Source organism: Flavobacterium sp. KMS (genome assembly GCF_000813005.1).
In the GTDB taxonomy this organism is placed as follows: Bacteria; Bacteroidota; Bacteroidia; order Flavobacteriales; family Flavobacteriaceae; genus Flavobacterium.
The window spans coordinates 1-47771 of record NZ_JSYP01000032.1; the positions used below are offsets into that span (position 1 = coordinate 1).

The window sequence follows — 47771 nt, forward strand, 5'->3', positions numbered from 1 at the left end:
ATCAGTTGCCACAGGAGCATTAGCTTGCGCAGCAGTTAATCCTGCAGTATCACTACATTGTAAAGTTACATTAAGTGCAGTTGGAGCTGTTGTCCAAGTCGGAGGAGTTGTATCTACAACATTAATAGTTTGGCTTACAGGAAGAGATGTGTTATTACAAGCATCTTTTGCAGTCCATGTTCTAGTTATAGAATAAGTTCCAGGACATGATCCAGGAGTATTTACGTCTGCAAAAGTAAGAGAACTTACCGTACCACTATCATCAGTGGCAGTTGCAGTTGCAAATACAGGAGTTTGAGGACAGTTAATAGTCGAAGGAAGAGGTAGCGGATTAACTATTGGTTTAGTAGAATCCCCACTATTGATGGTTACAGAAAGTTGTTGTTGACATCCATTAGCATCAGTCACAGTTACAATGTAAGCACCAGAAAGAATGTTCGTTAAATCTTGTGTTGTCGAAGCAAACGGATTTCCATCTTTTGTCCAACTATAAGTATAAGCACCAGTACCGCCAGTTACAGCTATATCTATTGCACCAGTTGCATCATTATTACATAATACATTGGTTTTAGATGTTAAAGTAACAGCTAAGGCAGCTGCAGGTTGCGTAATTGCAATAGTTAGAACTGCTTTACAACCATTTGCATCTGTTGCAGTAACTTCATAAGAACCAACAGTTAAGCCAGTTAAATTTTGAGTAGTTGCATAAGCGCTTCCATTTTTCTTCCATGAATATGTATAAGGCGCAACACCACCAGTAGCATTATTAAGAGTGATTGCTCCGGTAGAAGCTCCAAAACATTTTACATTTACATGCGATGCAACAGCTTCAGTTACTACAACGTTACTTACTGTTACAACAACAGGTTTTGTATCAGAACAACCTGAGGTAAGGTTTTTTCCTTTAATGTAATAAGTCCCAGCAGTTGCCGCAGTAGGAGTATTGTAAGGAATGGTAGCCGCAGCATCTAGCCAATATGTGTATGTTAACCCAGCAGTACTACCCGCCGTAACAGCAGGTGCAGTAAGGTTTACCGTATTAGGGAAGCATACTGGAGCAGGATTTGTAATTACTAAAGTATTTGTTGCAAAACTTTTTGCTTTTAAAAATACACCTGCATCATAAAGTTGATCAGATGCATCGGCAATAGCCATTTTTATTTTATAGGTTTGTCCAGGAGTAACTGCATAAGTAGCAGTAAGAACAGTAGTTGATCCATCGTATTCCATAATCGTAGCACCCGGTGCATTATTTACATAATACGATGCATTTTTAGCAGGAAAAGAAACATTGTTTACATTAGTTCCTGCAGAGTGAATGTTGTTTATGGTTACCGCATCATTATTTGGTAATTGCGCAAGATTTACTGCATTATTAGTATATGGACCTGTGATTCCAGGGCCACTTAAGAAAAAACCGAAAGCATCATTAAAGTCAGTATTAACATATTCAAGATACTCTTCTGAAGCAAATACAAACTGAAATTCAACAAGATTTCCATCAGGAACAAAATTAAATTCAAGGATAGCTGCATCATGCATTGTTTCACCAGAAATGTTTGTTAAGTCTGGATCACTTGCATTATTAACCATCGCATCTGATTTGTTTGTGTAGGTATTAGGCCCCATTGCAGAATTTATCTTTCCAGTTGCAATTAAAAGACCTTCATCAATTGGGAAAGTCGAAGTTCCTTTACTGTAATATCCTAATTGTCTATCACCAGCAGTCCCAGACCAAACATGATCATTCCAGTTCCAGTTATTTCCACTTCTTTGGTAATAACCAAATCTAACGTTGCTCACAATCAAACAGCCGGAAGTTAATATGTTTCTTACTAACTGATCAGGATTATATCCATTGTTTCCAGCAGCTGGATTAGCAACATCAATAGATCCTGCTACCGCTAATGCTTGTACGGCATCTGCATTTACTTTTACAGCATCTGCACTTAAAAGAGCACTTTTTTTGGCAGTGAATTTATTTTGGTAAGGCGTATTCCCAATTCTAATCGGAATATTTTTTTCTTGAGCGAATAAACCGGAAGAAAAAAAGAATAATCCTAAAATAGTTAATAAAGTAATTTTTTTCATAATCTTTAATTTCAAAAATTAATAGTTTCTCTAAAGTGATATCCTACGTGTAATTTTATTTAAATATAATTTTGGTGCGTTTAGGAATTAAGATCCTTTAAATAGATTTTTTGTGTTTGGGTTTTCCTTTTTCTTGCCTTCATATATTTAACTTTATGTTTTGTGAAATTTTTAATTTTTTAACATAATCAAAGTTATATAGTCTATTTTTAATTGATTTTTTTTTCCTGTAAATGACTCAAATACTCGTTGAAAAGACATTTTTGACCTAAAAAGAGGCAAAAAAGACGTTTAAATTTTGCGATTTTTATTTTTTTTAGAAGCAATTTTTGTCAAAATCTTGATGCGAAATAAAATTTTATTATTTTATAAATAATTGATTATCAGTTATTTATGTGTTTTAAGTTTTTATTTGAAACATCGATGAAATACATTTATCATAGATTAAGTACATGTTTTTCTTGTAAAAAAGGGAGAGATGTTTTTTAAAAGTTAATTCTTTATGAATTTTGTAATTGACCAAATGGGATGCTAAAATTTCTATGATCTTTTTTTAAGAATTTTTTAAGATTATTTTTTGTCATAAATAATTCACCACAATAAATTAGAAATATAAAAATTGAACAAAAGAGATGACCTTATAGAATTCTTTTGTAAATTGTAGCTAAATTTTCAAAGCTGTTTTTGCGATTTAATCATAAAAGATTCTTCTTTTTTTGAATTTGTAGCGATTAAAAGAGGGGGCAAATACAGTAAAAAACCAAAAGCTTAAATTCCATATAAACAAATAGTATCCGTAATATGAAAAATTTAATATTGATCAGACATGCAAAATCAAGTTGGGAAGCTCCTCTAAAAGATTTTGACAGACCTTTAGTAAAAAAAGGAATTCATGATGCTCATGACGTTTCAGCTAGTATTTCAAAGTTTCTTCCTAAGACCTATTTGATATGGAGCAGTACAGCTGCTAGAGCTGTAGAAACAGCACTTATTTTTGCACAAAATATTTCATACCCTATAGAAAGTATCATTTATAAGGATGAACTTTATACATTTGATGAGAAACATTTGGAAAAGGTTATCAAATCATGTAATAATGCTTTCGAAAGTGTTATTCTTTTCGGACATAACGAGGCTATTACAAATTTTGTTAATAAATTTGGGGATGTTTTTATCGACAATGTTCCCACATCAGGTTTTGTATCATTACAGTTTGATACAGAAAGTTGGGACAAATTAGATAAAGGCAGAACTCTCAAAACTATTTTCCCCAAAGATTTAAAATGAATACAGTGTACGAACAAAAATATATAGACCGCGAAAAAAGTTGGTTGGCATTTAATGCAAGAGTATTACAGGAAGCAGCCGATATTACAGTACCACTTTTAGACAGATTACGTTTTTTAGGAATTTTTTCGAATAATTTAGATGAATTTTTTAGAGTTCGTTATGCAGCCATCCGAAGATTAAGTCTTTCAGGGATTTCTGGCGAAAAATATTTAGGAGGAATATCAGCTCAACAATTGGTAAAAGATATTACCGAGATTGTGATCCAGCAACAATCCGAGAGTTTGAGGATATTAAGTAATATAGAGACCGAACTAGAAACGGAGAATATCTTTATAATTACCGAAAATGAAATTACAAAAGATCAGGAAGAGTTCTTAAAGAATTTTTTTATTGAAAAATTAAGTCCAGAACTTGTTACAATTATATTAAATGATTTAGCCGAATTTCCCGTTTTAAAAGATACATTGGGATATTTAGCAGTGCGCTTAGAGATGAATCATACTGCAGAAGTGCGATATGCAGTAATCGAAATACCTAAAACCATCAATCGATTTGTAGTTTTACCTTCGCATGACGATAAACATTATATTATCTTGATAGATGATGTTATCCGACACAATCTAAGTAGCATTTTTACCATTTTTGATTATAAAAGTGTTTCGGCGCACATGATAAAAATTACTCGTGATGCCCAATTAGATATCGATAGTGATTTGAGTAAAAGTATGCTCGAAAAAATTGCAACATCGGTTAAAGATAGACGAATAGGAGAACCAGTTCGTTTTATTTATGACCAATTGATAGAACCAGATACGCTGCAGTTTTTTCTGGAAAAAATGAAAATCATCTCTACAGATAGTATTATTCCTGGAGGAAGATATCATAACCGACGTGATTACATGAATTTTCCTAATCTAGGAAGATACGATTTGCTATACAAAACAAATGTACCATTGCCAATTCCGGGATTGAGCATGGAAGGAAGTATTTTGCAGAAAATTGGTAAAAAAGATTATTTGCTAAATGCGCCGTATCAATCATTTTCGTACGTAACAAAGTTTTTACGTGAGGCAGCTTTAGATCCAAAAGTTACATCAATTAAGATAACATTATATCGTCTGGCAAAGAATTCCCAAATCATTAGTTCATTAATTAATGCAGCCAAAAACGGGAAAAAAGTTATCGTACAAATAGAGTTGCAAGCTCGATTTGATGAAGCTTCGAATATTTCTTATGCAGAGCAAATGCAAACAGAAGGAATAGAGCTTATTTTTGGAATAAAAGGATTAAAGGTACACAGTAAAATATGTGTAATCGAAAGAGTTGATGAAGGTAAAACCAAAAGATATGGATTTATTTCGACTGGAAATTTCAATGAATCAACGGCTAAAATTTATACCGATGTAACATTATTTACAAGTCATCAGCAAATTCTAAAAGACATATCTAAGATATTTGAATTCTTTGATATCAATTACAGAGTACACCGTTACAAGCATTTAATAGTATCGCCACATTATACAAGGTCTAAATTTGTAAAATTAATCGATAGAGAGATTCTACATGCTTTGGCTGGACGTAAAACCTATATAAAGCTTAAAATGAATAGTTTATCAGATTTTAAAATGATAGATAAGCTATACGAAGCGAGTAATGCAGGAGTAAAAATACAATTACAAGTAAGAGGGATTTGTTCTTTGATTCCGGGAATTCCGGGAATGAGTGAGAATATCGAAGCGATAAGCATAGTCGATAATTACTTAGAACATTCTCGAGTTTATATTTTTGGAAATGCAGGATTGACAGAAGTGTATATTTCTTCAGCCGATTTTATGACCAGAAATCTAGATGGAAGAGTTGAGGTAACTTGTCCAATTTATGATCAGGCAATAAAAAATGAGTTAATAGATAACTTTAATATTGCTTGGAAAGGGAATGTAAAAGTGCGTTTTCATTCTTATAAACTGGATAATAAATACAAAGCGAGAAATCACCACGCCATATTTAGAGCACAATTAGAAACATACAAATATTACCAAAACAAAGTAAATGCTATAGAAGAAGTTGTGTAAAAGCTAATAAACACAACCTTAATATATCAAGATACTTAATTTCAAATCATAAGCGAGAATGATTAAAATAAAAAAATATGGAGCAATCGATATTGGATCAAATGCCATGCGATTGTTGATTGTCAATGTGGTAGAACAAGAGGGAAAGGAACCTCAATTTAATAAAAGTTCCCTTGTGCGCGTTCCAATTCGTTTAGGACAAGACGCCTTTACAGTTGGAGAAATATCTGAAGAAAATATTGAAAGAATGTGCGATGCAATGAAAGCATTCAATCTTTTAATGAAAGTACATAAAGTAGAACGTTATATGGCATTTGCTACATCGGCAATGAGAGAAGCTTATAATGGAAAAGAAGTGGTAGCAATCATCAAGAAAAAAGCTGATATAAAAATTGAAATAATAGATGGAAAAAAAGAAGCTGCCATTATTGCTTCTACAGATTTACATCATTTATTAAAAACAGATCAGACGTATCTTTTTGTAGATGTTGGAGGAGGAAGTACAGAGTTTACATTATTCTCTAACGGGAAAATGGTAACTTCAAGATCATTTAAAGCAGGAACAGTACGTTTATTAAACGGAATGGTATGCGATGTAGTTTGGGATGAAATAGAAAAATGGATCAAAACAAATACAGAAGAATACGAAGAAGTAACTCTTATAGGTTCTGGAGGAAATATCAATAAGTTGTTTAAAATGTCGGGGAAACAACAAGAAAAGCCATTGTCATATATTTATGTGAATTCACAATATGCTTTCTTAAATTCTCTAAGTTACGACCAAAGAATAGCCGAATTAGGACTCAACCCCGATCGTGCCGACGTTATCATTCCAGCTACAAGAATTTATCTTAACGCAATGAAATGGAGTGGAGCAAGACAAATCTATGTTCCTAAAATAGGACTTTCGGATGGTATTGTAAAAGCAATGTATTACGGTAAAATTTAATTTTTTTGCCACGACCCGAGCGATAGCGAACTGGCGAAGCAATTTCACAAATTGTTTTTTATAATTGGAATGAAAAATTAGTGAAAATTTGTGTAATTCGTGGCAGAATTTATAATATAATAGATGAATAAAACGAGATTAGAGGCTTTTAGCGATGGTGTTTTGGCAATTATACTAACCATAATGGTTCTTGAAATTAAAGTTCCTCACGGAGAAAGTTTTAAGGATTTATTACCTCTTTTTCCTAAATTTCTCAGCTATATTTTGAGTTTTATTTACATAGGTATTTATTGGAACAATCACCATTATTTACTACACGGACTTACCAAGGTCAATGCTAAAATTCTTTGGGCTAATTTGCATTTGCTATTTTGGCTTTCATTAGTTCCAGTTTCCACAGGTTGGATGGGAGAACATAATTTTGCCAAACCAGCTATGGCATTGTATGGTTTTATATTACTTTTATCTGCAATTGCTTATGTTATATTGCAAAAGATTATTGTTTCTAGCGAAGGAAAAAATTCGGCTTTAGCGAAAACATTAGGTAAAGACTTAAAAGGAAAAGCTTCTGTAGTTTTATATGTAGTAGGAATCGTTAGTTCTTTTTATAACGAATGGATTTCAGGTGCTTGTTATTTTATAGTAGCATTATTATGGTTGATTCCAGATAAAAGAATTGAAAATCTTTTTGGCTCAGCCGAATAAAACAATTAATTCTTAGTCCTTCTTTATCTACAATAAAATATAATGAAATCAATATTTCAATCCCTTCAGATTTTACCTTCGAATGAATTAGATAAACTGGATGGTTTAATTACTAAAAAGAAATTAAAAAAAGGTGATTTTTTAATTCAGGAAAATCAAATATCCAAAGAGATAGTTCTGATAAAATCGGGCGCTTTACGCTCTTTTTATATCAATAACGAGGGAGAAGAAATCACAAACTGCATTACATTCGAGAATGAGTTTATGGCTGCTTTTGCTAGTTTTATTACCCAGAAACCAACAGAAGAGAATATTCAGGCATTATTTGATACCGAACTCGAAGTGATAAGTCACGCCAATATCGAACATCTTTATGAGAATAGTATCCATTGGCAAAAAGTTGGGCGAATAATAGCCGAAATGCAATATATAAACTTAGAACAACGTATTCTGTCTTTTCAAAAACTAACAGGAAAAGAACGATACGAAACACTTTTTAAGAATCATCCTAATTACATTCAGTTAATTCCGTTGCAATATTTAGCTTCCTTTTTGGGAGTAACACCAAGGCATTTAAGCCGAATTAGAAAAGCTATTTTATAGGACATTTGTCCAGTTATTGAGAGCCACTCCATCATTAATTTTGCTAAAAACAATATTTAATGATGAGAAAAAATATTTTAGTAATTGGAGGAACAGGATTGGTAGGCAAAGTCATTTTACGTATTCTTAAAGAAAGAAATCCTGATTATAATTTATTTGTAGGGAGTCGCCAATTAGGAAATACCGCTAATGATTTGGTTATTGATGTGAATAATTCAAAGACATTTGGTTCGATTACACATAATAAAATCGATTTGATCGTAATGTGTACAAAAGATAGTAATAATGCCATTTTACAATTTGCAATACAAAACAAACTCGATTATATTGATATTACAAAACCAACTCCAGATTTAACTGTTGCGTATAATTTTGCTATAGCAAATAAGCAAAAGATAGATAGTTATATAGTTTTTAGTTCAGGATGGATGGGAGGAATTGTAGGTAGTTTGATTGATTTTGTTGAGCCCGACAAAAGTAAAATTCAAGAAATTAGCCTTTATATTTATTATTCAGTAAAAGATTTAGCAGGGAAAAGTTCAGCCAATTTTTTAGCCGAAAATGTTTGTAAGCCATTTATTGTTTATAAAAATAATAAGGCAGAAGAAGTAAAGCATTTTCTAGGTTCAGAAAAATTTAATTTTGAGTTTGGCATAGGAAAACGCCAAGCTTATAATCTAGATGTTCCAGATTTGTTTATTTTAAATCAGATAGAAAAAATCCCAACTGTTTCGGTTAAAATGACCTATAATTCTAAATTTGTCACTAGTTTAATGGGGTATTTTCAATCGCTAAAGATTTTTAATATCATGTCTTTAAAAGAAAGACAATTGATGTTTGGTTCAAGCGGAAACGGAGATCAGACAGTTTTTGAAGTTGTTATTAAGACTCAGGATAAAACTAAAAAGATTAGTTTACAAAGTAGTAAAGGTCAAGCCGAATTAACTGCATTTTCGACAGTTTTGCATATCGAAAAGATGTTAAGTGAGACTTTGACTAGCGGAATTTATTTTAGTCATCAAATGCATTCATCAAAAGGTGTTTATGAAGCCTTAAATAGTTACAATACAATTAATCTTAAAATAAGCTAATTGAACATGAAAAATATTCTAATTATAAACGGACATCCTAATCCAGCGAGTTTTAATTTTGCTTTAGTCGAAGCTTATAAAAAAGGAGCTTTAAAAACTGATGCTAAAGTAGAAACGATTACAATTGCCGATTTAAAATTTAGTCCCAATTTGAAATTTGGTTACCAAAAAAGAACTGAATTAGAACCTGATTTAATAGAGTCTTGGGACAAAATAAAAAAAGCAGATCATTTGGTTTGGATTCATCCAGTTTGGTGGGGAGGTTTGCCAGCAATAACCAAAGGGTTTATTGATCGTCTTTTTTTACCTGGAATGGCTTTTCAGTACCGTGAAAATTCCGTTTGGTGGGATAAACTTCTAAAAGGTAAAACAGCGCATATTATTACAACTCTCGATCAGCCCGGCTGGTATTACAGATTGGTTTTTGGAAGACCAAGTGTGAACCAGTTAAAGAAATCAACTTTAGAATTTTGTGGTATAACACCAGTTAAGGTAAGTTATATCGGAGTTATAAAAACATCCGATAATAACCAAAGAGAAAAATGGTTGACTAAAGTTTACAATCTTGGATTAAAAAATAAGTGATTTTTTGCCACTGATTTAAATGATTTATCCCGTCCCGACATTTCGGGATTGGGATTGAGAGCCTAGCGTAAAACCTTTGAATCTTTGCATATCAGTCCCGAAACTTCGGGATTAGAACCTTAAAAAAAGCCTCAGAACCTCTTTTTAAATTATCCTTGTAAATCTAATCCAAATGTTGTTTTTAAAAGTTCAATGTTTGGATTTATTTCTAATAAACGGTTGTAACGATCCTGGTCATTATAGCTTCTTTTACTTTCGTAAGCTTCATTTACAATTACATTAATTGTGATATCATGATTATGCAAATGACCTCTTAAGTGACCTAAGATACCGTGCATTTCTTTCTCAAAATCTAGTTTAGAACCTTCGTTGGGTAATTCGATGCTAATAGAAGTTCCGTTTAAAACAGGATCGTTTATAAGCAATAACGATTCCATTATCTTAAATCCTTTTTCACCTAAACGTTGTGCATACTTATTCCATTGCAATAACATTTCAGTTTCAGTAAAATCTTCCGTAGGTAAATCAGCTGTAGTAGGCTTTACGTAAGATTTACTGCTTTCTTCTAATTCTTTCTTCTTGCGAATACTCGATAATGAAAATGCCGAAATACCAGATATTGTTGTGCTTGGTGCAACTGGTGGTTTTTGTGGGGCTACAGTTTCTGCTTTAGCAGGTACAGGAGCTACATTGGGAGTTACGGGTACAGAAGTTTGTTCTTTCTTTTCGGCAGAAGGTTTAACTTCTGTGATGGAGAAAGTAGGATTTCTATAATAAGTAGGCGGAATTATATATTGGTCAACTTTTTTTTTTCTCCATCAAAATTGATAGAGGCCAATTGCATTAAACTAAGTTCAACCAAAAGACGCTGGTTTTGACTCAATTTGTATTTTAAATCACAATCATTAGCAATTTCAATTCCTTTTAGTAAAAATTCCTGAGAAGCTTTTTGAGATTGTACCCCATACATTTGTTGCGCTTGTTCACCAACTTCTAGAAGTGATAAAGTAGCAGGAGTTTTGCTTACCAATAAATCTCTAAAATGCGATGCTAAACCAGCAATAAAATGATGTCCATCAAAACCTTTGGCTAGGATATCATTGTATGCCATTAATAATTCAGGGATTTTATTTTCTAGGATAAAATCGGTGATAGCAATATAGGTTTCGTAATCTAAAACATTTAGGTTTTCGGTAACTGCCTGACGTGTTAAATTAGTACCACAATAAGAAACAACTCTATCAAAAATTGATAAAGCATCACGCATAGCGCCATCCGCTTTTTGTGCAATAATATGTAGTGCATCGTCTTCAAAAACAACACCCTGACTTGTTGCAACTTCAGCTAAATGTTCTTTAGCATCTTTTACGGTAATTCTTTTGAAATCGAAAATCTGGCAACGAGATAAAATCGTCGGAATGATTTTATGTTTCTCTGTTGTTGCTAATATAAAGATGGCATGTTTAGGCGGTTCTTCTAATGTCTTTAAGAAAGCATTAAAAGCTGCCGATGACAACATATGCACCTCATCAATAATATATACTTTGTATTGTCCTGTTTGTGGCGGGATTCTAACTTGATCAATCAAGTTACGGATATCGTCTACAGAGTTGTTTGAAGCAGCATCGAGTTCGAAAACATTAAATGCAAAATCTTCATTAGGATCATCATAACCTGGTTGGTTTATTTTTCGGGCAAGAATACGAGCACAAGTTGTTTTACCAACTCCACGTGGTCCTGTAAATAATAAAGCCGAAGCAAGATGATTACTATCTATGGCATTAAGTAAAGTGTTGGTAATGGCTTTTTGTCCCACAACATCCTTAAATGTCTGCGGGCGATACTTACGAGCCGATACTACAAATTGTTCCATAGTTTGTTTATTGGGTAGCAAAGATAAGATTTTTGTTTATTTTTTTAGGGGTATTTTGTTTATTTGATGAATATCTTTTTCTTCAGAATTATAAAGATTAAAAATGAAAATAATAGTATATTGACAATCAAAGAAATGATAATATACTTGCTGTAGCTTTCTATTTTTAGCTCTGTTTTTTCTTTTTCTGAAATTATATTTTGAGAAGATTTGTATGCTCTAAGCAGTTCTAATTGATAAAAGAAAGTTGAAAGTGTTTCATTTCTTATTTTTAAGTTTTCTACTTCACAAATAATAGAATCTAGTTTAGTGATTTTCTTGCCGTAAATGCCATGAATTGGAACCGGAGGTAGAAAACCAGTCCCTATTTCCATTGTTTGAGTTGGAGATCTTAAATCTAGGGTTATTGTTTTCTTGTCTTTATTGAATAGTGCATAAACTATCCATAAATCCTTTTTTAAAGGATATATGGGATAATCAGTTTCGTCACTTTTAGCATTAATAATTTTGGAATTATAATTTCCTTTAAATAATTCTAAAATTCTGAAAGTAGAGATTTTATTGATTGTATCTATTTTAATTAGTTCACCATAAAAGATTATATCAGCACCCTTAATCCCTTGATTAACCATTGCTTCTTTTTTTAAGCGTCTAAATTCACTTGAATAAGAATAATTATAAAAGCAAAAGAATGCTAAGAATAAGATGTACTTTAATTTCATGGAGCTGATTTTAATACAATAATACTATTTTTAATTATAGTATTTAGAAGTTGATGCAACTCAAATAAAAAACGGAAATAACTTTTTAAAGTTATTTCCGTTTTAGGTTGATACTAATATAAACGATTGTCTTTATCTAGTATATACAGTTATGATTCCTGCTGCATCTTTTAGTTTTAACTCGCTAAGAGTTAGGTTTACTATATCCTGAGTTTTAGATTCGCCATCAATAACTGTTGTTAAGTTATTATGCGATCTGGAATAAATTCCAGCACTAGTTGTTAATGCACAAGCACTAATTGTAGAATCATAATCTCCTTCGGTTGCAGTATTATCAAGTTTAAGTTCGAGATAATCCTTATTACAGCCTGTTTGATTTTGTGGAGCATCTACCAAAGTTTCTGTTCCGCTAACAACAGTACCTACTTTACTAAGATCCCATTTTCCTGATAGAGGTATCAGTGTTTCTCCTTCGTTGTCATCACTACTACATGAAGTTGAAAATAAACTGATACTAAATAATATTGCGAGTAATATGCTTCTGTTTTTCATTTTAAAATCTTTAAAAGGTTAGATGCTAATATAGTTGCAACACAAGGAAGTAATGTTGTACAATTTTCGATTTCATTTACATAATTAGTTGATTTGTAATAAAATATAATTGGCAAATGTTGTTTTTATCTATTATATTTATAGATAATTTCTATTTTTTGCTAAATCTGAATTTTATAACAACTAAGTTGGATTCAATTTTTTAAGAAATAATATTAATGGTTCTTAGGTTGGAAATACTCGTAGTTACTGAAAATAGGTGTTGCATAACTAAAAGCTTTAGAGTTATTCAATACTTTGATTTTTAGTAATTGATTAAAATTTAATTTGTAAGATAATTTGTAATATTTTGTTGTTTTGTTCGTTAACTTTAAATCGTTTAATTAATTTAAAAAAAAACATGATTATGAAAATTAAGTCTATTTTGTTAGGAATGAGTTTAGCTTTTTTATTAGTGGCTTGTGGTCCCAAAGATGCAGATATTCAAAAAGAGATTGCTGCAAAAATGGGTGACATGTCAGGAATGGAAGTTACTGTAAAAGATGGTATAGCTACTATTTCGGGAGTTTGTAAAGATGCTGCTTGCAAAGAAAGCTGTGAGGCTATTGCAAAAGGAATTAAAGGAGTGAAATCGGTAGTGAATAACTGCGAAATTGCTGCTCCTGAGCCTGTAGCTACTGCTGCGCCTGTTGTAATTAATGCCGATAGTGTTTTAAATACTTCGATAAACGAGGTAGTAAAAACGTACAGTGGTGTAACTGCTACAGTTTTGGATGGTGTAGTAACACTTAAAGGTGATATTAAAAGAGACCAATTACCAGCTTTGATAAAAAGTGTACAAGAATTGAAACCTAAAAAAGTTGAAAACAAGTTAACTATTAAATAAAGATTTTATGAGTTTACAAGATAAATACAGAGAATTAACAAGTTTAGCTACTGATTTAGGTATCGCTAATTTGGAAGTAAGAGAGCAGGATAATGTTTTGTATGTTGATGGAACTGCAAAATCTGCTGAGGACAAAGAAAAACTTTGGGCTGTTTACGGAAAAATTGATCCTGATTTTAGAGCAGCAGATGTTGTTATGAATATTGCTGTTGCTGAGGGAACAACAACAGATTATACTGTTGTAGGAGGTGATTCCCTATCAAAAATTGGAAAAGCACATGGAGTTTCATGGCAAGCAATTTACGAAGCTAATAAAGATGTGATTAAAAATCCTGACTTAATACAAGTTGGTTGGAAATTAAAAATACCAACAGCATAATTTATTTATGTTGTTATTCTTAAAAGTCTATCATTTTATGATGGACTTTTTTTATGGATATAGGTTACTTAATTGGTTGCTTGGTTATTATGAGTATAATATATATCAAGAAATGTTTTTTTTATATTAAAATCTATTATTTTTATCTGTGAAATTTATAGACTAATAGAACTTAATGAATTAATTATGAGAAAAATTAAACTGTTGTTTTTTTTACTTCTAGTAAGTAATCTAAATTTTGGACAAAGTAAGACTGATGAGGATTCGATTAAAGCAATTATTGAAAGTGCTTATATAGGCGGAATACACAATGGAGGGCCAATTGAAGATATACGAAAAGGTTTTCACCCTACTTTTAAAATGTTACGATTAGATAACAATGATGTTGTGTCGGTTGCATTGGAGGAATGGATAATAGGAATTGAAAAGGGACGTAAGCAAAATGCTGATAAACCAATAATAAAGGCTGAAAGTGAATATTTGAATGTAATAGTATCTGGAAATGCAGCAACAGTTGTTATGAATGTATCTAAGAACAAAAAGAAAATTTTTACAGATCATTTGACGCTGTATAAATTTTCTGAGGGTTGGCGAATTGTCTCTAAAGCATTTTATAGAATCCCTTAATTTTAGATATGAAACTACTTTTATTGACTCTGTTATTAATTACAACATCGGTTGTAAGATGTCAAAATACAATTGCTGTATCTGTTGATAGTAAGGTGACTCCGATTTATGAGCTACGTATTTATGAAATATTCGAAAATAACAAAAAGGGTTTTCATGATCGATTTAGAAATAATGCAATGGAGATTATGAAGAAATACAATTTTAAAATTTCTTCGATTTGGGAATCAAAATCAGATAAGAAAACAGAATTCGTTTATCTTTTGGAATGGACTGACGAAGCAACAATGAAGAAAGCTTGGGAACAATTTCGAGCAGATAAAGAATGGATAGAAATTAAAAAACAAACTAGTGCAAAGTTTGGAGATTTAATAGGCAATATTGAAGATCGGGTTTTGACAAAAATGGATTATTCGCCATATTGATTATCTTAGTTGTTAGCTAGCGCGAGCGTCCCGCTCGTGACTACAGTGTTAAGAAAGTCATCAAAATCTTGCCTTATAAATGTTCACGAGCGGGACGCTCGCGCTAGCGTGGGAAATACTGTACCGAATAATTCTCACGCAAAGTCGCCAAGCCGCCAAGTTTACGCCTAAAATCTTTGCGCTTTTGCGGCTTTGCGAGAAAAAGTATTAGTTCAGAAAGCTTAACTTAACGATATTGCGAGCTAGTGCTGGTGATTAAAAGAAAAGAAAAATGACTAAATATTAATTTAGTTGAAATTTGAGATTAGATATTCTGATGAAAACCCAAATCCCTAGCCCTGATAGAAGCGGCATCCTTTTTCTGGCTTTTTTTAGCCAGAAAAAGATACAGCGGAGAGCAGGAATAGCTCCTAAATAAAACTATCTTCCTCTGATGCTTAAATCACTTAATATTTTTGCAGTTTCAGAATCGGAATTGGCTGAAAATCCAGCGACGTAAACACCTTTTTTGCCCGATGTAGATTTTATTCCATAAACCACAGCTTCATCGCCTGGATCTGATTCACCTTCGTATCGATACACATGTACGATTTCAAATTTTTCAGGATTTTTCTTTATTACATCTTCATTTAGATTAAAATCATAAGTAAATCCTTTTTCGTTTAATTGATCCAAAGCTTTGGATACAGTTGCGTAGTGATACATTCTAATCATGATAAATGAAATTTTGGTGGTTAACGTTTAAAGATAACTATTTTAAAATTAAGTGTTTGTAAAAGGAGTGTTAAAGTAAATTTTATAATGGAGAAAAGAGAGCAATAAAAACGCTAAATTTGCCCCGCAGACCGCCTTATCGTCGCTCATTTAGGTGAGGGGAGGAAAGTCCGGACACCACAGAGAAGCATAGCGGGTAACACCCGTCGGCGTTAGCAATAACGTTAGGACAAGTGCAGCAGAAAGTATGTACAGGTAATGCTGTAGTGAAAACAGGTAAACTCTATGCGGTGAAATATCAAGTATATCAGCATTTAAGGGCTTCTCGTTCGTTGCTGAAGGGTAGATAGCTTGAACTTATGAGTAATTGTAAGTCTAGATAAATGATAAGGTATTGTTAGTAATAACAAGAACAGAATCCGGCTTATAGGTCTGCATTTTTTTATATTTGTGAGAGTATTAAATTTATTTTCATGATAAATCTTCACTAGTTATTTCTGAAATTAAACATGATACAAAGACGCGTAGATTATGAATGTTTGCGTTTTTTAATCTGTGGAATCTTTTTATCCCGTTTCGAACCGTCGAGATTGGGAGTGGCAAAAAAAATAATATGAAAACAAGAATTGGAATTTTAGGATTGGGTGGAGTAGGTGGTTATTTTGGTGGACTTTTGGCGAAAGCCTACGCCGAAAACGATGCTATAGAAGTCGTTTTTATTGCGCGTGGTAAAGCAATGGAAGTTATTGCCAAATCGGGTCTTAAAATTAGTACTGATGAAGGAGAAACGATTGTTTTTCCGACTGTAGTATCTAATGATCCTGATGCAATTGGGAAACTAGATTACCTTATTTGCGCTACTAAAACCTATGATATCGAAGAAAGTCTTGATGCCATAAGAAAATGTATTACCAAGAATACTGTTTTTCTTCCTTTATATAATGGCGTTGACGCCACGGAACGTATTAGTATCATTTTTCCTGATAATGAAGTTTTGCAAGGTTGCGTTTACATCGTTTCGATGATTGCTGAACCTGGTGTTATTAAAAAAACTGGAATTTACGAAAAGTTATTTTTTGGTTCTGATAGTGCTTCTGTTTATAGAATGAAGGCGTTGCAAACCATTTTTCAGAATGCTAAAATCGAAAGTTATCTCGTTGATAATATAGAAGAAACAGTTTGGGAGAAGTTTGTTTTTATATCGTCTTTGGCTTCAGCTACTTCTTACTTGAATCAGAATATTGGTGAAATCATGGAAAATGCTTCTAGCCGAAATTTATATGTTTCATTACTTAATGAAATCACTATGATTGCGGCTGTAAAAGGACTGAATCTTCCTAATGATATTGTAATGCAAACTATCCTGAAATTGGAGAAAACACCTCGTGATGCAACTTCGTCTATGCACCGTGATTTGTTGGCAGGAAGAAAAATCGAACTTTCATCTCTTACTGAATTTGTGGTAAATGAAGGTTTGAAGTATGAAATTGAAACACCAACATATCAGCTGATTTTTGATAAATTAGATACACACGAGAATAATTAATATTCGTTGAGTATAATTTTCAACACATAGAAACATAGCTTTCAAATTGTAAAAGACGTTTCACTCAAAATAAACCGCATAGAGCTATGCGGAAAAATCATGATTTTATAGAAATACCTTAAAATTTTAGATTAAAATCTATCCCGAAGCGGAATGTCATTAAGTTAAGCTTTTCTTAGTCAATGATGATTAATTATTTTCTCGCAAAGTCGCAAAAGCGCAAAGATTTTAGGTGTAAACTTGGCGACTTTGCGAGAGATTTTATTCGGCACAGTATTAAAGTTTTTTTCTTAACTTAATGACATTACCCGAAGCGTCGGGACTATGTGTTAGGTGTTTTTTTGTGAATGTAGCTATGGGTAATTAATCACTTATCTTAAATTCCAGTCCGATATTACGGATGCTATCGATACTAATTCGGGAATCGTCTTTAAAGTATTTTCGAATTTTACTGATGTAAACATCCATACTTCTACCTGAAAAAAAGTCGTCATTTTTCCAAATCGATTTTAGGATTTGTTCTCTTTTTAGCATTTGGTTTTTATGCGTGTAAAAGAAATGAATAAGCGCAGCTTCTTTCTCTGTAAGTTGTTGGTTTTTGTTGTCTTTTCTTAATGATAATCGTTTGGTATCAAATAAATAATCTCCAATTTGTAACTCGTTGGCTTCTGAGAAAAGAGATGTTTTTTGTTGGCTTCTTTTCAGGATGTTATTTAGGCGTAAGATAAGTTCTTCGGCTTCAAAGGGTTTTACAATGTAATCGTCTGCGCCGAGCTTTAATCCAATTATTTTATCTTCTTTAAGTTTTCTTGCTGTGAGAAAAATGAATGGAATTTCGGGATTGATTTTGATGATTTTTTCGGCAAGCGTAAATCCGTCAATAATAGGCATCATGACATCGAATACGCAAATATCGAATGCTGTAGTTTGAAAAACAGCTAATGCTTCCTGACCGTTTTCGGCCCAAGTAACATCATAATCATACAATTCCAGGTATTGTTTGAGTACGTTTGCAAAATCGGAATCATCCTCGGCTAAAAGTATTTTTTTCATTTTAGATTATAAATTTATTTTACAGCTAAGGCACAAAGAGACGGAAAGTTTATGTTAAAATTGATTCTTTTGATCTAATTATGGTTAATTCTTTTCGCGCAAAGACGCAAAAGCGCAAAGGTTTTAGGCGTAAACTTGGCGGCTTAGCGACTTTGCGTGACATTTATTCGGTACAGTATTGCAGCTATTTTTCTTAACTTAATGACATTGCGCTTCGGGATAGATTTTATGTGTAAAATAGAACACAAAAATAAATCCATTTCTTTCACATAGTTAATTATATACATGACGACTGAAAACTGAAACTAAAAACTTAACTCAACGGAAAACTAATATAAAACTTGGCTCCTTTTCCTAAATCGCTTATTACTGCAATCGTACCTTGATGAGCTTTGATGATTTGGTTTACATAATAAAGTCCTAATCCCAATCCTTTAGAATTATGCAGATTGCCTTGTTCTACACGATAGAATTTATCAAAAAGTAAAGAATGTTTGCTTTTAGAAATCCCGATTCCGTCATCCTGAATACTAAGATTAAATTGGTTTTGGTTTAATGTAGTTTTTATGATAATGGTTTTCGAACCATATTTTACTGCATTTTCGAGCACATTTAAGATTGCTGTTGTTAAGTGAAATTTATCTAATACAAGAGTAGTTTCGCTTGTGCCAAAATGGGTTTCTATCTTAACCTTAGGATATGCAATTTTAAAATCTTCGATAATTGCATTTAAGAAAGACTCGGTAATAATCTTTTCTTTCTGCATTTTCATTTCATTTTCATCTAGAGAATTTGCCAGAACTTGGTCTATCAAACTCTGTAAACGATTGTTTTGACGCGAAATGGTATTAAGAATCGAGTTGAAATGAATTTCGTTGTCACGAATGTCTTTTCGCTCTAGTATTTTGGTCGAAATAGCCAGAGTCGTTAAAGGCGTTTTGAGTTCGTGTGTGATATTATTGATAAAATCGGTCTTTATATCGCTTACTTTTTTCTGTTTTATCAATGCTTTTATGGCAATTACAAAAAGTGTTACCAAGGTTAAGATTGATAGTAGGGACAAGAATAAAATCATGCTCATCCTTTTTAATATTATCATTTCCCAATCGATAACCGATACGTACATAGAATCTTCGGTAAGCAAATTATAATCTTGCATTTGCGCTGTTCCGTTTGTTGTACCCACATAATTCCGGACTAAAAAGGCATTGTCTAAAGAAGCCAGATTACCATATAATTTGTTTTTTATAAATGGTTTTTCGGAGAAAATTGTATCGGCTTTTTTAGAACTATTATAGATGATAAACTTGTTGAGTACAATGGCAAAATCTATAGAGAAATTTGGAATTTCTCTATTAAACTTCTGTTGCAATTTTCGGGTTAGTTCACCTCGAAATTCGTTTTGAAGCAAAGCAGTTTTAATATCCGATTTTGTTTTCTTATCATGTATATAATTCTCGGCTAATTGTTTGTAGAGATGTTCTTTTTTGTTGACAATTGTCGAATCGATATCGCTATAATCATTTGTGATAAAAGCAATTTCATTCTTAATCTCTGAGTGAAACTGTGCTACTTTATAATCATACGTTGTTTTTACCAAATAGCATTGCACAACAGATAAAACCACCAGAGCGATAGCTGATAAAAAGATTAATAAGTTGATTCTGTGTTTCATTTCATCCAATAAATACATCCCAAAAATAAAGCTTTTATCTTTTAATTTATGCATTAACCCTGCATTAACCTACGATTAACTTTCGGCAGTGTTTTTTAGAACCATTTTTGCAATCGAATATATAGAAAAAGACAAATTATGAAAAAACGATTATCAATGCTGATTCTGTTTGGAATTACATTTTGTTATGGGCAAAAAATGGAAAAAGTAACTGTTGATTATTTAGATACCAATGATATATATGTCAATGACGAAGACTCACAATCATTGCATTATTACAAAATGGTTCCAAAAACGGATATTATAGGGGCTTTGGTAATTTTACCATCTGGAGGGGAATCTACAGAAGATTTATTAAAACAAATAACACTGCATGAGTTAGCTGTTAAAAAAGGTATTCTGGTAATTATTCCTTCAATAAATTGGGGAACGGATAGTCGTGAAGCTGAATTTTCTTTTTTAGACAAGATTTTTGATGAAGTTGTAAGAAAGTACAAGGTCTCTAAGGAGAATTTTATTTTAGGAGGTTTATCGAGTGGCGGTATTATTTCTTTGACTTATGCGGAAAACGCCATTAAAAATCCAAACAAATTATTCTTAACTCCTAAAGGAATTTTCGCTTTGGATGCTCCGCTGGATCAAGCTCGTTTTTACAAATATTGTGAAAGAGAAATTAAAAGAAATTTTTCTGAAGCTGGAGCAAGTGAAGCAAAATGGATAAAGAATAATTGGGATACTTTATATGGCGGTTCACCGGATCAATTCCCGGAAAAATATATTGATGCTTCTATTTTTTCTTATGGTGCAAAAGATGGAGGCAATGCAAAATATTTAAAAAATATGCCTATTCGCATGTACACAGATCTCGATGTTAACTGGCTAATTAATGAACGCCACCGTGATTTGTATGATTGGAACGGGATTGACATAGTTGGGATGATAAACCAATTGAAAATTATGGGGAATAATAATGCAAGTGTAATTATAAGTCAAGGAAAAGGAGTGAGATTAAACGGGAGTAAAAATCCGCATTCTTGGTCGATAATGGATACAGAAGATTGTTTGAATTGGATTCTTAACTTACTTAAAAGATGATTAAAATAATAATAATTGCAATTTGTCTTCTAGTTTCTGCATTTGGATATGCACAAAGCGAAACGCCAAAGGATAGTATTTCGAATAAATTAGAAGAAGTCGTTATTAGTGCAAAAGCAAAAACATTTTCGAATCAAAACGGAAATATTAAAATAGATGTTGCTAATTCGGTTTATAACTCTGTTCCTAACACACTAGATTTATTATCTAAGTTACCTACTATTATTATAAGTTCAGACAAAGAGAATGTCTCGATTGTAGGCAAAGGAACGCCCCTTATTTATATCGATAACCAAAGAGTGGGAATGAATGACTTAAATGCGCTATCGGTAGATGATATAAAGAATATCGAGATTATCCAGAATCCATCTGCTAAATATGAAGCCGAAGGACGTGCTGTGATTTTGATAACAAGAAAGTTTAGTAAAAAAGATAGTTTTAAAACGGATATTTCTGAAGTAGCGTCTTTTAAAAAAAGATACAATAATTATCTTGGGTTTAATTCTAGTTTTAAGAAAAACAAGCTAGAATGGAAAGCTAATTTTAATTACAATCAATTGCAACCTTGGGAAAATCATAGTATCGATTATGAGATTGCTAATGCAAATATTGTTTCGGATTATGATGTTGAAGCTTATACTAAACGTAAACAGTATATTTTTGGAGGTGGATTGTTTTATAAGATAAATGAGGATGATTATTTCTCGTTTAGTATAAACAGTAAGTTGCAAAAAGACACTTTTGATATTAATACGAGTACTTATAATAAAAAAGATAAGGTAGAAAACAATGTTGTAACCTTTAGTGATAATGATAGTAATAAGGATTTTGTAAACGCATTTTTAAATTATTCTAAGAAAATAAAAGCTATAGATACGCAGGTTTTTACAGGCTTGCAATATTCTAATTTTGATCAGGGATTATGGAGTGAAGTTGAAAACAATTTTAATGATACAGAGTTTGGCTTGACACAAATTCGAGATCAAAAGTTTAAAGTTGGTGTTTTTTTAGGAAGAATAGATATTGAGAAAAAGTTTAAAAATGAAATGAAATTCGAAGTAGGAGGATTGTATTCTTCTGCTGATTCAAAATCAGATTTTGATATATTTTATTCTGAAACCAATAAAAATGTATTGAGCCATTATGATTTTAAAGAGCAAAATTTAGCAGGATATAGTCAGTTATCGGGAAAGATTAAGAAAGTAGATTTTTCGGTTGGGATAAGAGTGGAGAACACCAATGTAAACGGAAAATTTAAAACCGATTTATTGCCTTTGATTGATAAGAATTACACTAATTTTTTCCCAAAAGCAGAGCTTACATTCCTTATAGATAGTACAAAAAGCATTAGTGTAAATTATGCCAAAAGTATTTCGAGACCCAATTATTCTTCTTTAAGTCAGGGAACAACGTATATTAATCCTTACTTTTTATATGGCAGAAACATAAATTTGGATCCGACTATTATTAATGAAATCTCATCTACTTTTCAGTATCATGATAAATCGGTTAAGCTAAGTTATTATCAAAACACAAACCCAGTTTATAATAGTTTTATATATGATGAGGAACAAAATATCATGACCTTTAAAGATATAAATTTTGATAAGGAAACAGGATTTAACCTGGATTTCACATTGCCCTTTACTTATAGATTTTGGACAACGACAAATTCATTGGTTTTTATTTTAGAAAAAATAGAAGATAAATCAGCTATGTTTTTAGCTTCAAAACCCTATTTGTATTATTACTCAAATAATGAATTTAAACTTCCCAAAGGATTTACTCTTACTGTATCTGGCTGGGGATTGACTAAACAAAACAAAGGCGTTTTTGAGCGAAACGAAAGATTTATTGTAGATATGGCACTTTCTAAAAGTTTTTTTAAAAACTGGAATTGTACTTTAACGTGTAATAATGTTTTTAATAGTAATATCGAAGAAGAACAGTTTACTATTAATAACGTTAGTTCGAAGGCAAGATATCAGGTTGATTGGCACGAAATTTCGATTGCTATAAAATATTCATTCGGAAAAATAAAAGATTCGCAGTTCAAAGAAAAAAATGTAGATGATTCAAACAGGATTCGATAAAATTTATTTAACACATAGAAACATAGATTTTATGTGTAAAAAGAATACAAAAAAGAAATTTTTTTCTTTCACATAGCTAGGCTCTGTGTGTTTAAACAAGTGAAACGCCTTTTTTGAGAGTACAATATCTATGTTTCTATGCGTTAAATTGATTGCGCAATGAGTTAAATTTAAAAGTAAAAATCCCTTTGAAATTTCAAGGGGATTTTATATTATGATAACTTGGGTATTTTTTAACCTTCGTCTTCTTCGGTACTTTTTGTTGCAGCTTTAAGGCTTATTTCTTCATCTTCGGAAGAATCAAATTCGAAGAAACTAAAGAAAGAACCACCATAACTTTTCTTAAATGAGAAATTACTCAAATGATCTAATTTAGTATATTTAGAATGTTCGATAATCATCATTCCATCATCTTGCAAAAGCTCTCTTTCAAAAACTAACATTACAATTTTTTCGAATGTGGCCTGATCCAAAGCATAAGGAGGATCTGCAAAAATAATATCGTAAGATGTTTTACAGCTTTCTAAAAATTTAAATACGTCACTTTTTGTTGCGGCAATATTAAAGTCAAATTCGGCTGCAACTTGCTTGATGAATTTTACACAACCAAAATCACCATCTACAGATGTAATTGGAGTGCAACCACGAGAGGCAAATTCATAACTGATGTTTCCAGTTCCCGCAAATAAATCTAATACCTTTAAGCTTTCAAAACTAAAATGGTTATTCAAAACATTAAATAATGCTTCCTTAGACATGTCAGTTGTAGGTCTTACCGGAAGGTTTTTGGGTGGAGATATGCGTCTTCCTTTGTATTTTCCTGAAATGATTCTCATGATTGAAAAAGTATAAAATGTTGTTGATTTTGAGCCGTCGAAAAAGAATTATTTCTTTCTAAGTTAGATACGTCAAACAAGGATACATTTCGGATATACTTATAAGCGATTGCAAAAAAATCATCTTTTTCAGAAATCGTTCCTAACAATTCAAGTTTAAAACTCTCGGGGTTCATATTAAGTTGTTCTGCTGTAAATAGCAAATAATAAATAAAATCCTCAGGAGTTTGATATTCAAAAGAATTAAATAATAATAGCTTTTGGTTTTGCACCACAATGATTTCGAAATGTCCCAAATTAAAATTAACAACCATTGTTTTATCGTCGTTGTTTTTGGATGCATCCAAAAGTTTTTCGACAAGAATACTATTGGCGTGTTTGTATTCGAAAGTACCAAACTGGTCAATAAAAAAGTTATTGATGTTTACATACGGAATGTAAACTGCATTCATTTGATAATTGGAAATTTCGTCGAAAGCAAAAAAATCAGTTTCAAAAACCTTGGTATTGTATTGTAAATAACTGCCTAAAAAGTTTTCGTCAAATAGGGCAGTAGGAACAAACGTTGATAAATTGTTGTTATGTATTATCGTTATTTGATCATAAGTATCTTTAAGTTCTGGATGTTTGCTAAAAGCATCGGCAAACAAATCTTCAATTTTGCTAGTTTTATGAGACGTGTCAAAAGTGACTTCGTTTAAAGATAAAACAGTATTGTTTAATGTATCAAAACAACAAAACGAAAGCCCAGCCAGTGAAACCTGAATGGAAAGCTTTTTGTACTTTTTTGATGTTATATTTGTATTTTGTGATTGCATAAATGGATTTAGAATTCAATTCTTGTTAAGAATCAAGATAGAATTAAACGTGATGACAAACTTACAATTTTTTTTTATTCATTTGGGATTTTATGTGGTTCCCTCGCGTTTGATACCTATATTTGATGATAATTTTACATTAATATAACCGTTATGAGTTCTTCCCTGTTTTATAGTCTTTTACAAAAAAAATTCCCTTTTTCTCCGACCTATAAACAGGATATTTTTTTTCAAAAGATTGCTATATTTTTAACCGATACAGCAAATGATACGATTTTTGTACTAAAAGGATATGCAGGAACAGGAAAAACTACGGTAATTTCGACCATTGTAAATAATTTAGCCGAGATTGATAAGAAATATGTTTTGCTTGCGCCAACAGGTCGTGCTGCAAAAGTAATTGCTAATTATTCGGAGAAACCCGCTTTTACAATCCATAAAAAAATATATTTCCCTAAGAAATCTTCTGGCGGTGGAGTTTCGTTTACCATTCAGCAAAACAAGCATAAAAACACCATTTTTATAGTCGATGAGGCTTCGATGATCTCAGATAGTAATTCGGATTCTAAATTATATGAGAATGGTTCTTTATTAGATGATTTGATTTCATACGTGTATTCGGGAACCAATTGTAAAATGATTTTATTGGGAGATACGGCTCAGTTGCCACCAGTAAATTTAGATATTAGTCCAGCACTTGATATTCATACGTTAAGCGTAAATTATAACAAAGAAATTGAGCATATAGAACTTGACGAAGTAATGCGTCAGGAAGAAAACTCAGGAATCTTATTTAATGCTACAGAATTACGTGAATTACTAAAAGAAAGTTTTATTACCGAGTTTAGGTTTGATGTAAAGAAGTTTAAAGATATTGTACGATTAACAGATGGTTACGATATTCAGGATGCGATAAACTCTGCATATAGCAATTATAGTATTGAAGATACGGCGTTTATTGTGCGCTCTAATAAAAGAGCTAATCAGTATAACGAACAAATTCGTACCAAAATTCTATTTAAAGAAAGTGACCTTTCTACCGGCGATTTCCTGATGGTAGTTAAGAACAATTATTTCTGGCTAAAAGATTCTGATGAAGCTGGTTTTATTGCTAATGGTGATATTATCGAGATTCTGGAAATATTTAGTATTCAGGAATTATATGGTTTTAAATTTGCCAAAGTAAAAATACGAATGGTCGATTATCCAAATCAGAAACCTTTTGAAACGGTTTTATTATTGGATACTATAAAAAGCGAATCACCATCGTTAACCTTCGAAGAATCGAATAGATTGTATGAAGAGGTGATGAAAGATTATGATAATGAAACTACAAAATATAAGAAATTCCAAAAGGTAAAAGCCAACGAATATTTTAATGGTTTACAAGTAAAATTCTCTTATGCAATAACGTGTCATAAATCGCAAGGTGGGCAATGGGATACAGTCTTTATAGAACAACCTTATTTGCCAAACGGTATCGACCGTGACTACATAAGATGGTTGTACACTGCTATGACAAGAGCAAAAAATAAATTATATTTGATAGGCTTTAAAGATGAGAGCTTTGAGGAATAAAACACGAATAAGCACGAGTTGTGTTTTAGATTGAGATTAGTGAAAATTAGTGCAATTCGTGTTAGAAAATCAATTTTAAAATGACAACACTAAACGATTTACATTCGATTTCGTCTACGTTTTCGAATACAGATAAAATGCCAGTTTTGTTTCTTGGGCATGGGAATCCGATGAATGCTATCGAAGAAAACGAGTTTGTTGCAGGATTTAGAAACTTAGCTAAAACATTGCCTCAGCCGAATGCTATTTTGTGTATTTCGGCACATTGGTACACCAAAGGAACAAAAGTCACGGCGATGGAAATGCCTAAAACTATTCATGATTTTGGAGGTTTTCCTCAGGCTTTGTTTGATGTGCAATATCCTGCCAAAGGAAGTCCGGAATTAGCTATTGAAACTAAAAGAATACTTACTCCTGTCGAAATAGAATTAGATGAAACCTGGGGTTTGGATCATGGGGCATGGAGTGTGATAAAACATTTATATCCCGAAGCAAATGTTCCGGTGATTCAGTTAAGTATTGATTATACAAAATCAGGGCAATATCATTTTGAGTTGGCTCAAAAATTACAATCCCTACGTCATAAAGGAGTTTTGATTATTGGGAGTGGTAATATTGTCCATAATTTAAGATTAGTCGATTTTCATAATTACGATAGAGATAATTATGGCTACGATTGGGCGATTGAAGCTCGACAAACTATTAATGATTATTTGCTGGATGGAAATTTTCAACCGCTTATTAATTACGAGAAAATGGATAAAGCGATTCAATTAGCGATTCCAACACCAGATCATTATTTGCCGTTGCTTTATACATTAGGCTTAAAAGATAAATCCGAAGAGTTAGGTTTATTTAATGATAAACTATTGGCTGGTTCATTGAGTATGACTTCGGTTAAGATTATGTGACAGAAATAGTGTACAGTTTCAGTCACAGTCACAGTTTTCTACAAAGTAGTTTTGGGCTTTGGTTTGGGAGGCTAACTTAAAAAAGTTTAGATAAAATTAAAGGATTAAAATATTTTTTCACGCAGATTCGGCAGATTAAAGCAAATTTAATTTAAAATTAGTCCTAAATAAATCTGCGCTTATTGGCTTAAATCTTTTAAAATCTGCGTGAGAAAAATTTAATTACAGATTTACTTCGTCTTTTCTATTTATTGCTTTAAAAAAATCCGTTTTAATCTGTGTTTTCGCCTTAGCGAATCCGTATCATCCGCGTACCTTTCGCAAAGAGTTAGAATTTATAAAAATCTTATTATTTATAAATCTTACAATCCAATAGCATAGAAATATCCATCGGCACTCCCGAAATAAAGGGTATTGTTACTAATAAATGGAGAAGAAACAATTGGACCAAGTTTATAAAACTCATCCATAACTTTTTTGGTTTCTTTATATTGGGATAAATCCGAATTTTTGGCGGCGTATGTAAAATCTAGTTTGTCGTTGTTTAGTACTTCGGCTGCATGTTTTTTTCTGCCATCGGTGCTTATAACGTTTGATATTTTGCCTTGCGAAAGGATATCGAGCGCAAAGAAATTACCTGTAAAATCTCCAAAATAAACGGTGTTTCCAGAAATTGCTGGTGATGAATATACGTATCCGCTAGTTCTAAAACGGTATAATTCTTTTCCTGTTTTAGCATCTAAGGCGAGTAGGGCATAAGTGTCTGAAGTTCCTACATATATAATATTATTCAGTATTACTGCCGAGCTAAGAATCCATGAACTTTCGGCATCGTATTTCCAGATTAGTTTTCCTGTTTCAGAATCTAAAGCAAAAAAATGAGGGTCTCTTGCGCCAAAATAAACCATTCCATTAGCAACTGCTACAGAAGATTGAATTCCTTTGAATCCTATTTTGTCTTCGGTTACAAATTTCCATTTTTCTTTTCCTGTTTTACAGTTTATAGCGTATAGTTTGGCGTCCCAACTACCAATGTATAGTGTGTTTTTATCTAGCACTGGCGTACTATGAATTGGGCCATCGGTTTTAAATTTCCAGTTTAAACTCCCTTTTTTTACATCAAGCGAATATACATTTCCGTCGCTGCTCCCAAATAATACCGAAGCCGATTTATTGTCTTTATAAACTACAGGCGATGATAAATAAAAGTCCCATAAATCATCCATGGGTTTGTCATTTGGCTCCGTGCTCAATATTCTAAGATCGCTATACCAGTTTTCTCCACCTGTTTTAAATTTCCAGGCTTCTTTACCAGTTGTTGTATTTACGGCATAATAATAGCCATCGAAACTGCCGAAAAAGATAGTGTTTTCGTAAATACTTGGTGAACTATGGATTGCTCCATTAGTTTTGAATTTCCATTTTAAATTTCCAGATTTCTCTTCGATAGCATAAAGAAAACCATCTTCGCTACCAATAAATACAATTCCGTTTTTGGCTATTGGCGAAGAGAATATTTTGCCATCGGTTTTAAATTTCCATTTAATGTCGCCTAATGGTAAATATCCTTTACCAGGAAATACTCGGTCTGAAAATGAGTTTATAATTGAGGGTTCATTCTTTTGCGCAAATGAATTATTTATTACTAAAAAGAAATAGAGAGGGAGAAGTGCTAATAATCTTTTCATACTTTTTTTTCTCATAAAAATAAATATTTTATAACATATTAAAGTTTAATTATTTAAGAAATATGTTAGAAATAATTTTTTAATACCTGATTGTGAATAGGTATATTTGTTTTTACGATTTATCACTAATACATTCAAGAAATGAAAATAATAGCAGTTATTCCCGCACGTTACGCTTCTACACGATTTCCCGCCAAACTAATGCAAGATTTGGGCGGCAAAACAGTAATTTTAAGAACGTATCAAGCCGCAATACAAACCAATTTATTTGATGATGTATTTGTTGTAACAGATTCGGATATTATATTTGATGAGATTGTCTCAAATGGAGGTAAAGCCATTATGAGTATTAAAGAACATGAATCGGGGAGTGATAGGATTGCTGAAGCTATCCAGAATCTGGAAGTTGATATTGTTATAAATGTACAAGGCGATGAACCTTTTATCGATGCTGAGCCGCTGGCAAAAGTAATTGAAGTTTTCAGAAATGACTCAGACAAAAAAGTTGATTTGGCTTCTTTAATGCGTGAAATTAAAGATGAAACCGAAATAAATAATCCTAACAATGTAAAAGTTGTAGTAGATCAAAGCGGATTTGCATTGTATTTTTCACGCTCAGTTATTCCGTATCCAAGAGATGCAACTGTTGGTGTACGTTACTTTCAGCATATTGGGATTTACGCTTTTAGAAAACAAGCTTTATTAGATTTTTATAGCTTGCCAATGAAATCGCTTGAAGCTTCGGAGAAGCTAGAGCAATTACGTTATCTAGAGTTTGGAAAGCGCATTAAAATGGTCGAAACTACTCATGTAGGTATTGGAATTGATACACCGGAGGATTTGGAGAAGGCCAGAGTGCTTTTGTTGTCTAAATAGAATTTATTGTATAATTGTTCTTAAGTTGTTATTGCCAAACTTGTCTTTCTGAGGCACGAAGAATCTCCGTGAGTAACTCTGCCAAGTAGATTTTTAATTATTGTCGATTCTGTAAACGTGGCTTCGACTCTTCTCAGTCTGACAATATAGTATATAAGCAGTAATGAGTATATATTCTCAGTATTATTATTGCCAAACTTGTCTTTCTGAGGCACGAAGAATCTCATCAAGTAGCTCGACATAGTTTGTGGAGTTTCTCGCGAAGATTTCTCCTGCGTCGAAATGACAAAATTGAGAGTATTTACATTCAATATTGTTGTTGCCAAACTTGTCTTTCTGAGGCACGAAGAATCTCTGTATGAAACTCAATAAAAGGATTATTCCTTAAATTCTATTCTATTTTGATCATAGCCCACGGTTTTAACCGTGCGGTACGGATTATGGAAATGCATTGCGCTCCAACGGTTGAAACCGTTGGCAATGTTTATATAATGTTATTTGTATTAGCGATTTTAATAAATACCCAAGTCCTAGCCCTGATGGTAGCGGCATCCTTTTTCTGGCTTTTTTTGCCAGTAAAAGATATAGCGGACAGCAGGAAATAGCTCCTTATAAAAGTAAATTGTTAAAAGTAAAAAGGATTAATCTATTTAAAATAGTCTATACAAAAAAGCTCCAAACCGTAATGATTTGGAGCTTTTTTGTATTAATATTTAAACTAAATTCTTAATATAAATTAGGGAATTTAGAAGGATTAACCTCATGCATCATGCTGTATACTTTTTCGTAAATATCTTCGGCTGAAGGTTTAGAGAAGTAATCGCCATCGGTTCCGTATGCTGGTCGGTGCGCTTTTGCAGTTAATGTTTGTGGTTTGCTATCTAAATGCATGTATGCATCTTGTTGCTCGATAATTTGTTGCAAGATATAAGCAGAAGCTCCACCAGGTAAATCTTCGTCTATTACAAGAAGACGATTTGTTTTGGTAATACTTTTTACAATATCTTGATTGATATCAAACGGAAGTAATGATTGTAAATCGATAATTTCACAGTCAATACCAACTTGTTGCAACTCAGTAGCTGCTTGTTCTACCAATCGTAAAGTCGATCCGTAAGAAACTAGCGTAATATCTTTACCTTCTTTTAGGGTTTCAACAACACCAATTGGTGTTTTAAATTCTCCGTAGTTTGTAGGTGCTTTTTCTTTTAATCTATATCCGTTTAAACATTCGATTACTAGCGCAGGTTCATCACATTCTAATAATGCGTTGTAAAATCCAGCTGCTTGCGTCATGTTTCTAGGTACAAGTACATGTATTCCACGTATTGCATTTATAATCATTCCCATTGGAGAACCCGAATGCCAGATACCTTCTAAACGGTGTCCACGTGTTCTGATTATTAATGGTGCTTTTTGTTTCCCTACGGTTCTATATTGTAAAGTAGCCAAATCATCACTCATGATTTGGATTGCATATAGTAAATAATCTAAATACTGGATTTCGGCAATAGGGCGTAATCCTCTTAATGCCATTCCTATTCCTTGACCTATTATGGTTGCTTCACGAATACCTACATCGGCAACACGAAGTTCTCCATATTTTTCTTGCATTCCTTCTAATCCTTGGTTTACATCACCAATGTTTCCTACGTCTTCTCCAAAGATTAAGGTTTCTGGATATTTAGTAAAGATGGCATCAAAGTTATCTCTTACAATCATTCTTCCATCAACATCTAGGCTGTTTGCCTCGTATTGTGGTAAAACTTTCTCTACAGAGAAAACATTAAGATTAGAATCTGAAAATAAATTGCTGCTGAATCTTTCTTGCGTTGTTGCAATGTATGCAGTAATCCAGTTAGCTAATTCGGTTTTGCTATCTTCATTTACAACTAAACGCAATATTTTTCTGGCTGTTGCAAGCATTTCCTTTTTTAGAGGAGATTTTATAGCCGCTAATTCGCTTGTTAGTTTTAAGATTTGTTCCTTATTAGTAGTACTGTTATTTGCAGTAGTTTCTAATAAAGTAAGCAATACTTTTTGATCTTGGATAATTGGATCTATAAAAGAGTTCCATGCTTCTTTTTTGGCATCGAGTACTTCTTTTTTTAGTTCCATGTCAATTTCGTCCAACTCTTCTGGTGATGCTATATTAATAGCAATCATCCATAAACGCATTTGGCGAATACAGTCAAAATCTTTTTCCCAAGCCAGTCTTGCTGCGTTTTTATAACGTTCGTGAGAACCCGAAGTCGAGTGTCCTTGAGGTTGTGTTAACTCATTTACATGAATTAATACAGGGACATGTTTTTCGCGAGCAATAGCTGCTGCTTCTTCGTATGTTGCAATTAATTCGGCATAATCCCAACCTTTAACTCTAAAGATTTCGTAACCGTTTGAGTTTTCGTCGCGTTGGTATCCTTTTAATATCTCCGAGATATTTTCTTTGGTAGTTTGATGTCTTGCATGAACCGAAATTCCGTATTCATCATCCCAAACGCTCATTACCATTGGTACTTGCAGTACTCCGGCAGCATTTATGGTTTCAAAGAATAATCCTTCGGATGTACTAGCGTTCCCGATAGTTCCCCAAGCAATCTCATTACCATTTACAGAGAAATTATCTTTGATTTTTATTCCGTCTACATTTCTGTATATTTTAGATGCTTGTGCAAGTCCTAATAATCTAGGCATTTGTCCAGCGGTAGGAGAAATATCTGCGCTAGAGTTTTTTTGTTTGGTAAGGTCTTTCCAAGAACCATCTTCATTTAAACTATGAGTAACAAAGTGTCCACCCATTTGTCTTCCTGCCGACATTGGATCAAAGTTTAGATCGGTATGACCGTATAAACCAGCAAAAAATTGTTTAGGAGTTAGCTCGCCAATTGCCATCATGAAAGTTTGATCGCGGTAATATCCCGAACGGAAGTCACCATTCTTGAAGGCTTTTGCCATCGCCAATTGAGGAACTTCTTTACCATCGCCAAAAATTCCAAATTTGGCCTTTCCTGTCAATACTTCTTTACGACCTATTAAGCTACATTCCCGGCTAATAATAGCGATTCTGTAGTCGTTCAAAACTTCGGTTTTGAAATCTTCGAAAGTAAGTGTAGTATTGTTTTTTTCTTTTATCATAATCTGGAATGGGTCATGTTAGATCACAAAATTAATTAAAAACTAGCAATTATCATAATTCGTTAAAAAAAATATAATTTAATTATCTGTATTTAAAAGGGTATAATAGGATGCTTTTTTTGTGGTTTTTTTATTGTTTTGTGTAATTTAGTAATAATAATTTATGTTTTGTTTGGTTTTTATTTGATTAAAACCATTTTCTTGTAAAAAGATTGGTTAATGTTTTAGGTGATAAAGTAACTACGAAACGTATCTTTTCTCCATATTTATCTTGAGAAATTTCCCACCCATTGTTAGAGTATACCGGAAAATACAATTCAAAATAATCTGGAACAAAATTTAATCGGATACCACTATCATATATAAATTTTTCTGCAAAACCTTTACTTTTAATAAAACCTACGTCTCCATATGCTTCAATCCAATTCCAAAGAGAATAACTTGCATTTAAAGTAGTTATCCATTGGTTGGCATATTGCGGAGTTAGTTTTGATTTAAAACCACCTTCGGCCATTATAAATTGCTGACTAAAAAGACCTGTACTTTCAGATCTTCCGTAATAATTATAATCATACAAATAATCTGTAGGGCGGTCTATACCAAAGCTAAAATAATCAGAATTGGTATTGTTGTATATAAACGTTCCAGCATACATTCTTAAATTTACCTGTCGATTGTTCTCAAAAAGTTTTCTGAACTCTATTTCACTAGCTACTTTCCCGAATTCACTTGCAAATTGTACTTCCGACATAAAGTTAAAATGATTTGTAACTTCAGTTTTAGTATTAAAATAGCGCGCATTAAATACAGAATAATTAGGACTGGAATTGTCTGTAACATAATTGCTCTTTTCTCTATTAACAATTACCTGACGCAACGTAATAAGTTGTTTCCTGTTGTCACGAAAGTTTTCTTCTCTTATTCGCAACTGTACAGATGGATTTAACTTTAAATAAGTTGCATCTGGAGCGTAGTGAAAATAAGATTCAGAAAAAGAATATTTTACGTTATATAAAGTACTGTTTCTAAAATTTTGAACATACGAGAAACCCGATGAACCCGATATCGTTTTTGCTTTTATAGAGTAAGCAGGATTAATATCAAAAGTAAACGGTTTGTCTAATATCGTTTTGTTATGAAAACGTATTCCGGGAGTTATCCCATCATAATAATTATAGTTAAGCGTAGGGATATAAATTATCTGATTGTAATACGGATCTTCGAGATCTTTGGCAAAATTAAATTTTATAGGACGATTGGTTGGCGAAAAACCTTTTAGTGATTTCCAGTTGTTTCTTAAGTTATACTCAGGAACTTCATTATCATAGTTTAAAACAATTTTGTCGGCATTTTTTCTTTCTACGGTAAATGTAGTATCTGTAGTTTTAGGATCAATCCATTGTTTAAACATGACCTCCTTTTTCTTTACTCCATATACAGGAATAGGAACATAGGTTTCTGTTTTGTTTTTTAACGAAAATGTAATGCTGTCTTTAGTTTTAGAAACATTATGAAACTTATAATCTATTATATCTCTAGAGTTTATTATAATATCAAAGAACCAGTTAATATTCTTTTTTGCATTATAATTCAAAAGACTTTCAAAATTACTACGGCTTACTTGCTCTATTTTATTAAGTTCATAAAAATCCTGAATACTAGTTTGTACGCTATTATTACCCAAATAATCGTCTAGATAACTAAGGCTAAGTCCAGCACGATATTTACTAGCAATTTGTTCATTAAATTTTATAAGCGTGTTCTTAGGGTCGCCCAGAGGTTGGTCTAGATTTTTGCGAGCCATAAGCATATAAAAATAGCTGTATTGCTCATTAAAACTCAGGTTAGTTATTTTATAGCTTTTTAAGATCTTCAGTTTTGAGAGACTTCCCATCATTTTCTGGTCAGGATAGTTTTCTTCAATGTATTTCATCATGACATATATTTGTATGCCATCATAAATCCAGTTGTCTTTTCTGGGGTCTAAGCGTAAACTATTTTTTAAATAAGTATTTAAATAGGTTTTTAAGAACTTAATTTCAAACATAAACTCATCCGGAAAAGGATTTATAAACGAAGGTAATTGGTTCAGACCATAAAACGGATTCCTTTCGTAATCTATTTGCGAAACAGTAATTTTTTCATGCGGATATTCGCCAATATACTTATTAGCATAATCTACAATTCTGTTTATAGCTAGTGCTTTCTGGATTTCATTTAAATTGTTGTTCTTTAAATTAGTAACAACCTCTGTAGAGCCTATTTTATATCTAGTAAAACTGTTTTTAGGTTCAATAAATAAGCTTAAATCCGTCCTTTTATTACCAGAATAAAAAGTATTGGTGTATTTCTCAAATTGTTCTTGCGAAGTCTTATTTAAGTCAGTAGTAATGGTGTAATTATTAGGAACTTTTATTTCTACGTCATAATCAGTTGCAGCATTGGCAATATCATCCAGATTATAATTATTGTATTTTATAAAACGATGGTTTTCAAATCGGGCAGGGCTTAAGAACCAGTTTTTTAGGTTTAAGCTTCCGTTTTGAGAATAGCCATATCGTGTAAATTTATCACTAGGAATCTTAACGATGTAGGTAAGATGTAAGACAATTGTTTCGTTTGGAGCCAATTTTCGATTTAGTTTGACTACAATATAATCGGGATTTTTTTCTGATCTTTCCCATGCCAAAGCTCCGTCTTCTGTATCTGTCAGGCTTATAATCGTAGTATTCCCTCTTTCTTCAGGTTTAGCAAGGTGAAATCCTCTGTAAAACTCATCCGAAAAACGTTTGGCAAGAGGGGTGTTTTTATCCGAAAAAGAATTATTCCAATCATTAAGAACTACCGAAATTAAAGTATCATTCGATACATTATTAAAGGTAATGTCTTGTCTGATATTCAGAGTTTTTAGCTCGAGATTAACCGCAACCGTCATTTTAGAATGATGCTGTGCGTACTGTTTTATCGAGCTCAATAAAACAAAAGTGCAAATCGTAATTTTATAAAATAACTTCAATGATTGTCCTTAAAGATTTATTAACGAAATAAATATACTATTAATTGTGGATTTATAAAGCCACTTATTGATAAAAAAGCATAAAAAAAAGCTGTGTAAAAACAGCTTTTTTAAAATTTAAAAATTCGGGCTTAAATCATATTTCTTATAGAATTTATCCAGAGCTTCAACTACTTCATCCTCAGAATCAACGATTTTAAATAAGTTCAAGTCATCAGGACTTACCGTATGTTCTTTCTCAACCAATACAGTTTTTACCCAATCAATTAATCCAGACCAGAATTCAGTTCCAACTAAAATAATAGGGAACTTACCGATTTTCTTCGTTTGGATTAAAGTAATTGCTTCAAACATTTCGTCAAGAGTTCCAAAACCACCTGGCATAACCACAAAACCTTGAGAATACTTTACAAACATTACTTTACGTACAAAAAAGTAGTCAAAGTTTAAGTTCTTATCACGGTCGATATAAGGGTTAAAATGCTGTTCAAATGGTAACTCAATGTTCAAACCTACCGAAGTTCCTCCGCCTAAGTGAGCACCTTTATTGCCAGCTTCCATAATTCCAGGACCACCACCAGTAATTACACCATAACCAGCTTTACTGATTTTATAGGCAATCTTTTCTGCCAATAAATAATATTTATCTTCTGGTTTAGTTCTCGCTGAACCAAAAATAGATACACACGGACCAATGCGTCCCATGTTTTCATATCCATTTACAAACTCAGCCATGATCTTAAAAATCGCCCAACTATCGTTGGTTCTAATTTCATTCCATGTTTTTTGTTTTAATCTATCTTGGATTACTTTGTCTTCGTCATTATCAAAATCTTCTAATCTCATTTTCTTTGTATTAATTTATTTTTTTGGAGCTATTTCCAGCTGTCCACTTATATCTTTTTATTTTTAAAGAAAAAATAAAAAGGATACCGTTCCCATCTGGGCTAGGCTATACTTTATCAATTTTATTTTACCCTAAAGCGGGGCGCAATATACTAAGATAATTCTTTTTTCAAAAACTGCGCTGTATAACTTTTCTTATTTTTAATTATTTCTTCAGGAGTTCCTTTCGCAATAAGCTGTCCGCCACCTTTTCCGCCTTCAGGACCAATATCTATAATATAATCGGCAAGTTTTATTACATCCATATTATGCTCGATAATCAGGATCGTATTTCCTTTGTCAACCAGTTTATTAATTACATCCATAAGAACCCGAATATCTTCAAAATGTAATCCTGTTGTAGGTTCGTCAAGAATATAAAACGTATTTCCGGTATCTTTTTTAGATAATTCTCCAGCAAGTTTAATACGTTGCGCTTCACCACCCGATAGCGTTGTACTTTGCTGTCCAAGCGTGATATATCCCAAACCAACATCCTGAATTGTTTTTACTTTTCTGTAAATCTTCGGAATCATTTCAAAAAACGGAACAGCTTCATCAACAGTCATATTCAAGACATCCGAAATAGATTTTCCTTTATAACGTATCTCAAGAGTTTCTCTGTTAAAACGTTTTCCTTGGCAAGTTTCACATTCTACATAAACATCTGGTAAGAAATTCATTTCGATAGTTCTCACACCCGAACCTTCACAAGTTTCGCAACGACCGCCTTTTACATTAAAACTAAAACGACCCGCTTTATACCCACGAATCATACTTTCGGAAGTCATCGTAAACAGATTTCTTATTTCTGTAAAAACCTCGGTATATGTCGCCGGATTCGAACGAGGAGTTCGCCCAATCGGACTTTGGTCAATATCGATAACTTTATCAATATGTTCCAAGCCTTCTATTTTTTTATATGGCTGTGGTTTCTTTACACCATTAAAATAATAAGCGTTAAGAATAGGGTAAAGCGTTTCGTTTATCAAAGTCGATTTTCCACTTCCTGAAACTCCCGTAACACAAATCATTTTTCCTAAAGGCAATTCAATCGAAACATTCTTTAGGTTATTTCCTGTAGCTCCGGTAAGTTTTAAGAATTTTCCGTTTCCTTCACGACGTTTTGCAGGAATTTCGATTTTCATTTCGCCGTTCATATACATAGCCGTGATAGTATGGTGCTGCAGAATCTCTTCAGGAGTTCCTTTGCTAATAATTTCCCCACCATATTTTCCTGCTTTCGGACCAATATCAATTACATAATCGGCACGTTCTATCATGTCTTTGTCATGTTCTACAACAATAACCGAGTTCCCGATATCACGTAATTGTTCCAAAGAATGAATTAATTTTTCATTATCCCTTTGGTGTAAACCAATACTTGGCTCATCCAGAATGTATAATACACCAACTAATTGCGAACCAATTTGAGTTGCCAATCGAATACGTTGCGCTTCACCACCAGAAAGAGATTTAGAACTTCGGCTTAAAGCCAAATAATTTAAACCAACATTCATAAGGAAGTTCAAACGGTCTTTTATTTCCTTAACAACCTCAGAAGCAATCAAAAGCTGTTTGTCTGATAAATGGCTGTTTAGGTCCAAGAACCATGCAGTCAAATCAGAAATATCCATATCACACAATTCGGTGATATTCTTTTCGTTTATTTTAAAAAATAAAGCCTCTTTTTTTAATCTAGAGCCATGACATTCCGGACATTTTACTTCGTCCATAAAGTCTTTCGCCCAACGTTTTATTGTAGTCGAAGCACTTTCGTCATGCTGATTTTTGATGAAATTAGATATTCCCTCAAAATCTATTTTGTAATCACGGGCAACACCTAAATCTTTTGAGTTAACGGTAAATTTATCTTTTCCACCATGCAAAATCATATTCATGGCTTCATCAGAAATCTTTTCGATAGGATCGGTAATTTTAAAACCAAACTTCTCTCCGATAACTTCAAGTTGCTTAAAAATCCATGACGATTTGTATTCGCCAAGCGGAACAAATCCACCAGCTTTTATAGATAGCTTAGGATTAGGTATTATTTTTTTAACATTGATTTCATTTACAGTTCCTAATCCGTTACAATGCGGACAAGCACCTTTAGGGGAGTTGAAAGAAAATAAATTTGGCTCTGGATTTTGGTATGATATTCCTGTAGAAGGACACATTAAGTTACGGCTAAAATAACGTACCTCATTAGTATCTTGATCCAGAATCATCAATACATTTTCGCCATGATGCATTGCGGTATTTATGCTTTCCGATAATCGTTTTTGATTGTCAGGAGTATCTTCAATTACCATTCTGTCAACAACAATCTCGATATCGTGGGTTTTATAACGATCCAGTTTCATTCCAGTAACTAAATCCTGAACTTCACCATTAACACGGACTTTTAAAAAACCTTGTTTGGTAATTTGCTGGAAAAGTTCGGCATAATGACCTTTACGTGCCTTAATTACAGGAGCAAGGATATTGATGCGTTTGCCATTAAAATCTTGAATAATTAAATCCTTAATTTGTTCATCGCTATAACTCACCATTTTTTCGCCCGTATTATAACTATAGGCATCAGCACCTCTGGCATATAATAAACGTAGGAAATCGTATATTTCGGTAATAGTCCCAACGGTAGAACGCGGACTCTTACTGGTTGTTTTTTGCTCAATAGCAATTACAGGCGAAAGTCCGTCGATTTTATCAACATCAGGACGTTCCAAACCACCTAAAAACTGTCTGGCATAAGCCGAAAAAGTTTCGACATAACGACGCTGACCTTCGGCATAGATAGTATCAAATGCCAAAGAAGATTTCCCCGAACCAGATAAACCAGTAATTACGACCAGTTTTTCGCGAGGAATAGAAATATCGATGTTTTTTAGGTTGTGAACTCTTGCGCCAAGAACTTCAATAGTATTATTTGTATCCGACATAGTTTTTGCAAAAAAGCAAAGTTACCATTTTGATTTGTTCTTTTGATATAACAGTATAGAAGTTTGTGTTAAAATAGATTACAGGTAAAATTAATTTACTGTTATATAATGTTCATCTAAAAATACTGATTTAACATATGTTGCGATAAGATAGAACGCGGATGAAACGGATTTACTTCGTAAAGACGCGGATGAAAACGGATTTTTAAAAGAATCATAAAACAGATTCAAAGTTTATAAAAAATCCGTTTTCATCCGCGTTCCATTACGCGCACAGAAAAAAAACGATAACTTAAATTAGTTAGCGTTTTCTTTTGCGGGTTAAAATATAATTGTCAATGGCTTCTTTAGTAGTATACCAATTTCGACCTTCTTTATAAGCATCAATTTTTCCTGTTCTAGCCAATAAACTTACATATTCCTGACCGTAAGGCGCACTTGGTTCGCTTACAATGTCAGATATTGTTTGGTACTCGGTTTCGTTACCAGGCATTGCGTTTAGGTAAATATTAAGTGTTCTTTCTAGCGCTTGACTCATCAAAAGAATCATTTTTTGATAATTACCATTATTCGCCTGATTGAGCGCTTCGTAATATTTTTTTCTGTCATTTTTGAGGATAATGGCAGGAGGAAAACCACAACGCATCAATAATAAATTCATGCTCAAGCGGACGGTACGTCCATTTCCATCAAAAAATGGATGAATCCAAACAAACTTATGATGAAAAATTGCTGCCAACTCAATATCATTTAAGTCTAACGGATTTGTATTTATAAAATCAATTAATTCATCAAGATAATCAGAGACTTTATTGGCATTTGGAGGCATAAAATTAGCTCCCGAAATACGAACACCACCATTACGAATACGTCCTGCAAAATCATCTTCGATAGAACGTAACACCAATTCATGAAGAGAAAGAATATCTATGCTTCGTAGTTTGTAATCATCGCTTACAATCGAATATAAATAATCGATGGCTTTGTCATGGTTATGAGTTTCAAAATGTTCTCGAAGTGATTTTCCTTTTATAGTTATCCCTTCTTGAATCACCATTTGAGTTTCTCGCAAACTCATAGTATTACCTTCGATACCATTGGAGTTGTATGTCCATTCTATCGATAAGCTTTCGCGAATTTTATGCAAAGCAATGTTAGGCAATGGTCTGCTGGCTTGCAAATCTTGTCTTTTCTGGTAGAGTCTTTCAAATGTTGATTGAAATTCGGTTCTATATGTTAAGTCTATATTCCACATAATACCCCAAAGATACGTCTTAATATCGGATAAATCTAATTCCAATTCTATCCGATGTTAAGCTTATTCTATCGTCATAGATCTTAACTTAGTTCTATAAGCTTCTAAAGCTATAGATTTGGAGATGAAGCCGTAATATTTCCCATTTCTTATTACAGGTAAAAATGCCACTTTAGATGCTTCAAATTTATTCATCACCGTTTCCATGCTATCTATTGATGAGATAGTAGCTGGAGGAGTTTTCATAACATCTTTTATCAAGGTGTATTTTACTCGGTACACATTAAATATAATCTCACGAATATCATTAAAATGTACAATCCCTACTAATTCACCATCGTTATTTACGACCGCGAAAACAACTTGATTAGAATGTGATATATAATCGACTAGCTTACTAAGATGCTCATCTGGAGAAACAGTTAAATAGTCAGTTTGAATGATAGAATCAATTTCTAAAGTCGATAAAATATTAGAATCTTTATTGCTGGTAAAAGCATGACCTTTTTTTGCTAAACCTTTTACGTCAAGCGAATATTTCTCAAAACGTTTAGAAATAGCAAAACTTATAGATGAAACTATCATAAGAGGAATCATTAAGCTATAACCACCAGTAATTTCTGCAATCAAGAAAATTGCTGTAAGAGGTGCATGAAATAATCCGCTTAATATTCCAGCCATTCCTACCATGGTAAAATTACTAATAGGCAATTTTGAAAGTCCGATTAGGGTAACAAATTTTGAAAAGAAATACCCTAGATAAGAACCTAAAAATAAAGAAGGAGCAAAGTTTCCTCCATTACCACCACTACCAATAGTTAGGCCAGAAGCAAAAACTTTCATCATCATAGTACATCCCACAAAAAGTAGTAAAACCCATTGATTGTTTCTGAAGCTTGCAAATAAGGTATTGTCAAGTAATTTCCCTGGATCGCTTTCGGATAAAGTTTTTATACTTTCATATCCCTCACCAAATAATGTTGGAAAGATAAAAATTAAAACTGCTAACATCGAAGAACCAAATAAAGCTTTTTTATAAGGGCTTAATTTTAATTTGGAAAAATAATGTTCGACTCTCTGAAAATTTCTAGCGTAATAAACGGCTACAAATCCAGTTAATACACCTAGAAGTACGTAGAAAGGTATATTATGATAATCGAATGTTTGTTGTTGCTTAAAATTTAATAAGATGTTTTCGTCTAAAACAATTGCAGAAACTAAAGCACCAGTGGCAGCCGAAATCATAATTGGGGTAAATGCCGAAATACTTACATCGACCAATAAAACTTCGATAGCAAAAAGAACTCCAGCAATTGGCGCATTAAATGCCGCTGCAATTCCAGCTGCAACACCGCAACCTATAAGTAAAGTTCTGTCTTTATAAGGTAGTTTATAGTTTTGTGCATAATTAGAACCAAATGCTGCTCCAGTAACCACAATTGGACTTTCTAAACCTGCAGATCCACCAAGACCAACAGTAAGAGAGCTTGTAATGATTTGGGCATACATTTGTTTTTTGGGTATAATACTCGCTTTCTTGGCAACAGTATATAATATCTGCGAAGTACCTTTTTCAATAGTTCCGCCTAAAACTCTTTTTACAACAAAAACAGTAAGTAAAATACCAATAATGGGTAATATACTATTGATGAAGCTTAATTTTAAAATACCATTAATGTAAGTGGCAAACGAAAATACACTGTGAGCAAATGTCTTTAAAACAATTACAGCAAAGGCGCATGAAATACCAACCAAAACACTGGACAAGAATATAAATTGCTTTTGCGTCAATACAGATTGCAGCATTGCAATAATCGATTCAAATCTCCGGATGTATTTTTTTAACATTATGTTTTAAAAAAGTTATGTAATAGTGCAAATTTAGCTTTTAGAACCCAAACTATATAATTTTAAAGCTGTTAATCTCTCGAAAGAAATTAACAGCTTCAAAAAAAGACATTTTATATGTTATTTAATTAAAAACCAACAGCTGTATCATCTCCACGGAAATCAGCACCACCTTCTAGAGTTTTGTTTGGTAAAACCAAAATAGCATCTACTTTTCCAATTACAGGAGGATTTTTTTCGTTGATGATATAATTTTTGGTTTTTAAATATTCAAGTGTTTTCGAATCAAAAGCTTTTGGTTCAAAGCTAATATTGTCAGGTAACCATTGGTGATGAAAACGAGGTGCATTCACAGCTTCCTGCATACTAAAATTGTATTCATGCACATTTAAAATAGTTTGCAAAACCGATGTAATGATTGTAGAACCACCAGGAGTTCCAACAACCATATATAAACTACCATTTTTTTCCACAATTGTAGGAGTCATAGAACTTAGCATTCTTTTTTGAGGAGCAATACTATTAGCTTCATTTCCTACTAATCCAAACATATTAGGTTCTCCAGGTTTTACGCTAAAATCATCCATTTCGTTGTTTAGGAAAAAACCTAGTTCATCACAGTAATACTTAGAACCGTATGCATCGTTAATTGTCGTTGTTGCTGCAACAGCATTCCCAAATTGATCTACGATTGAATAATGAGTTGTTTCAGTACTTTCGCTATATTTTATTTCTCCATGTTTTACATCCGAAGACAAAGTAGCTTTGTCAAAACTAAAAGTAGACATTCTTTGTTTTAAATAATCATCTGAAAGTAATCCTTTTAATGGGATTTTTACAAAATCAGGATCGCCTAAAAAGTAACTTCTATCAGCATAAGCTCTTCTTTCTGCTTCTACAATTACTTGAATTGCTTCCGCAGAATTATGTCCCATTTTTTCTAAATCATAAGGTTCAATCATTTTTAGTATTTGTGCCAAACAAATTCCACCACTACTAGGTGGAGACATCGAAGTAATTTTTAAATCTTTGTAATTAAAAGTTAATGGTTTTCTCCATTTTACTTCATATGATGCTAAATCTTTCATAGAGATAATCCCACCTCTTTTGTTAAGATAATCAACTAATATTTTAGCAGTTTTTCCTTTGTAAAATTCATCACGACCATTTTTCTGAATCCTTTTTAAAGTTTCTGCAAGAGCAGAATATTTTATAGTATCATTTTCTTTATATACGGTCGCTAACAAAGTATTTTTGCCGTTTCTTTCTATAATTACATCTCGGTAATTGTTTAAACGCTCTTCTTGTTTTTTAGTCACAATTACACCTCTTTCTGCTAGTGCTATAACAGGTTCTAAAATTGTTGACATAGGTAAGGAGCCAAATTTTTTGTGTACTGCAAAAACTCCTGCAACAGTTCCAGGTATTCCAATGGCTAGAGCAGTTTCAGTACTTTTTCCTTTAATAACGTTTCCGTCTTTATCAAGAAACATATCTTTGGTAGCTTTCAGAGGAGCTCTTTCTCTATAATCAATAGATCCAACTTCACCATTTGCTTTTCGGTAGACCATAAATCCTCCTCCGCCAATGTTTCCTGCGTATGGGAAGGCTACAGCCAATGCTAATTCGGTAGCAACCATAGCATCAAATGCATTTCCTCCTTTTTTCATAATGTCGGAACCAATTTTGGATGCTTCAGCTCGTGCCGAAACAACCATTGCTTTGCTGGTAACTAATCCTGTTGGTTGATTAGTTGTGTTTTGGGCAAAAGAGGTAAGCGAGATAAAATAGCATAAAAAGGCAATCTTCTTCATAATGAAAGTAATTTGTGATTAACGTGTTGTTTTAAATCTTCAAAAAATTCGGTAAATTCAGCTTCAAATTCGGTATAGAATTCTTTTAATTCCGCTGTAGCGAATTGCATTTTTGAAGTGTTTTTTGTTCTGCGATCCATCTGAGTCAGGATATGATTAATCCCCTCGATGGTTTGGTAACTTACCAGCCAGTTTTCGTGAAACATAATAGGCATTATGCGTTGTGTTTTTTCGCTTAAAATACTATGATTTTCAGCCAAAGAATTATAAAATCGATCAACAAAATCATTGAGATTTTCATCTGAATAAGTTTTCCAGTTTTTGGCTAAAAAATGATCGTAAAATATATCAATAATTACACCAGCATAATGATGGTATTTTTCATGAAGTTTTTTGGTGCTTTGTCTAAAAACAGGATGAGCATCAGTATAAGTGTCTATGGCGCGATGTAAAATGATCCCCTTTTGAACTTCAGCAGGAAAATTTTCAAATTGTTTCCCCCGAATTCCATCGGCCATAAAGTTGCCGATTTTAATCAAATCATTATCGCCAGAAAGATATATATGAGCTAGGAAATTCATTTTTATAGGAGTTACTAAGGTTCTAAAAGCAGAAGGCACTAAGTTTACTCATGTAAAAGTATAAAAACTTTTCAACTCATTTGACTAAAAACAGAATGCTTTGACTACTTTTTTAAAATCTTGGCTTTTTATTCTCTTACTTACTCGGCAACTTTTTTATATTTGTAGCTATAACCATAACTCAATATAATGACTTTAATAAAATCGATATCAGGGATAAGAGGAACAATTGGTGGTAAAGTAGGGGACAATCTTACACCAGTTGATGCAGTAAAATTTGCTTCGGCCTATGGAACTTTCCTTAAAAATAATATTAAAAAAGAAAAACTAACGGTTGTAATTGGTCGTGACGCGAGAATTTCAGGTCCAATGATTCATAATTTAGTTGTAAATACACTAGTAGGTTTAGGAATTAATGTAATAGACCTGGGTCTTTCGACAACACCAACAGTAGAAGTTGCTGTCCCTTTAGAAAAAGCAGATGGAGGAATAATACTTACTGCATCACATAATCCAAAACAATGGAATGCATTAAAATTATTGAATGAAAAGGGAGAATTCCTTAATGGAGCAGAAGGAGCAAAGATTTTAGAAATTGCCGAAGCAGAAGCTTTCGATTTCTCAGATGTAGATAGTTTAGGCGAAATTACAATTAATGACGCTTATATGGATATTCATATCGATGAAGTTTTGAATTTGCCTTTAGTAGATGTTGAAGCAGTAAAAGCAGCAAAATTTAAAGTTGTTGTAGATGGTGTGAATTCTTCTGGGGGAATTATTATTCCAAAATTATTAGAGTTAATGGGTGTTGAAGTAGTAAAATTATACTGCGAACCAAACGGACATTTTCCTCATAACCCAGAACCGTTAAAAGAGCATCTTACAGATATCTCCGAATTGGTTGTGAAAGAAAAAGCGCATTTAGGAGTAGTAGTAGATCCAGATGTAGATCGTTTGGCCTTTATTTGTGAAGATGGAGAAATGTTTGGCGAGGAATATACTCTTGTAGCTTGTGCTGATTATGTTTTAAGTAAAACTCCAGGGAATACAGTTTCGAATATGTCATCATCTCGTGCTTTAAGAGACGTTACGGTTGCTCATGGCGGAAAATACGAAGCCAGTGCAGTAGGAGAAGTGAATGTAGTAGAGTTGATGAAAAAAAACAATGCTATTATTGGAGGAGAAGGAAATGGAGGAATCATTTATCCAGAATCTCATTACGGAAGAGATAGTTTGGTAGGAGTTGCATTGTTTTTGACACATTTGGCAAATAAAAAAATGACAGTTTCGGCTTTGCGTGCTTCATATCCAGAGTATTATATGAGCAAAAACAAAATCGAATTAACACCACAAATCGATGTTGATGCTATTCTGGTTGCAATGACTGAGAAATATAAAAATGAAGACATCACTACTATTGATGGAGTAAAAATTGATTTTGCTACAGAATGGGTGCATTTAAGAAAATCGAATACAGAGCCAATTATTCGTATTTATACCGAAGCACCATCACAAGAAAAAGCAGATGTTCTTGCTTTGAGAATTATAGATGAGATAAAAGCAATCGCAGGAATTTAATTTTCACGATAAAATGGAATAAAAAATACCCGAAATCAATTTCGGGTATTTTTGTTTGTGAAATTAACATGATGTTTATTAGTTAATAAATTTGTTGGGATTTATATATTTGAACTATGTCATCGTTAATATTTAAAATGTATTTTATTCATAAACTTTAATTTGATTGCAATAACTTGAATTATTGGAATAGATCAGTTTTATTTTTATCGAAAATAACATTCTAAATTTAAAAATAATAATATCAAAAATAATGAAAAAAATATTTTATATATTTTTAGTTTCTGTACTAATACTCTCTTCTTGCTCTAAAGATGATGATTATGAAAATGATTCTACGAATATTTTATTAAGAAAAGAGATTGGTAAAGAAAATAATAAAGAGACATACTCTTCTGAAAATGTATATAACGGAAATAGAATAGTTAGTAGTGGTGACATTAGTTTTACGTATACAGGAAATTATATTACTAAACAGGCTTCAGCTTACTATACATATGAGTTTGGATATGATAATGGAAAGTTAGTTAGTTATACAGAAAAATTTACTGGGGATAATGGTTTCTCGAAAACTGCTTATACGCATAACGTAGACGGAACTGTTTCGTTTAAAAAGTACTTTGTTTTTAACTCAACAGAAACAGAAAAAGCAACTGGTACTCTCACATTTAAAAATGGTAATCTTGTGAAAAAAGAGTATGTATATAAAGATAATCAAGAAGTTGTGATTCAAACGACAATAAAAGAATATGATACTATGAACAATCCGTATAAAAATATTTTGGGTTGTGATTTATTGTTTGATGATGACCGATTTCTTAGTATGTTAAATGGTAATAGAAATAACATAGTTAAAACTACGTCAACTACTTCAAATGTACAAGAGTTTTTCTTAGATTCTCTTCAAAAAACGATAAGTATATTTGAATACTCATACAATTCAAAAGGATTTCCAATTTTAAGAAGTAGTATTGATAATAA

At 32.6% G+C, this 47771-nt stretch carries 39 protein-coding genes and 1 other RNA gene; 21 read left to right on the plus strand and 19 right to left on the minus strand.

The genetic code is table 11. The features are described 5' to 3' along the window. The coding region (locus OA93_RS22315) for a choice-of-anchor L domain-containing protein (RefSeq protein ID WP_039116345.1) at positions 1-2091 on the minus strand (2091 nt) is incomplete at its 3' end. Between the two features lie 801 nt (positions 2092-2892). On the opposite strand from OA93_RS22315, the gene OA93_RS22320 reads away from it, so the two are divergent. From OA93_RS22320 to OA93_RS22350, 7 genes are all read left to right on the plus strand, one after another. Further along, positions 2893-3378 (plus strand): histidine phosphatase family protein, encoded by a 486-nt coding sequence (locus OA93_RS22320; RefSeq protein WP_039116346.1) that lies wholly within the window; start codon positions 2893-2895, stop codon positions 3376-3378. Positions 3379-3383: 5 nt separating this feature from the next. Then, complete coding sequence (gene ppk1 / locus OA93_RS22325; RefSeq protein ID WP_039116377.1) at positions 3384-5453, plus strand: polyphosphate kinase 1; 2070 nt, start codon at positions 3384-3386, stop codon at positions 5451-5453. A 58-nt stretch (positions 5454-5511) separates the two neighbouring features. Then, on the plus strand, positions 5512-6402 hold the full coding sequence (locus OA93_RS22330; RefSeq protein ID WP_039116347.1) for a rod shape-determining protein: 891 nt from the start codon (positions 5512-5514) through the stop codon (positions 6400-6402). A 123-nt stretch (positions 6403-6525) separates the two neighbouring features. Beyond that, entirely contained in the window at positions 6526-7107 is a 582-nt protein-coding gene (locus OA93_RS22335) for a TMEM175 family protein (protein WP_039116348.1), read from the plus strand. 42 nt (positions 7108-7149) lie between these two features. Beyond that, positions 7150-7710 carry a Crp/Fnr family transcriptional regulator gene (locus OA93_RS22340; protein WP_039116349.1) on the plus strand — a complete coding sequence of 187 codons (561 nt, stop codon included), beginning with the start codon at positions 7150-7152 and terminating at the stop codon, positions 7708-7710. A 59-nt stretch (positions 7711-7769) separates the two neighbouring features. Beyond that, entirely contained in the window at positions 7770-8801 is a 1032-nt protein-coding gene (locus tag OA93_RS22345; RefSeq protein WP_240474783.1) for a saccharopine dehydrogenase, read from the plus strand. 6 nt (positions 8802-8807) lie between these two features. Continuing rightward, positions 8808-9386, plus strand: coding sequence for an NAD(P)H-dependent oxidoreductase (locus OA93_RS22350; RefSeq protein ID WP_039116351.1), 579 nt, complete (start codon positions 8808-8810; stop codon positions 9384-9386). A 149-nt stretch (positions 9387-9535) separates the two neighbouring features. Here the strand turns inward: OA93_RS22350 and OA93_RS22355 are convergent, their stop codons facing one another. Then, entirely contained in the window at positions 9536-9880 is a 345-nt protein-coding gene (locus OA93_RS22355) for a DNA polymerase III (RefSeq protein WP_082001868.1), read from the minus strand. An 85-nt stretch (positions 9881-9965) separates the two neighbouring features. Here OA93_RS22355 and OA93_RS22360 point away from each other — a divergent pair, with 85 nt between their 5' ends. After that, positions 9966-10160 carry a hypothetical protein gene (locus tag OA93_RS22360; RefSeq protein ID WP_039116353.1) on the plus strand — a complete coding sequence of 65 codons (195 nt, stop codon included), beginning with the start codon at positions 9966-9968 and terminating at the stop codon, positions 10158-10160. Between the two features lie 13 nt (positions 10161-10173). Here the strand turns inward: OA93_RS22360 and dnaX are convergent, their stop codons facing one another. The 3 genes from dnaX to OA93_RS22375 form a co-directional block, all read right to left on the minus strand. Continuing rightward, positions 10174-11259, minus strand: a complete 1086-nt coding sequence (dnaX, locus tag OA93_RS22365) for a DNA polymerase III subunit gamma/tau (RefSeq protein ID WP_039116355.1) — start codon at positions 11257-11259, stop codon at positions 10174-10176. Between the two features lie 59 nt (positions 11260-11318). Beyond that, complete coding sequence (locus OA93_RS22370) at positions 11319-11891, minus strand: hypothetical protein (protein WP_131474518.1); 573 nt, start codon at positions 11889-11891, stop codon at positions 11319-11321. 222 nt (positions 11892-12113) lie between these two features. Next, positions 12114-12533, minus strand: a complete 420-nt coding sequence (locus OA93_RS22375) for a lipocalin family protein (RefSeq protein ID WP_039116357.1) — start codon at positions 12531-12533, stop codon at positions 12114-12116. Positions 12534-12939: 406 nt separating this feature from the next. Between OA93_RS22375 and OA93_RS22380 the strand changes: the two genes are divergently transcribed. The 4 genes from OA93_RS22380 (at position 12940) to OA93_RS22395 (ending at position 14850) form a co-directional block, all read left to right on the plus strand. After that, positions 12940-13419: a BON domain-containing protein gene (locus tag OA93_RS22380; RefSeq protein ID WP_039116378.1), complete on the plus strand. Its 480-nt coding sequence runs from the start codon at positions 12940-12942 to the stop codon at positions 13417-13419. Between the two features lie 7 nt (positions 13420-13426). Then, complete coding sequence (locus OA93_RS22385; RefSeq protein WP_039116358.1) at positions 13427-13798, plus strand: LysM peptidoglycan-binding domain-containing protein; 372 nt, start codon at positions 13427-13429, stop codon at positions 13796-13798. Between the two features lie 186 nt (positions 13799-13984). Beyond that, on the plus strand, positions 13985-14425 hold the full coding sequence (locus OA93_RS22390) for a nuclear transport factor 2 family protein (protein WP_039116359.1): 441 nt from the start codon (positions 13985-13987) through the stop codon (positions 14423-14425). Positions 14426-14433: 8 nt separating this feature from the next. Next, the gene (locus tag OA93_RS22395) at positions 14434-14850 is read left to right on the plus strand and encodes an NIPSNAP family protein (protein ID WP_082001869.1); all 417 of its coding nucleotides are present in this window, start codon (positions 14434-14436) and stop codon (positions 14848-14850) included. A 420-nt stretch (positions 14851-15270) separates the two neighbouring features. Here OA93_RS22395 and OA93_RS22400 read toward each other — a convergent pair whose 3' ends face one another. Then, a complete protein-coding gene (locus OA93_RS22400; RefSeq protein WP_039116360.1) occupies positions 15271-15564 on the minus strand; it encodes a hypothetical protein in 294 nt (97 codons plus the stop codon). Between the two features lie 123 nt (positions 15565-15687). Here OA93_RS22400 and rnpB point away from each other — a divergent pair. Together rnpB and OA93_RS22405 are read left to right on the plus strand one after the other, a co-directional pair. Further along, an RNA gene (gene rnpB / locus OA93_RS24320) (RNase P RNA component class A) lies at positions 15688-16007 on the plus strand. Between the two features lie 170 nt (positions 16008-16177). Next, positions 16178-17110 carry a 2-dehydropantoate 2-reductase gene (locus OA93_RS22405; protein ID WP_039116381.1) on the plus strand — a complete coding sequence of 311 codons (933 nt, stop codon included), beginning with the start codon at positions 16178-16180 and terminating at the stop codon, positions 17108-17110. 363 nt (positions 17111-17473) lie between these two features. Here the strand turns inward: OA93_RS22405 and OA93_RS22410 are convergent, their stop codons facing one another. Beyond that, entirely contained in the window at positions 17474-18163 is a 690-nt protein-coding gene (locus OA93_RS22410) for a response regulator transcription factor (protein WP_039116361.1), read from the minus strand. Positions 18164-18476: 313 nt separating this feature from the next. After that, complete coding sequence (locus tag OA93_RS22415; protein WP_240474784.1) at positions 18477-19892, minus strand: HAMP domain-containing sensor histidine kinase; 1416 nt, start codon at positions 19890-19892, stop codon at positions 18477-18479. 84 nt (positions 19893-19976) lie between these two features. On the opposite strand from OA93_RS22415, the gene OA93_RS22420 reads away from it, so the two are divergent. Together OA93_RS22420 and OA93_RS22425 are read left to right on the plus strand one after the other, a co-directional pair. Then, positions 19977-20933, plus strand: a complete 957-nt coding sequence (locus OA93_RS22420) for a hypothetical protein (protein WP_039116362.1) — start codon at positions 19977-19979, stop codon at positions 20931-20933. Beyond that, positions 20930-23026, plus strand: a complete 2097-nt coding sequence (locus tag OA93_RS22425; protein WP_039116363.1) for a TonB-dependent receptor — start codon at positions 20930-20932, stop codon at positions 23024-23026. The genes OA93_RS22420 and OA93_RS22425 overlap by 4 nt, the downstream gene beginning before the upstream one ends. A gap of 233 nt (positions 23027-23259) precedes the next feature. On the opposite strand, the gene OA93_RS22430 is transcribed toward OA93_RS22425, so the two are convergent. Beyond that, positions 23260-23862: an RsmD family RNA methyltransferase gene (locus OA93_RS22430; RefSeq protein WP_039116364.1), complete on the minus strand. Its 603-nt coding sequence runs from the start codon at positions 23860-23862 to the stop codon at positions 23260-23262. Next, positions 23859-24680, minus strand: a complete 822-nt coding sequence (locus OA93_RS22435; protein ID WP_039116365.1) for a DUF3822 family protein — start codon at positions 24678-24680, stop codon at positions 23859-23861. The genes OA93_RS22430 and OA93_RS22435 overlap by 4 nt, the downstream gene beginning before the upstream one ends. A 153-nt stretch (positions 24681-24833) precedes the next feature. Here OA93_RS22435 and OA93_RS22440 point away from each other — a divergent pair, with 153 nt between their 5' ends. Both OA93_RS22440 and ygiD read left to right on the plus strand, forming a co-directional pair. Continuing rightward, on the plus strand, positions 24834-26258 hold the full coding sequence (locus tag OA93_RS22440) for an AAA family ATPase (RefSeq protein ID WP_039116366.1): 1425 nt from the start codon (positions 24834-24836) through the stop codon (positions 26256-26258). Between the two features lie 80 nt (positions 26259-26338). Further along, on the plus strand, positions 26339-27169 hold the full coding sequence (gene ygiD / locus OA93_RS22445; protein ID WP_039116367.1) for a 4,5-DOPA dioxygenase extradiol: 831 nt from the start codon (positions 26339-26341) through the stop codon (positions 27167-27169). 362 nt (positions 27170-27531) lie between these two features. On the opposite strand, the gene OA93_RS22450 is transcribed toward ygiD, so the two are convergent. Beyond that, positions 27532-28857: a PQQ-binding-like beta-propeller repeat protein gene (locus OA93_RS22450; protein WP_039116384.1), complete on the minus strand. Its 1326-nt coding sequence runs from the start codon at positions 28855-28857 to the stop codon at positions 27532-27534. Positions 28858-28998: 141 nt separating this feature from the next. Between OA93_RS22450 and kdsB the strand changes: the two genes are divergently transcribed. After that, positions 28999-29733: a 3-deoxy-manno-octulosonate cytidylyltransferase gene (kdsB, locus tag OA93_RS22455; protein ID WP_039116368.1), complete on the plus strand. Its 735-nt coding sequence runs from the start codon at positions 28999-29001 to the stop codon at positions 29731-29733. A 726-nt stretch (positions 29734-30459) separates the two neighbouring features. On the opposite strand, the gene OA93_RS22460 is transcribed toward kdsB, so the two are convergent. From OA93_RS22460 to OA93_RS22495, 8 genes are all read right to left on the minus strand, one after another. Continuing rightward, positions 30460-32868: an alpha-ketoacid dehydrogenase subunit alpha/beta gene (locus tag OA93_RS22460; protein ID WP_039116369.1), complete on the minus strand. Its 2409-nt coding sequence runs from the start codon at positions 32866-32868 to the stop codon at positions 30460-30462. A gap of 187 nt (positions 32869-33055) precedes the next feature. Continuing rightward, a complete protein-coding gene (locus tag OA93_RS22465) occupies positions 33056-35803 on the minus strand; it encodes an aminopeptidase N (RefSeq protein ID WP_039116370.1) in 2748 nt (915 codons plus the stop codon). 198 nt (positions 35804-36001) lie between these two features. Further along, positions 36002-36730 (minus strand): TIGR00730 family Rossman fold protein, encoded by a 729-nt coding sequence (locus tag OA93_RS22470; protein WP_035628114.1) that lies wholly within the window; start codon positions 36728-36730, stop codon positions 36002-36004. Between the two features lie 152 nt (positions 36731-36882). Further along, on the minus strand, positions 36883-39714 hold the full coding sequence (gene uvrA, locus OA93_RS22475; protein WP_039116371.1) for an excinuclease ABC subunit UvrA: 2832 nt from the start codon (positions 39712-39714) through the stop codon (positions 36883-36885). A 301-nt stretch (positions 39715-40015) separates the two neighbouring features. Then, positions 40016-40969, minus strand: a complete 954-nt coding sequence (locus tag OA93_RS22480) for a Fic family protein (RefSeq protein WP_039116372.1) — start codon at positions 40967-40969, stop codon at positions 40016-40018. Positions 40970-41032: 63 nt separating this feature from the next. After that, a complete protein-coding gene (locus tag OA93_RS22485; RefSeq protein WP_039116373.1) occupies positions 41033-42817 on the minus strand; it encodes a chloride channel protein in 1785 nt (594 codons plus the stop codon). Between the two features lie 128 nt (positions 42818-42945). Further along, a complete protein-coding gene (gene ggt, locus OA93_RS22490) occupies positions 42946-44631 on the minus strand; it encodes a gamma-glutamyltransferase (protein WP_039116374.1) in 1686 nt (561 codons plus the stop codon). Further along, a complete protein-coding gene (locus OA93_RS22495) occupies positions 44628-45212 on the minus strand; it encodes an ACP phosphodiesterase (protein WP_039116385.1) in 585 nt (194 codons plus the stop codon). Before OA93_RS22495 ends, ggt begins: the two co-directional genes overlap by 4 nt. Positions 45213-45401: 189 nt before the next feature. Here OA93_RS22495 and glmM point away from each other — a divergent pair, with 189 nt between their 5' ends. Both glmM and OA93_RS22505 read left to right on the plus strand, forming a co-directional pair. Beyond that, a complete protein-coding gene (glmM, locus tag OA93_RS22500; protein ID WP_039116375.1) occupies positions 45402-46790 on the plus strand; it encodes a phosphoglucosamine mutase in 1389 nt (462 codons plus the stop codon). 253 nt (positions 46791-47043) lie between these two features. After that, positions 47044-47771: hypothetical protein (locus OA93_RS22505; protein ID WP_039116376.1), on the plus strand; the 728-nt coding region annotated here is incomplete at its 3' end.

Excerpts from the sequence above, each read along its gene's own strand:
- OA93_RS22320 (WP_039116346.1), top strand. The coding sequence starts at position 2,893 with ATGAAAAATTTAATATTGATCAGACATGCAAAATCAAGTTGGGAAGCT.
- OA93_RS22330 (WP_039116347.1), top strand. The coding sequence starts at position 5,512 with ATGATTAAAATAAAAAAATATGGAGCAATCGATATTGGATCAAATGCC.
- OA93_RS22335 (WP_039116348.1), top strand. The coding sequence starts at position 6,526 with ATGAATAAAACGAGATTAGAGGCTTTTAGCGATGGTGTTTTGGCAATT.
- OA93_RS22340 (WP_039116349.1), top strand. The coding sequence starts at position 7,150 with ATGAAATCAATATTTCAATCCCTTCAGATTTTACCTTCGAATGAATTA.
- OA93_RS22345 (WP_240474783.1), top strand. The coding sequence starts at position 7,770 with ATGATGAGAAAAAATATTTTAGTAATTGGAGGAACAGGATTGGTAGGC.
- OA93_RS22350 (WP_039116351.1), top strand. The coding sequence starts at position 8,808 with ATGAAAAATATTCTAATTATAAACGGACATCCTAATCCAGCGAGTTTT.
- OA93_RS22355 (WP_082001868.1), bottom strand. The coding sequence starts at position 9,880 with ATGTTATTGCAATGGAATAAGTATGCACAACGTTTAGGTGAAAAAGGA.
- dnaX (WP_039116355.1), bottom strand. The coding sequence starts at position 11,259 with ATGGAACAATTTGTAGTATCGGCTCGTAAGTATCGCCCGCAGACATTT.
- OA93_RS22370 (WP_131474518.1), bottom strand. The coding sequence starts at position 11,891 with ATGGTTAATCAAGGGATTAAGGGTGCTGATATAATCTTTTATGGTGAA.
- OA93_RS22375 (WP_039116357.1), bottom strand. The coding sequence starts at position 12,533 with ATGAAAAACAGAAGCATATTACTCGCAATATTATTTAGTATCAGTTTA.
- OA93_RS22380 (WP_039116378.1), top strand. The coding sequence starts at position 12,940 with ATGAAAATTAAGTCTATTTTGTTAGGAATGAGTTTAGCTTTTTTATTA.
- OA93_RS22385 (WP_039116358.1), top strand. The coding sequence starts at position 13,427 with ATGAGTTTACAAGATAAATACAGAGAATTAACAAGTTTAGCTACTGAT.
- OA93_RS22390 (WP_039116359.1), top strand. The coding sequence starts at position 13,985 with ATGAGAAAAATTAAACTGTTGTTTTTTTTACTTCTAGTAAGTAATCTA.
- OA93_RS22395 (WP_082001869.1), top strand. The coding sequence starts at position 14,434 with ATGAAACTACTTTTATTGACTCTGTTATTAATTACAACATCGGTTGTA.
- OA93_RS22400 (WP_039116360.1), bottom strand. The coding sequence starts at position 15,564 with ATGATTAGAATGTATCACTACGCAACTGTATCCAAAGCTTTGGATCAA.
- OA93_RS22405 (WP_039116381.1), top strand. The coding sequence starts at position 16,178 with ATGAAAACAAGAATTGGAATTTTAGGATTGGGTGGAGTAGGTGGTTAT.
- OA93_RS22410 (WP_039116361.1), bottom strand. The coding sequence starts at position 18,163 with ATGAAAAAAATACTTTTAGCCGAGGATGATTCCGATTTTGCAAACGTA.
- OA93_RS22415 (WP_240474784.1), bottom strand. The coding sequence starts at position 19,892 with ATGCATAAATTAAAAGATAAAAGCTTTATTTTTGGGATGTATTTATTG.
- OA93_RS22420 (WP_039116362.1), top strand. The coding sequence starts at position 19,977 with ATGAAAAAACGATTATCAATGCTGATTCTGTTTGGAATTACATTTTGT.
- OA93_RS22425 (WP_039116363.1), top strand. The coding sequence starts at position 20,930 with ATGATTAAAATAATAATAATTGCAATTTGTCTTCTAGTTTCTGCATTT.
- OA93_RS22430 (WP_039116364.1), bottom strand. The coding sequence starts at position 23,862 with ATGAGAATCATTTCAGGAAAATACAAAGGAAGACGCATATCTCCACCC.
- OA93_RS22435 (WP_039116365.1), bottom strand. The coding sequence starts at position 24,680 with ATGCAATCACAAAATACAAATATAACATCAAAAAAGTACAAAAAGCTT.
- OA93_RS22440 (WP_039116366.1), top strand. The coding sequence starts at position 24,834 with ATGAGTTCTTCCCTGTTTTATAGTCTTTTACAAAAAAAATTCCCTTTT.
- ygiD (WP_039116367.1), top strand. The coding sequence starts at position 26,339 with ATGACAACACTAAACGATTTACATTCGATTTCGTCTACGTTTTCGAAT.
- OA93_RS22450 (WP_039116384.1), bottom strand. The coding sequence starts at position 28,857 with ATGAAAAGATTATTAGCACTTCTCCCTCTCTATTTCTTTTTAGTAATA.
- kdsB (WP_039116368.1), top strand. The coding sequence starts at position 28,999 with ATGAAAATAATAGCAGTTATTCCCGCACGTTACGCTTCTACACGATTT.
- OA93_RS22460 (WP_039116369.1), bottom strand. The coding sequence starts at position 32,868 with ATGATAAAAGAAAAAAACAATACTACACTTACTTTCGAAGATTTCAAA.
- OA93_RS22465 (WP_039116370.1), bottom strand. The coding sequence starts at position 35,803 with ATGACGGTTGCGGTTAATCTCGAGCTAAAAACTCTGAATATCAGACAA.
- OA93_RS22470 (WP_035628114.1), bottom strand. The coding sequence starts at position 36,730 with ATGAGATTAGAAGATTTTGATAATGACGAAGACAAAGTAATCCAAGAT.
- uvrA (WP_039116371.1), bottom strand. The coding sequence starts at position 39,714 with ATGTCGGATACAAATAATACTATTGAAGTTCTTGGCGCAAGAGTTCAC.
- OA93_RS22480 (WP_039116372.1), bottom strand. The coding sequence starts at position 40,969 with ATGTGGAATATAGACTTAACATATAGAACCGAATTTCAATCAACATTT.
- OA93_RS22485 (WP_039116373.1), bottom strand. The coding sequence starts at position 42,817 with ATGTTAAAAAAATACATCCGGAGATTTGAATCGATTATTGCAATGCTG.
- ggt (WP_039116374.1), bottom strand. The coding sequence starts at position 44,631 with ATGAAGAAGATTGCCTTTTTATGCTATTTTATCTCGCTTACCTCTTTT.
- OA93_RS22495 (WP_039116385.1), bottom strand. The coding sequence starts at position 45,212 with ATGAATTTCCTAGCTCATATATATCTTTCTGGCGATAATGATTTGATT.
- glmM (WP_039116375.1), top strand. The coding sequence starts at position 45,402 with ATGACTTTAATAAAATCGATATCAGGGATAAGAGGAACAATTGGTGGT.